General features: G+C 67.8%; 54 protein-coding genes (2 of these 54 running past the window's edge). 26 read left to right on the top strand and 28 right to left on the bottom strand.

What is annotated here, in order from left to right:
• Both ATJ97_RS07495 and ATJ97_RS07490 read left to right on the top strand, forming a co-directional pair.
• On the top strand, nt 1-798 hold the 3' portion of the coding sequence (locus ATJ97_RS07495; protein ID WP_098483208.1) for an aldehyde dehydrogenase family protein. It extends 699 nt beyond the left edge of the window; only the last 798 of its 1,497 coding nucleotides appear in the window; the start codon falls outside the window, past its left edge; it ends in the stop codon at nt 796-798.
• Nucleotides 799-818: 20 nt separating this feature from the next.
• Nucleotides 819-2,192, top strand: coding sequence for a dihydroorotase (locus ATJ97_RS07490; RefSeq protein WP_098483207.1), 1,374 nt, complete (start codon nt 819-821; stop codon nt 2,190-2,192).
• A 192-nt stretch (nt 2,193-2,384) separates the two neighbouring features.
• On the opposite strand, the gene rraA is transcribed toward ATJ97_RS07490, so the two are convergent.
• From rraA to ATJ97_RS07465, 5 genes are read right to left on the bottom strand one after another with little or no spacing between them, the layout of a single operon-like run.
• Nucleotides 2,385-2,852 (bottom strand): ribonuclease E activity regulator RraA, encoded by a 468-nt coding sequence (rraA, locus tag ATJ97_RS07485; RefSeq protein WP_098485306.1) that lies wholly within the window; start codon nt 2,850-2,852, stop codon nt 2,385-2,387.
• Nucleotides 2,853-2,857: 5 nt separating this feature from the next.
• Nucleotides 2,858-3,259 carry a universal stress protein gene (locus tag ATJ97_RS07480; RefSeq protein WP_098483206.1) on the bottom strand — a complete coding sequence of 134 codons (402 nt, stop codon included), beginning with the start codon at nt 3,257-3,259 and terminating at the stop codon, nt 2,858-2,860.
• The gene (locus ATJ97_RS07475; protein ID WP_098483205.1) at nt 3,256-4,971 is read right to left on the bottom strand and encodes a tripartite tricarboxylate transporter permease; all 1,716 of its coding nucleotides are present in this window, start codon (nt 4,969-4,971) and stop codon (nt 3,256-3,258) included. The genes ATJ97_RS07480 and ATJ97_RS07475 overlap by 4 nt, the downstream gene beginning before the upstream one ends.
• On the bottom strand, nt 4,972-5,541 hold the full coding sequence (locus tag ATJ97_RS07470; RefSeq protein ID WP_098483204.1) for a tripartite tricarboxylate transporter TctB family protein: 570 nt from the start codon (nt 5,539-5,541) through the stop codon (nt 4,972-4,974). It lies immediately after the preceding gene.
• Nucleotides 5,538-6,560, bottom strand: a complete 1,023-nt coding sequence (locus ATJ97_RS07465; RefSeq protein ID WP_098483203.1) for a Bug family tripartite tricarboxylate transporter substrate binding protein — start codon at nt 6,558-6,560, stop codon at nt 5,538-5,540. Before ATJ97_RS07465 ends, ATJ97_RS07470 begins: the two co-directional genes overlap by 4 nt.
• Before the next feature lie 240 nt (nt 6,561-6,800).
• Between ATJ97_RS07465 and ATJ97_RS07460 the strand changes: the two genes are divergently transcribed.
• A complete protein-coding gene (locus ATJ97_RS07460; protein ID WP_342746877.1) occupies nt 6,801-8,378 on the top strand; it encodes a sensor histidine kinase in 1,578 nt (525 codons plus the stop codon).
• Complete coding sequence (locus ATJ97_RS07455; RefSeq protein WP_098483201.1) at nt 8,375-9,040, top strand: response regulator; 666 nt, start codon at nt 8,375-8,377, stop codon at nt 9,038-9,040. Before ATJ97_RS07460 ends, ATJ97_RS07455 begins: the two co-directional genes overlap by 4 nt.
• Before the next feature lie 70 nt (nt 9,041-9,110).
• Here the strand turns inward: ATJ97_RS07455 and wecB (ATJ97_RS07450) are convergent, their stop codons facing one another.
• Entirely contained in the window at nt 9,111-10,169 is a 1,059-nt protein-coding gene (gene wecB / locus ATJ97_RS07450) for a non-hydrolyzing UDP-N-acetylglucosamine 2-epimerase (RefSeq protein ID WP_098485305.1), read from the bottom strand.
• A 366-nt stretch (nt 10,170-10,535) separates the two neighbouring features.
• Between wecB (ATJ97_RS07450) and ATJ97_RS07445 the strand changes: the two genes are divergently transcribed.
• Nucleotides 10,536-11,915 (top strand): hypothetical protein, encoded by a 1,380-nt coding sequence (locus tag ATJ97_RS07445; protein WP_143426922.1) that lies wholly within the window; start codon nt 10,536-10,538, stop codon nt 11,913-11,915.
• A 67-nt stretch (nt 11,916-11,982) separates the two neighbouring features.
• Here ATJ97_RS07445 and ATJ97_RS07440 read toward each other — a convergent pair whose 3' ends face one another.
• From ATJ97_RS07440 to ATJ97_RS07370, 15 genes are all read right to left on the bottom strand, one after another.
• Entirely contained in the window at nt 11,983-13,251 is a 1,269-nt protein-coding gene (locus tag ATJ97_RS07440) for an O-antigen ligase family protein (RefSeq protein WP_170037222.1), read from the bottom strand.
• A gap of 382 nt (nt 13,252-13,633) precedes the next feature.
• Nucleotides 13,634-14,188: a DapH/DapD/GlmU-related protein gene (locus ATJ97_RS20535; protein ID WP_143426919.1), complete on the bottom strand. Its 555-nt coding sequence runs from the start codon at nt 14,186-14,188 to the stop codon at nt 13,634-13,636.
• Nucleotides 14,189-14,287: 99 nt separating this feature from the next.
• Nucleotides 14,288-15,430 carry a glycosyltransferase gene (locus tag ATJ97_RS07430; protein WP_342746876.1) on the bottom strand — a complete coding sequence of 381 codons (1,143 nt, stop codon included), beginning with the start codon at nt 15,428-15,430 and terminating at the stop codon, nt 14,288-14,290.
• A 109-nt stretch (nt 15,431-15,539) separates the two neighbouring features.
• Nucleotides 15,540-16,814, bottom strand: a complete 1,275-nt coding sequence (locus ATJ97_RS20745; protein ID WP_098483196.1) for a lipopolysaccharide biosynthesis protein — start codon at nt 16,812-16,814, stop codon at nt 15,540-15,542.
• 33 nt (nt 16,815-16,847) lie between these two features.
• Nucleotides 16,848-17,870: a Gfo/Idh/MocA family protein gene (locus tag ATJ97_RS07420; RefSeq protein ID WP_098483195.1), complete on the bottom strand. Its 1,023-nt coding sequence runs from the start codon at nt 17,868-17,870 to the stop codon at nt 16,848-16,850.
• Between the two features lies 1 nt (nt 17,871).
• Entirely contained in the window at nt 17,872-18,987 is a 1,116-nt protein-coding gene (locus tag ATJ97_RS07415) for a DegT/DnrJ/EryC1/StrS family aminotransferase (protein ID WP_098483194.1), read from the bottom strand.
• A gap of 124 nt (nt 18,988-19,111) precedes the next feature.
• Entirely contained in the window at nt 19,112-20,407 is a 1,296-nt protein-coding gene (locus ATJ97_RS07410) for a nucleotide sugar dehydrogenase (protein WP_098483193.1), read from the bottom strand.
• Nucleotide 20,408: 1 nt separating this feature from the next.
• Nucleotides 20,409-21,581 (bottom strand): non-hydrolyzing UDP-N-acetylglucosamine 2-epimerase, encoded by a 1,173-nt coding sequence (wecB, locus tag ATJ97_RS07405; RefSeq protein ID WP_098483192.1) that lies wholly within the window; start codon nt 21,579-21,581, stop codon nt 20,409-20,411.
• Nucleotides 21,578-22,198, bottom strand: a complete 621-nt coding sequence (locus ATJ97_RS07400; RefSeq protein WP_098483191.1) for a GNAT family N-acetyltransferase — start codon at nt 22,196-22,198, stop codon at nt 21,578-21,580. Before ATJ97_RS07400 ends, wecB (ATJ97_RS07405) begins: the two co-directional genes overlap by 4 nt.
• Nucleotides 22,195-23,313 (bottom strand): polysaccharide biosynthesis C-terminal domain-containing protein, encoded by a 1,119-nt coding sequence (locus ATJ97_RS07395; protein WP_098483190.1) that lies wholly within the window; start codon nt 23,311-23,313, stop codon nt 22,195-22,197. Before ATJ97_RS07395 ends, ATJ97_RS07400 begins: the two co-directional genes overlap by 4 nt.
• On the bottom strand, nt 23,310-24,344 hold the full coding sequence (locus ATJ97_RS07390) for a polysaccharide biosynthesis protein (protein ID WP_098483189.1): 1,035 nt from the start codon (nt 24,342-24,344) through the stop codon (nt 23,310-23,312). The genes ATJ97_RS07395 and ATJ97_RS07390 overlap by 4 nt, the downstream gene beginning before the upstream one ends.
• Nucleotides 24,341-25,585 carry a glycosyltransferase family 4 protein gene (locus ATJ97_RS07385; protein ID WP_098483188.1) on the bottom strand — a complete coding sequence of 415 codons (1,245 nt, stop codon included), beginning with the start codon at nt 25,583-25,585 and terminating at the stop codon, nt 24,341-24,343. Before ATJ97_RS07385 ends, ATJ97_RS07390 begins: the two co-directional genes overlap by 4 nt.
• Before the next feature lie 5 nt (nt 25,586-25,590).
• Complete coding sequence (locus ATJ97_RS07380) at nt 25,591-26,118, bottom strand: sugar transferase (protein ID WP_245862824.1); 528 nt, start codon at nt 26,116-26,118, stop codon at nt 25,591-25,593.
• A 77-nt stretch (nt 26,119-26,195) separates the two neighbouring features.
• Complete coding sequence (locus ATJ97_RS07375) at nt 26,196-27,383, bottom strand: DegT/DnrJ/EryC1/StrS family aminotransferase (protein WP_098483186.1); 1,188 nt, start codon at nt 27,381-27,383, stop codon at nt 26,196-26,198.
• The gene (locus tag ATJ97_RS07370) at nt 27,370-29,124 is read right to left on the bottom strand and encodes a polysaccharide biosynthesis protein (protein WP_170037216.1); all 1,755 of its coding nucleotides are present in this window, start codon (nt 29,122-29,124) and stop codon (nt 27,370-27,372) included. Before ATJ97_RS07370 ends, ATJ97_RS07375 begins: the two co-directional genes overlap by 14 nt.
• Nucleotides 29,125-29,329: 205 nt before the next feature.
• On the opposite strand from ATJ97_RS07370, the gene ATJ97_RS07365 reads away from it, so the two are divergent.
• The 4 genes from ATJ97_RS07365 (at nt 29,330) to ATJ97_RS07350 (ending at nt 32,951) form a co-directional block, all read left to right on the top strand.
• Nucleotides 29,330-29,917 (top strand): dTDP-4-dehydrorhamnose 3,5-epimerase family protein, encoded by a 588-nt coding sequence (locus tag ATJ97_RS07365; protein ID WP_098483184.1) that lies wholly within the window; start codon nt 29,330-29,332, stop codon nt 29,915-29,917.
• Nucleotides 29,918-30,088: 171 nt separating this feature from the next.
• The gene (locus tag ATJ97_RS07360) at nt 30,089-31,780 is read left to right on the top strand and encodes a DUF4012 domain-containing protein (RefSeq protein ID WP_170037213.1); all 1,692 of its coding nucleotides are present in this window, start codon (nt 30,089-30,091) and stop codon (nt 31,778-31,780) included.
• Between the two features lie 57 nt (nt 31,781-31,837).
• A complete protein-coding gene (locus tag ATJ97_RS19450) occupies nt 31,838-32,365 on the top strand; it encodes an LPXTG cell wall anchor domain-containing protein (protein ID WP_143426915.1) in 528 nt (175 codons plus the stop codon).
• A 91-nt stretch (nt 32,366-32,456) separates the two neighbouring features.
• Nucleotides 32,457-32,951, top strand: a complete 495-nt coding sequence (locus ATJ97_RS07350) for a CAP domain-containing protein (RefSeq protein WP_098483182.1) — start codon at nt 32,457-32,459, stop codon at nt 32,949-32,951.
• 51 nt (nt 32,952-33,002) lie between these two features.
• Here the strand turns inward: ATJ97_RS07350 and ATJ97_RS07345 are convergent, their stop codons facing one another.
• Nucleotides 33,003-34,463 carry a tyrosine-protein kinase domain-containing protein gene (locus tag ATJ97_RS07345; protein WP_170037210.1) on the bottom strand — a complete coding sequence of 487 codons (1,461 nt, stop codon included), beginning with the start codon at nt 34,461-34,463 and terminating at the stop codon, nt 33,003-33,005.
• 423 nt (nt 34,464-34,886) lie between these two features.
• Between ATJ97_RS07345 and ATJ97_RS07340 the strand changes: the two genes are divergently transcribed.
• The 7 genes from ATJ97_RS07340 (at nt 34,887) to ATJ97_RS07315 (ending at nt 39,384) form a co-directional block, all read left to right on the top strand.
• Entirely contained in the window at nt 34,887-35,561 is a 675-nt protein-coding gene (locus ATJ97_RS07340) for a class E sortase (protein WP_245862249.1), read from the top strand.
• Complete coding sequence (locus tag ATJ97_RS19710) at nt 35,561-35,716, top strand: hypothetical protein (protein WP_170037207.1); 156 nt, start codon at nt 35,561-35,563, stop codon at nt 35,714-35,716. Before ATJ97_RS07340 ends, ATJ97_RS19710 begins: the two co-directional genes overlap by 1 nt.
• 96 nt (nt 35,717-35,812) lie before the next feature.
• Complete coding sequence (locus tag ATJ97_RS07335; RefSeq protein ID WP_211287092.1) at nt 35,813-37,282, top strand: NCS2 family permease; 1,470 nt, start codon at nt 35,813-35,815, stop codon at nt 37,280-37,282.
• 120 nt (nt 37,283-37,402) lie between these two features.
• A complete protein-coding gene (locus ATJ97_RS07330) occupies nt 37,403-37,624 on the top strand; it encodes a type II toxin-antitoxin system CcdA family antitoxin (protein ID WP_098483178.1) in 222 nt (73 codons plus the stop codon).
• Complete coding sequence (locus tag ATJ97_RS07325; protein ID WP_098483177.1) at nt 37,621-38,028, top strand: type II toxin-antitoxin system VapC family toxin; 408 nt, start codon at nt 37,621-37,623, stop codon at nt 38,026-38,028. The genes ATJ97_RS07330 and ATJ97_RS07325 overlap by 4 nt, the downstream gene beginning before the upstream one ends.
• 165 nt (nt 38,029-38,193) lie before the next feature.
• On the top strand, nt 38,194-38,880 hold the full coding sequence (locus ATJ97_RS07320) for a GOLPH3/VPS74 family protein (protein WP_098483176.1): 687 nt from the start codon (nt 38,194-38,196) through the stop codon (nt 38,878-38,880).
• A gap of 63 nt (nt 38,881-38,943) precedes the next feature.
• A complete protein-coding gene (locus ATJ97_RS07315; protein ID WP_098483175.1) occupies nt 38,944-39,384 on the top strand; it encodes an SRPBCC family protein in 441 nt (146 codons plus the stop codon).
• Nucleotides 39,385-39,555: 171 nt separating this feature from the next.
• Here the strand turns inward: ATJ97_RS07315 and ATJ97_RS07310 are convergent, their stop codons facing one another.
• The gene (locus ATJ97_RS07310; protein ID WP_098483174.1) at nt 39,556-40,644 is read right to left on the bottom strand and encodes a DUF4190 domain-containing protein; all 1,089 of its coding nucleotides are present in this window, start codon (nt 40,642-40,644) and stop codon (nt 39,556-39,558) included.
• Nucleotides 40,645-40,809: 165 nt separating this feature from the next.
• Here ATJ97_RS07310 and ATJ97_RS07305 point away from each other — a divergent pair, with 165 nt between their 5' ends.
• Nucleotides 40,810-41,850, top strand: coding sequence for an acetylxylan esterase (locus tag ATJ97_RS07305; RefSeq protein ID WP_098483173.1), 1,041 nt, complete (start codon nt 40,810-40,812; stop codon nt 41,848-41,850).
• A gap of 141 nt (nt 41,851-41,991) precedes the next feature.
• Nucleotides 41,992-42,894, top strand: coding sequence for a tyrosine-type recombinase/integrase (locus ATJ97_RS07300; RefSeq protein ID WP_098483172.1), 903 nt, complete (start codon nt 41,992-41,994; stop codon nt 42,892-42,894).
• A gap of 49 nt (nt 42,895-42,943) precedes the next feature.
• On the opposite strand, the gene ATJ97_RS07295 is transcribed toward ATJ97_RS07300, so the two are convergent.
• On the bottom strand, nt 42,944-43,534 hold the full coding sequence (locus ATJ97_RS07295) for an arsenate reductase/protein-tyrosine-phosphatase family protein (RefSeq protein ID WP_098483171.1): 591 nt from the start codon (nt 43,532-43,534) through the stop codon (nt 42,944-42,946).
• Nucleotides 43,535-43,607: 73 nt separating this feature from the next.
• The gene (locus tag ATJ97_RS07290; RefSeq protein WP_143426909.1) at nt 43,608-44,792 is read right to left on the bottom strand and encodes an FG-GAP repeat domain-containing protein; all 1,185 of its coding nucleotides are present in this window, start codon (nt 44,790-44,792) and stop codon (nt 43,608-43,610) included.
• A 776-nt stretch (nt 44,793-45,568) separates the two neighbouring features.
• On the opposite strand from ATJ97_RS07290, the gene ATJ97_RS07285 reads away from it, so the two are divergent.
• Nucleotides 45,569-47,392: a 5'-nucleotidase C-terminal domain-containing protein gene (locus tag ATJ97_RS07285; protein ID WP_098485303.1), complete on the top strand. Its 1,824-nt coding sequence runs from the start codon at nt 45,569-45,571 to the stop codon at nt 47,390-47,392.
• Between the two features lie 111 nt (nt 47,393-47,503).
• Here the strand turns inward: ATJ97_RS07285 and ATJ97_RS07280 are convergent, their stop codons facing one another.
• On the bottom strand, nt 47,504-48,073 hold the full coding sequence (locus ATJ97_RS07280; RefSeq protein ID WP_098483169.1) for a rhodanese-like domain-containing protein: 570 nt from the start codon (nt 48,071-48,073) through the stop codon (nt 47,504-47,506).
• Nucleotides 48,074-48,257: 184 nt separating this feature from the next.
• On the bottom strand, nt 48,258-49,124 hold the full coding sequence (locus ATJ97_RS07275; RefSeq protein ID WP_098483168.1) for a hypothetical protein: 867 nt from the start codon (nt 49,122-49,124) through the stop codon (nt 48,258-48,260).
• A 273-nt stretch (nt 49,125-49,397) separates the two neighbouring features.
• Between ATJ97_RS07275 and ATJ97_RS07270 the strand changes: the two genes are divergently transcribed.
• From ATJ97_RS07270 to ATJ97_RS07245, 6 genes are all read left to right on the top strand, one after another.
• Nucleotides 49,398-49,718, top strand: a complete 321-nt coding sequence (locus tag ATJ97_RS07270) for a rhodanese-like domain-containing protein (RefSeq protein WP_098483167.1) — start codon at nt 49,398-49,400, stop codon at nt 49,716-49,718.
• Nucleotides 49,719-49,764: 46 nt separating this feature from the next.
• Nucleotides 49,765-51,144 (top strand): MBL fold metallo-hydrolase, encoded by a 1,380-nt coding sequence (locus tag ATJ97_RS07265; protein ID WP_098483166.1) that lies wholly within the window; start codon nt 49,765-49,767, stop codon nt 51,142-51,144.
• On the top strand, nt 51,141-51,965 hold the full coding sequence (locus ATJ97_RS07260) for a sulfite exporter TauE/SafE family protein (RefSeq protein WP_098483165.1): 825 nt from the start codon (nt 51,141-51,143) through the stop codon (nt 51,963-51,965). Before ATJ97_RS07265 ends, ATJ97_RS07260 begins: the two co-directional genes overlap by 4 nt.
• A gap of 19 nt (nt 51,966-51,984) precedes the next feature.
• Nucleotides 51,985-53,091: a Nickel transporter NicT gene (gene nicT / locus ATJ97_RS07255; protein ID WP_245862244.1), complete on the top strand. Its 1,107-nt coding sequence runs from the start codon at nt 51,985-51,987 to the stop codon at nt 53,089-53,091.
• A gap of 422 nt (nt 53,092-53,513) precedes the next feature.
• Nucleotides 53,514-54,311 (top strand): SDR family NAD(P)-dependent oxidoreductase, encoded by a 798-nt coding sequence (locus ATJ97_RS07250; RefSeq protein WP_245862240.1) that lies wholly within the window; start codon nt 53,514-53,516, stop codon nt 54,309-54,311.
• A gap of 83 nt (nt 54,312-54,394) precedes the next feature.
• Nucleotides 54,395-55,729, top strand: coding sequence for an MFS transporter (locus ATJ97_RS07245; protein ID WP_098483163.1), 1,335 nt, complete (start codon nt 54,395-54,397; stop codon nt 55,727-55,729).
• A 193-nt stretch (nt 55,730-55,922) separates the two neighbouring features.
• Here the strand turns inward: ATJ97_RS07245 and ATJ97_RS07240 are convergent, their stop codons facing one another.
• Entirely contained in the window at nt 55,923-56,684 is a 762-nt protein-coding gene (locus ATJ97_RS07240) for an IclR family transcriptional regulator (protein ID WP_098483162.1), read from the bottom strand.
• Nucleotides 56,685-56,918: 234 nt separating this feature from the next.
• Here ATJ97_RS07240 and ATJ97_RS07235 point away from each other — a divergent pair, with 234 nt between their 5' ends.
• On the top strand, nt 56,919-56,955 hold the beginning of the coding sequence (locus ATJ97_RS07235) for an MFS transporter (protein WP_098483161.1). The gene runs 1,379 nt beyond the window's last position; the window shows 37 of its 1,416 coding nt (coding positions 1-37); the start codon lies at nt 56,919-56,921; the stop codon falls past the right edge of the window.

Below are 56,955 nucleotides of genomic sequence, written 5' to 3'. Positions count from 1 at the left end.
CGTGTCATCGCCGCCAACGCCGGACGCGCACTCATACCGGTCACGGCCGAGCTCGGCGGCAAGGCTCCTGTCCTCGTCTTCGACGACGCAGACGTCGACCAGGCCGTCGCCGGCGCCCTCTTCGCCGCATTCATCGCTTCAGGTCAGACGTGCGTCCAGGGGGCGCGAGTCCTTGTCCACCGGGACGTCTACGGCGACGTGGTGGACGGATTGGTGGAACGCACCCAGAAGCTCGCGCTGGGCGACCCCATGGACCTGCAGACCCAGGTCGGTCCGCTGGTGTCGGAGGCTCAGCGCACTAAGGTCGCGGACGCCGTCGACCGTGCCCGTCGGCAGGGCGCCACCATCCTGTGCGGTGGGCAGGTCCCGGAGGACAACGGCTTGGGCAGCGGCTGGTTCTTCGAGCCGACAGTTGTCGCCGACGTATCCCGCGGGCAGGACCTCTGGTACGAGGAGGTCTTCGGTCCGGTGACCCTCGTCGCCCCGTTCGAGGACGAGGACGACGCCGTCAGTCAGGCTAACGACTCTCCCTTCGGTCTCGCTGCCTCGGTCTGGACCCGGGATGTGGGCAGGGCTGTGCGGGTGAGCCAAGACCTCGACATAGGCATCGTATGGGTCAACGATCATCATCGCATCGACCCCGCGTCGCCGTGGGGCGGCGCCAAGGACAGCGGGATCGGGTCGGAGAACGGACTCGAGGCTTACCACGCCTACACGCGGCCGCAGAGCGTCATCGTCAACACCTCATCTCAACCGTTCGACTGGTTCGCCACAGTCGAGGACCTGCGCTACTCCTGACAACTCCGAAGGAGACTGCTGTGCCTGAAGTTGACCTGCTGATCACCGGCGCCGTTGTCGTGACACCTGACGGGAGAGCGCCGGCGCACGTTGCCGTGCAGGACGGCCGCATCCTCTCCGTCGGGCGGGACCGACCGACTGCAAAACAGTCGGTCGACGCGGCCGGGCTTCTACTTATGCCCGGCGGCGTGGATACCCATGTTCACCTCATGGATCCGGGAAGCACCGAGCGTGAAGACTTCCCCTCCGGGACCAGCGCTGCGGCGGTCTCCGGCGTAACGACGATCATCGAGCACAGTCACGGCCAGCCAGTCCGGACCGTCGAGGACCTCGAGGCCAAGATCGATTACTTGCGTGGGCGCTCGAACATTGATTTCGGACTAGCAGCTCACGCTTGGCCGGGTCACGCCCACGCTGTCGATGACCTCTGGGCAGCTGGCGTGGCATTCTTCAAGGTGTTCACCTGTACGACTCACGGCGTGCCTGGACATAGCGTCGCAGCTTTGAAGACCCACCTTCAGGCCACGGCGCGAGCGGGCGCAACCAGCCTGCTCCACTGCGAGGATGAGTCTCTCACCGAGGCCGCCGAGGAGCTGTTGCGCGAACAGGGACGAGACGACCCGGGCATCCTCCTCGACTGGCGGAACCGCGACGCCGAACTGGTCGCAGCAGCCGTTGCGGCTCTTCTCCTACGGCGCACGCGAGCCAGGGCGACCATCGCCCACGTCAGCAACCCTGAGGTCGCCGAGTACATCGCGGCGGAGAGGGCACGTGGGGCTCAGATCGGTGTCGAATCATGTCCGCAATACTTCCTCCTGCGCGAGGACGAGGTCCTCGAGCAGGGACCTCTGCGCAAGTTCACTCCTCCAGCCAGGGCGCGGCTTGACGAGGACGAGGCGGATATGTGGCGCCTGTTGCGGTCGGGTGCGCTGAGCCACATCTCCAGCGATCACGCGCCATCGACCCTGGAGCAGAAGCACGCGGGAGACATCTGGAACGTCCACTTCGGCCTCCCCGGCTTGGACAGCACGTTCTCACTTCTGCTCGACGCCGTCGCGCGCGGCCACCTTTCGTACGAGGACGTAGTTCGGGTGTACAGCGAGGCTCCCGCCCGCGCCTACGGTCTGTGGCCCCGCAAGGGCAGCCTTCTTCCGGGCGCAGATGCCGACATCGTGCTGGTCGATCCCACAGCCACTCGAACACTGCGCAACGCCGATGTTCTTTCGAAGGCTGGATGGACTCCCTACGCGGGCCGCACCGTTACCGGGCGAGCCGTGGGCACCTACCTACGCGGTGAGTTGGTGGCGGCCGAGGGGCGCCCTGCGGACGAGCGAGGCGGCCAATTCTTGCGTGGTGCCGGAAGCCGAGCGCATGAGGGAGCAACGGTGCACTAACCACCGATACAACGTCACGGGTTCAGCTGGGCGTGGCAATCGGGAGTGGTGCGAGCTGGGCTCGCACCACTCCCGCTGTGCTGGCAGGCGTCGAAAAGGTCATCTTGGGCGGACGATGAGTCCGACGCCGGAGGATTCCTCAAGCTGGACCAGCCCCGGCGAGGGGTCGGTGCCTGGGCTGAAGCTCCGTCCTCAGTCCGGCAGCACCACGATCCCGTCGTCGTCGCTCACCAGCCGTGCGCCCGGCGTGAACGACACCCCGCCGAACGAGACGACGACGTCCCGCTCACCGGCCCCGGTCTTCGCGCTCTTGCGCGGGTTCGACCCCAGCGCCTTGATACCCAGGTCGAGCTCGGCCAGCGCGGCGACGTCGCGCACGGCACCGTGGATCACCACGCCCGCCCAGCCGTTGGCGACGGCGGAGCCGGCGATGAGGTCACCCATCAGCGCGGTGTGCAGCGACCCGCCGCCGTCGACCACGAGCACCCGCCCGTCACCGGGCGTCCCGAGCACCGTCTTCACGAGCGCGTTGTCCTCGAAGCACCGCACCGTGACGATCGGGCCGGCGAACACCCGCCGCCCGCCGTACTGACGCAGCTGCAGGTCACACGACTGCAGGCGCTCCTCGTACTCGTCGTACAGGTCGGCCGTGCCGACCACCGCCGTCACGCGGCACCGTCCGGCTTGACCGCGAGCACGGGGCAGTGCGCCTCAAGGAGGATGCGCTGCGAGTTCGACCCCAGCAGCAGCTTGCCCACCGGCGTCCGGCGACGCAGCCCGATGACGATCATCTCCGCCCGGTGCTCGTCCGCGGCGGAGAGCACCTCGTCCGCCGCCGACCGCCCGCGCGAGGGCTGCACCAGCAGGTGCTCCACGCCCGCGGCGTTCAGCTGTTGCTCGGCCGTGCCGATCTCCTCCTCGGAGAGCAGCCGCGGGTCGGCCGCGGACTCGCCGCGGGAGGAGTTCACGACGACGAGCAGCGACTCCTCCTTCCGCGCCACCGTGATGGCGTGCTGGAGGGCGGCGTGCCCCTCCGGGGTCGGGATGTAGCCGACGACGATCGTCATCTCTTCTCCGTGGGTGTGGTCTGGGTCGAGGTGGCGGGCTCGGAGTTCGTGACCTCTCGGGGAGAACTTGACGTCTCGCCGGGGGAGGGGCTAGGAGAGGCGGGCTCGGAGTTCGTGACCTCTCGGGGAGAACTTGACGTCTCGCCGGGGGAGGCGGGCTCGCCGGGGGAGGGGTGGGACGGGGAGGTGGTCGCCATCGCCTCGGCCAGGAGGCCGGGGCCGGTGGTGCCCCGCGCCTTGCGCACGCCCGCCGCGATGAACGGCCAGACGAGGATGATCGCGATGAGCACGTAGATGACGATCGCGAGCGGCTCGTCGAACAGCCCCGACGGGCTGCCGGAGGAGAGCTGCAGCGCCCGGCGCAGCTGCCGCTCCGCGAGCGGGCCGATGATGACGCCGATGATCAGCGGCAGCACGGGCAGCCCGAAGCGCCGCATCATCAGGCCCAGCGCCCCGAGCAGGAGCAGCAGCACCAGGTCGAACGTCTGCAGGTTCACCGAGTACGCCCCGAGCGTGGCGAAGAACAGAATGCCCGCGTACAGGTACGGCCGCGGGATCTGCAGCAGCTTCGCCCACGCCGGCGCGAGCGGCAGGTTGATCACCAGCAGCAGCGCGTTGCCGATGAACAGCGAGGCGATCAGGCCCCACACCAGCTGCGGCTCGCGCTCGAGCAGCAGCGGCCCGGGCTGGATGCCGAACTGGATGAACGCGCCGAGCATGATCGCGGCGGTGGCGTTGGTCGGCAGACCGAGCGCCAGCATCGGCACGAGCGTCCCAGCGGCCGAGGCGTTGTTCGCGGCCTCGGGCCCGGCCACGCCCTCGATGGCGCCGCGGCCGAACTCCTCGGACTTCTTCGACAGCCGCTTCTCCGTGACGTAGGAGAGGAACGTGGGGATCTCCGCGCCGCCGGCGGGCAGGGCCCCGAACGGGAACCCGTACGCGGTGCCGCGCAGCCACGGCTTCCAGGACCGGCCCCAGTCCTCCTTGGACATCCACGGCCGTCCCACCGGGATCACGGACCCGGACGAGCGGCGCAGGTGCGCGGCCACCCACAGCGCCTCGCCGACGGCGAAGATCGCCACGGCGACCACCACGATGTCGATGCCGTCCACCAGCTGGGCCTCGCCGAAGGTCAGGCGCGACTGCCCGGTCACCGGGTCGAGGCCGATGAGCCCGATCGCCAGCCCGAGCGCGAGGGCGGAGAACCCGCGCACCCGCGACTTCCCGAGCACCGCGGTGACGGCGACCAGGGAGAGCAGCATGATCGCCAGGTAGCTCGGCGCCCCGAGCTCGACGGCGAAGCGCACCACCACGGGCGCGAAGAACGCCAGGAGCGCGGTGCCGATGGTGCCGGCCACGAAGGAGCCGATGGCCGCCGTCGCCAGTGCCTGGGCGGCGCGGCCGGCCTTGGCCATCTTGTGGCCCTCGATCGCGGTGACCACCGTGGAGGACTCGCCGGGGGTGTTGAGCAGGATCGACGTCGTCGACCCGCCGTACATGCCGCCGTAGTAGATGCCGGCGAACATGATGAAGGCGCTCGTCGGCTCGAGGGCGAAGGTGACGGGCAGCAGCAGCGCGATCGTCATGGCCGGGCCGAGGCCCGGCAGGACGCCGACGGCGGTGCCGAGCAGCACGCCGATCACGGCGTAGAGCAGGTTGATCGGGGTGGCCGCGGTGAGGAAGCCCTCGGCGAGGGCGTTGAGGACGTCCATCTAGAGCACCCCCTCCAGCAGGCCGGCGGGCAGCAGGATGCCCAGGCCCAGGTAGAACCCGTAGAAGCTGCCGAGCGCGAGCAGCACGGAGATGACCAGGTCGCGCACGTAGTGCCGGCTGCCCAGGGCCACCACGGACCCGAAGAAGAGCAGCGTGCCGGAGAGCACCCACCCGAGGGTGTCGACGAGCACGATGTTCGCGGCGAACACGGCCACCAGCGGCACCACGGTGCGCCAGTCGGTGGGGTGGGTGAGGTCGACGTCCTCCCCGCCCTCGGCCTCGCCGCGCCCGCCGCGCAGCACGTCGATCGCGAGGACGACGGCGCACGCCAGCAGCAGCCCGGCCACGATGTTGGGCAGCGCCTTGGGCCCGACCGGGTCCGCCTGGGAGTAGGGGGCGTGCAGGCCGGCGGTGTCCCACAGGATCAGCGCGCCGAGCGCGGCGAGCAGGACGGCGACGCCCAGCTCGGCGCGCCCGGACGCCCGCCCTGCGCCGGGCCCCGTGCCGGCCGGGGCGGCGGCCGGCTGACCGCCCGCCGCCCCGGCACCGCTCATGGACGCGGTGCTCATGCCAGCCCGAGCTCCTTCAGCACGTCGGCCACGCGCTGGTCCTGCTCGGCGAGGAAGTCGGCGTACTCGTCGCCGGTGATGAAGGCGTCGGTCCAGCCGTTGGTCTCCAGCGCCTGCTTCCACTCCTCGGAGGCGTGCATCTGCTCGAGCGCGGCGATCCAGGCGTCGCGGTCGGCGTCCTCGATCTCCGGCGGGGCGACAATGCCGCGCCAGTTCGTGAACACCAGGTCGATGCCGGACTCGGTGAGCGTGGGGGCGTCGATGCCCTCGACCGGCTCCTCGGAGGAGACGGCGAGCACGCGGATCTCGCCGGTCTCGATCTGGTCCTTGAACTCGCCCGCGCCGGAGGTCGCGAAGTCGAGCTTGGAGCCGAGGATGGCGGGCAGGAGGTCGCCTCCGCCGTCGAAGGTGACGAAGTTGACGGAGGAGGGCTCGATGCCGACGGCCTGGGCCAGCTGCATGGGCAGGAGGTGGTCGGGGCCGCCGGGGTTGGAGCCGCCGCCGACGGAGAGGCCGCCCGGGTCGGCCTTCCACGCCTCGACGAGGTCGTCGATGGTCTGGTACTCGGAGTCGGCGGGCACCATGATCGCGCCCGGCTCCTCGATGAGCTTGGCCAGGGGGGTGGTCTCGGTGAGGGTGGCCTCGGACTCGTTGGTGTAGCTGGCGCCGACCACGCCGAGGCCCATGAGCATGGCGAGGTCGCCGTTGCCGGACTCGGAGACGGTGCGGGCCAGGCCCACGGTGCCGCCGGCGCCCTCGAGGTTGAAGACCTCCAGGCCGGAGGAGATGCCGGTCTCCTCCATGATCTGCGCGGCGGTGCGGGCGGTCTGGTCGTACCCGCCGCCGGCGGAGTTGGGGACCATGATCCGCTTGTCGGTCAGCGGCTCGGCCTCGGCGGCGCCGGTGGTGCCGCCGCCGGCGGCGGGCTCGGCGTCGGAGCTGCCGGTGACGCCGCACGCGGTCAGCGCGAGCGCCGCGGCGGCGAGCAGGGCGGGGATTCGGAACGTCGAACGGGTCATTGTCGGCCTCTTCGTCGAGGGGGCAGGAACGGGGACGATCATGGACGACGGCGGAGCCGGACCCACCCTTGCGGTCGCAGCGGTCATTGAGTTCTTTGTGGTCACGGACCGGACGGCGGCCGCGCGCCCCGGCGGGCCGCGCCGGGTGCGACGATGTGGCCGCGCGACGGGGCGGAGCCACGCCGGCCGCGCGACGTCGCAGATCGAACGGGCCGCGGGCGGCCGGAGGAGGAGGTGGGCATGCGCAGGAGCCGGATGACGCTCGCCGGGCAGTTCCTCGTGCTCCAGCTCGTCATCGTCGCCCTCGTGGTGCTCACCGTCGGCGTGCTCTCCTTCGCCCAGCACGGCGAGCAGCTGCAACGCACGGAGAACCGGCGGGCGCTGTCCGCGGCGGAGAACCTCGCCGGCAACGCCACCGTCCGCATGCTCGTCCCGACGGCGCTGCCCGGCGGGAGCGCCCCGCTCGCCGCGGTGGGGGAGACGGTGCGGACCGTCTCCGGCTCCGACGTCGCCGTCCTCATGCGCCCCGACCGCACGGTGCTGGCGTCCTCCCGCCCGGCCGAGGTGGGCGACCCCCTGCACGACGACCGCCCCGAGGTCCCGGCCGCCCGCTCCTGGGTCGGCCCCGTGGCCGGCTCCGCCGTCGCCGCGGAGGTGCCGGTGCTCGACGACGAGGGGGCGCTGGTCGGCGTCGCCCGGGTAGAGCGGGAGCTGCCCCACGTGACCGAGCGGCTCACGCTGGCCAGCCCCAGCCTGCTGGTCTACGTGGGGCTGGCGACGACGATCGGGGTCATCGGCTCGACCATGCTCGCCCGCCGGGTCAAGCGGCAGACCCTCGGGCTGGAGCCGACGGAGATCGCGGGGCTGGTGGAGCACCGCGAGGCGCTGCTGCACGGCATCCGCGAGGGCGTCGTCGCCCTGGACACCGCCGGGCGGGTGACGCTCCTGAACGACGCCGGACGGCGCCTGCTCGCCCTGCCGCCGGACGCCGTCGGCCGCCCGCTGGCGGAGCTGACGGCGGACCCGGAGCTGCGCGAGGCGCTGACCGAGGACGCCACCCGGGACCGGCTGGTGGTGGTGGGCCCGCGGCTGCTGACGCTGAACCGGATGCCGGTGCGCTCCCACGGGGCGGTGATCGGGTCGGTGACCACGATGCGCGACCGCACGGAGATGAAGGCGCTGGAGCGGGCGCTGGACACCTCGCGGCGCACCACCGGGACGCTGCGGGCGCAGACGCACGAGTTCGCCAACCACCTGCACACCATCTCCGGGCTGCTGCAGCTGGAGGAGTACGACGAGGCGGTGCGCTTCGTCGAGGGCGTCAGCCGGCACCGCGACACCCTGTACACGCAGGTGACGGCGCGGATCTCGGACCCGCCGATCGCGGCGCTGCTCATCGCCAAGGACTCCCTGGCCGCCGAGCGAGGGGCGCGGCTGGTGCTGGCGGAGGAGTCGGCGGTGGCGCGGGTGGACGAGGACCTCTCCCGGGATCTGGTGACCGTGGTGGGGAACCTGGTGGACAACGCGCTCGACGCCGTGGCCGGGGCGCCGGAGAAGCTGGTCGCGGTCGAGCTGACCGAGGACGAGGAGGCGGTGACGGTGCGGGTGCACGACTCCGGGCCCGGGATCGAGGCCACGGCGGAGCGGCTGTTCCGCTCCGGGTACTCCACGAAGGGCTCGGACCAGGCGGGCGGGCGCGGCTACGGGCTGGCGCTGGTGCGGCTGGTGTGCCGCCGGCGCGGCGGGGACGTGGCCGTGCACAACGACGACGGCGCGGTGTTCACCGCGCGGCTGGGCAAGAGGGAGGTGGCGGCGTGATCGGCGTGCTGATCGTCGACGACGACTACATGGTGGCCCGCATCCACGAGGGGTTCGTGAAGCGGTGCGAGGGGGTCGAGGTGGTCGGGGTGGCGCACGACCCGGCCGCGGCGCTCGAGGCCGCCGCGCGGCTGCAGCCGGACCTGGTGCTGCTCGACGTCTTCCTGCCCGGCGCCTCGGGCCTGGACATCCTGGCCGGCATGCGAGAGGCGGCGCCGGACATGGACGTCATCGTGGTCACCGCCGCCCGGGAGGCCGAGACGGTCAAGCGGGCGGTGCGCGGCGGGGCGGTGCAGTACCTGATGAAGCCGTTCACCTTTGCCGACCTTCGCGAGCGGCTGCAGCACTATCGGCAGACCCATCGCGCCCTGCCGGAGGGGAAGGTGCCGGAACAGACGGAGGTGGACCGGCTCTTCGCCGCGCCGCGGACGACCGCGGCGACCCTGCCCAAGGGGCTGAGTGTGGAGACGCTCCAGCTGGTCGCGCAGGTTCTGTCCGACGCCGGAGGCGACCTCTCCGCCGCCGAGGCCGCCGAGCTGGCCGGGATCTCGCGGGTCAGCGCGCGGCGCTACCTCGAGCACCTCACCGACACCGGCCGCGCGGAGGTACGGCTGCGGTACGGCGAGGTCGGCCGGCCCGAGCGAAGGTACGTGGGGAGGTGATTCTAGGTGCCCCGCTGGCGGCTTTGGTGTGGCTGGTGCCGGGCCACTTATGCCGCGGCTGCTACTGACCTCAGGCTTCGAAGGCGTCCAACACCCGTCCAGCGGCATTTCCGTCACCGTATGGCGAAGCGTCGGTATCGGCGGGGCGTGGGCGTTGAGCAGAAATGAGCAGAGCCTCACCGGGCTCGACGAGTTCGTTCCAGCCCAGAGAAACCGTCTCTACCCACTCCGTTTCTGTCCGGACCGTCGTGCACGGCACGCGCAGGAGAAAGGCTTCCTTCTGTAGCCCACCGGAGTCGCTGATGACACCACGAGCCGACAGAACCGCAGAGACCAGATCGGGGTACGCAACCGGCGGATGCACGAGCAAATTGCCTTGATTCAAGTCCGCTTGGTGGTCCCGCGCTCTAGCGACGAGGCGCGGGTGGGCGTAGAGGACCACTGGAAGGTTCACCTGTCCGAGGGACTTGAGGATGGCGCGCAACCGCTCGGCGTTGTCGGTGTTCTCTGCCCGGTGGATTGTAGCGACGTAATACCCGAACCTCGCCAGGCCTTGCGAGGATAAGAACTCTGGGAAAGAGTCACCCACACGGGCCCGAACGTCGAGCAGCACGTCCGTCATGACGTCGCCGACGACTCGAGTCCGATCTGCAAGCCCCTCAGCAGCTAGGTGGTCGGCAGCTACCTGCGTGGGCGCAAGCAGTAGATCGGCGGCGTGATCAGTGAGGATCCGGTTGTGCTCCTCAGGCATCCGTCGGTTGAACGACCGGAGCCCAGCCTCAAGGTGGGCCACGGGGAGATGCAGTTTGACTGCCGATAATGCGGCGGCCAGCGTCGAGTTTGTGTCTCCGTACACCACTGTCCAGTCTGGCTGGTGCTCCTCGAGCACATCGTCGAGCGAGGCAAGCATGGCACCCGTCTGCTTGCCGTGGCTCCCCGAGCCCACACCAAGGTGCACGTCAGGAGCCGGGATGCCGAGCTCGGTGAAAAACACATCGGACAAACGGGGATCGTAGTGCTGTCCTGTGTGAACGATGACATGCTCGTGATTGCGCTGCGCTGCCTCGCTCGCGATTGGGGCGAGTTTGACAAATTGAGGCCGAGCGCCGACAACACTGAGAATTTTCACCTTCACAGGGTACCGAACTGAGCGGCACACGAAGGCCAGTGCGCATGACGACCAGTGCCGCCATACTCGTCGACAAGGTGTCGCCCTCGGGATGTTCCCGTCCTTAACGTTTGAGTTACCGTCATTGTAGACGCGCGGTCGGTAACAGAACTGTTGGAGACGTCACCACGTTCGGAAGTTGCCGGGATGAGGGCAGTCAAAGAATTCACCCCGGACCGTTGGTCTTGGCTTGGCTCAGCGACTGCTGTTCCGGAACGGACGTCTCTGGAGTCGTGGCCGGATGAGTCGGCGCTGTGCGGATGATCTTCCGTTCGGCTAGAGCCGCCTTAGTGGCCCATCCGAACGTGTGCACCTACACTTCGGCGGGTGACCGGACGGGCAGCAAGCGGACTGTCAGGGCTTGGCCGCTATGTCGGTGTGAACGTGCTTGTGCTCGCGTACGCATGGCTCTTGCACCGGGTATACCGGTTCCAAATTGCGCCGGCGTTTGACTATCTTGGGCAGCGGTACAGGGAACCAGACATCATTGCCTATGCCGTCGCGATCCTACTAACTGTGGCGCTTGGTTTATGCCTACCTTGGCGGGTGCGCCGGCCATCAGAGTTCGTGGTGTGGCTTCTATACCTTATGGTTGCGGCACCAACGATGCTTGTGCCGCACTATGCGGACGTCATTGAGGTTGAACAGGCCTTTGAGTTGACGTTTGTCGCGGGGGCCGCCTTCATCGTCCTGGTGTTCGGCATCAGGCCTCGTCCTTGGAAAGTCCGAATTATCGTTCCGCCCCATGTGGTTTGGTTCGTTATCACCGCAACTACGGTGTGCGTCTACGGTTATATGTTCATGACGACTGGGCTAACCCTCCGGTTCGTGGCGCTCGGCGACGTTCAAGACCTCCGCTTCGCCTACCGGGACGAATTACAAGTGAGTGGTGGTATGCTTGCCTATCTTATATTGCTGCAGAGCAACGTTATCAACCCGATCATCGTGGCCCGCGGGATCTACGCGAAACGTTTCGGGATGGTCCTTGTTGGCGCGTTAGGGCAATTCTTAATCTTTTCCGTTACGGGTTACAAGTTGGTGCTCTTGTCAATTCCGGCATTTGTCGGCCTCGCTCTGGCTCACCGGTGGCAGGGTCGCCTACGGGGGGCGGCGCTCCTCGGTGGGGTCATGGGCGCCGCTGGGCTGGCGCTAGCAATCGACTGGCTTCAGGGCTCCCTGTACTACGCACAGATTTTCATTAACCGGCTACTACTTACTCCTGGGACGTTGAGTGCGGCCCATATCCTGGTTTTCGATGACCGGCCGAAGGCGATGTGGGGGCACAGCTTTCTAGCCGGAATTGTGGACTACCCCTACAGCGTCAGTCCCGCGTTCCTGGTGGGAACCATATTCTCTGGAAGCGCAGAGACGTCGGCAAATGCGAACTTCATTGCGGACGGTTATGCGAACCTGGGCTATCCCGGAATCTTCATTGAGACCGTTATCCTTATTGTTATCCTTAGGTTGCTCGACGCTACTGGTCGTGACCTTCCGATCGCAGTCACATCGATTATCCTGCTGGTTCCCACGCTAGCCACCGTCAACTCCGGGGCGTTCACTAGTCTCCTAACGGGCGGTTATCTCGCTGCCATGATCCTCATGGCGACAGTTCCTCGGACGGGCTGGGGACTAAGTCGGTCTCGCTTTCGCCGTAGCGAAGCGTGCGAGGCGGATGAAATAACTCGCCGTGAGGCGAACACCACTTAGCCCCGAACCGGACTCCCGTCCTTGACCATCCGAAATGTTCGCCCGACGCCTGGATTCGTCAAGCGACCTACAGCAGGGCGGTGCCGGGACAGGGACGTGAAGGGCACGGTGATGTGCCGGCCACTGTGAGCCTCATCCCTGCAACGTTACGTGAGAACAGAGCGGGAGACGCTGCTACCAATTCGTTAGGCGACGGGGGCCTCGATCGACGATCGATGTGTACACGGCCAAGCCGAGGTACCAGTCGCCTCAGGCGGAGCGCTAAGCCAGCGCCGATCATCACCCACATGAGGCGGTTCCCGACCAGATCGGACGACACCGATGCGTTCGCCACGGAAAAGACGAACACCGCTAGCATGGCGATGCCGTTAGGGCACGTGACTTGACTGACGAGTGCCTTGAGCGAAATGACGAGCACGAGCACCAACCCAGCAAGGGCTACCCAGCCGCCCTCGACGGCTGCTTCGAGCAGCATGTTATGGCTGTACTCCGTATAACCGGTCGAAAGTGACCACGGCGGTGGAGTGATGTGGCCGTACAGGTTGCCGAATCCAATCCCGCCGGGATGTTCGCGTGCCACGGTAAGGGATTCGCTCCAGAGCTGGGTGCGCCCTGAACTGTCGTCTGAGAAAATTCGTGCCGTCGCGTCGGTCGCGGTGCTCGTTAGTAGCGCGTATCCGAGCGTGAGCACGGCGCCAGCGCCGAAGGCCCGGGTGAGTCTAGAAGCGGACCGGCGTCCTACAAGGGTAGCGAGCAGGAGGGCGATAGCCGCCGCGAGAATCGGGCCACGGCTACCCGTTGTGGCAGCCGAGTAAGTCGTGAATCCACAAACAGCGAGGAGAGAGAGCCGCCTGGCGCCTTGGGTGGATACTGCCGCCACTCCGGTTAGTAGCGCACCGAGTGCGGCCATGCGACCGAGACCGATGGGATTCAGCCCGGACACCGACGACCGCCCCGCAAAACTGTCGACCTCGCCGAACAGCAGCAGAACCGCTGAGACGGCGATGCCGCAGAGAGCTAGCGTCCAGAGGAATGTCAATCGAGCTTTCGGCTGTTGCAGAAGCTGTAAGGCGGCCCATGCAATGACGAAAGTCATCACGAGACCTTGTGCCTTACTCTGCCCGTAGTCGTTGCTGGCGGCAGCTAGAAGGCCCGGAACGAATGAGGCGGCGACGCCAACGAGCGGAAGATGTGGTGCGCCGATGAGCCCTCGGTCGCTGAACCAGACGTGTGCCGCCATCAATGTGGCAATGCCAAGCGTGATCAACGTCGGATCGGTCAGTACGCTCCCACCTACGTTTGGCACGAAGAGGTTGGCTGTTGCGAGTACCGCCACGACGGCACCCGTTATCCGATGGACCATGGTCTCCAATCACGTCGCACAGTGCGAGGACGGTAACAATCGCCAGGGTTGGGCGGCGTTCTAAGCCCCGCGCATCTGGCGGGCGAGAAGAATCCGGAAAATGCGTGGACGGGTTGCGTGCGGAAATCCATTCGACCCCTGCTCCTAATCGAAGCGGATCGGTGCGATCCCCAATCTTCTTTGCACCGGCACCCCTGCGCTCCATGCCACGGCACGCAAGGGACGCTCGATGCCGGAACCAGCGGCCAGAGGATTTGCGTGCGTCAAGACGTGTCGGTCGACTGCCTCGCCTGGGCCCCAATATGGAAGGACCTAAGGGGTGCAGAACGACTGCAACGAGAGCCCGTTACCATTGTCACGTCTGAGGTTGAGCGAATCGTGGTTCCAGGATCGGCCCAGCAACCATAGCTCGGTGCGCAGCCTCGTCAGCAGGATCCATAAAACGATCTCTGAGTTTCCTAGCCGGGACGCCCGCCCACACCTCCCTAGCCGGTACGTTTCGCGTAACAACAGAACCAGCGCCTACGATGGCGCCGTCTCCGATAATCAAGCCACGCATGATGATGGCATTACGTCCGATCCAGACGTCGCGACCGATGACGGTCTCTGATTGTGCAGGGCGCCCGGAAAACTGAATTGGAACATTGGGATCGGAGTGAACATGGTCTTGGCCGATAATCGACACTGCGCTCGCCAGCATCGTATATCTACCAAGACGAACCTGCGGCCCGATCTCACAGTTCTTTCCAACGAACACATATTCTTCGGCGACGAGATCTTTAGCGATATGCGATGAAACGTGCACGAAGGCCGATGGTTGCACCTTCGAGCGTCTCTTCAGTGTCCGCATGACGAAATTTCGGACAATGCGCAATCTCCGGTATAGGATGCCGGTTCTGTCCAGAGCCACGTTTTGAGTCCAATGCTTGTGTTGGGTAAATTGCAGCGGCGTCTATATGCGGCCGGAACGCTCGCAGGGAAGTGCACAATTCGTGCCGAATCGGTGCGGCTAACGACCTGCCCGAGTTTCAGACATGAATCGGCGTAGGCGCGCAAACGTCGGTTCCCAGGAATACCGGTCGACGAACAGCTCCCGCGCTCGTTCTCCCATCTTCATCGCTTCTTCGCGGTTCTCGAGCATCCAGACGATACCCCCAGCGATGCTCTCCGGGTCCTCGGCGTCCACAGTTAGGCCGATGCGATGGTCTTTAACTATGGAAGCCATCTCGGTGGCGTATGAGGGCACTATTACGGGCAAGCCGGCAGCTATGTACTCGAAAAAGCGGTTCGGAAGACTGCTTTCGCCTAGAGTGCGACCGTAAGCAATTATACCTACATCGCATGATTGGAGGAGGCCAGGGATGCGGGAATGCTGAACGGGTTCCGCAAGTGCGACATTTGCCTCGGCGTCTCGAGAGGAAAGTGCGTCCTCAAAGTCTGGCCAGAAAGCCGGGCCGCCAGGCATGCCGTACGGAATCATCACGAACTGTGCGTCCCGGCCGCGAAGTTTAGCCGCGGCGTCCAAAATTTGAGGCGTGCCATTAGTGGCGAGTGCCTTCCCATGAAAAATCCTCATCGGCGCACCGTCAGCGATACGCTTCCCGCGCTCTCCGCGAGCGAAGGCCGCGGGGGGCGCGTTGTGCACGACCTGGCGTGCAGCGTGAGTGCCAGAGTACATATCGAGGATTGTTCGGCTCACAGCCGTTACTATGTCCGCTCGGCCAGCTAAGGCGGAAATTGCCCACTTGACGAGAGGTGCTGTGAGAGAGCCGAGGCGTTTTCCGAATAGGCGCTGCAGGAGTCCGCCATGGAACTCTTCATGAATATCAAAGACTACAGAAGAGCCCGTTACTCTTGCGGCAAGAAGTGCGATAGGCAGGGCGTCTGGGTCTGGCACGTAAAAGTAGTCTGCACCTTCTATGCGAATCGCTGCGCGAACTAATCGTGGTATCTGAACGATTCGACCGACTTTACCATCCCTCGCGCGACAAAGGCGCCAGTGGATGTTGCCGTGCCGCGACGTGGCGAAGAATGCCTTATCGGGTCCTATCCATGTGACTCGGTCGCCAGCCGCGACGAACGAGTCTGCAAACTTGGTTCGAACACGGACGTCGTCCCATGGGTGAGCCGTGGTAAGAATAGCGATGTGCAAAGTAATCCCTTCACGTTGTAGGACTCTAAGCTTCGGGCAAGTTGATTTTTCTGTCGATCTCCGGTGAAGGCTTCTTTTAGGCTGCCACCTAGAAACTGGTCCAATCGAATCAAGGATGCGTCGCGCGCAAGCGGCGCACTGCCGAGTACGACATCAACCAAGATAATACGTAAGCGGCTGCAGTGGAAAGTGAAAATGCTAGTACGGCTTTCTCCGCGCTTAGGTCACTCATGATGCAAAGCGCAACGGCACCAGTTGTGAGGAGTAGTCGGGACAGGTCCCATCCAAACTGTAGGGCTGTCCGTTCGGCGACAATGAGTGTCTGCGAGAGTGGTGAAGCGATTAGTTGCAGAGCAATTGCCGCTGCCAGTAGTTGAGCGAATCGGCCAGACATCTCCCAATCGTGCCCTAATATCGTTGAGAAAAGTTGTGGGCCAGCTACGAGCAGCACCAACGCGACTACGAAACCAGCGACGGCAAGTACCGCACTCGTGCGTACAAATTGGCTGACGATGTTAGAGCCGCCTTCGCGGACGGAACGTGACAGTTCAGATAGGTATACCTGTGATAGTGCTACGCCGACTAGTACGACGGGCGCATACAGCACCCGTTGAGCGAGGCCAAGCGAGCCTACTTCGGCCGGTGCGTACGACAGCGCAATCAAGACTATGGGGAGTTGTGTTCCGAGACTATTTATCAGAGCCGAGGGTGCCAGTACGAGGGGAAACCGTCGGTATCGGCGCGCAACTTTCTTGAGCGATTGAGGCGATCGGATGCTTGCTGAGCGCATAGACTGCAGGTCGGCTCGTTTTGCCATGGAAAGAGCGCCTGCAAGTTGGCCAACTAGGTAGCCTAAAGGCAGCCCGCCCGGTTGAAGGCCGCCAGTACCGAAGGCGAGCTGGCTCGCAGACGTTAGCGATGGCGTCATGACGTTACGGGTTCCGATTGGCCTGAAGTCCTGCCGCCGGATCGCGAGTTGACTCAAGGTGACATAGGTTCCCATCGCTCCCGCGCTTACGGGCGCTACCCAAAGCCATGAACTGAGTGCCTCAATGCCAAAGGCGATGGAAATTGGTTGCCGGAACGTAAGTGCTATGATTACGCCTGTAGTTGTTATGATGAGGGTCGCGAGCAGTCCAAGATGCACAAGAGAGTATGCATCCTGATCGCGCTTAGGCAGTGGAATCGCGGCGTCGAATCGCAAGGCCGATACTATGCCCAACGTTAACGCAATGGTCGAAATCACCGTCAGGACTGCGAAGTCGTCGGGTGTGTACAGCCTAGATATTAGGGGCGTGAGGCCGAAGGTAATTAGTTGACCTGCGGTTGACCCGCCTGCCAACAATGCAACACTACGGCGCCGAGTTTTGCCCTGCTGCGTCATCGCGCTTCCGCTCGGTCCGGATTTCTTTCCAACTCAGATCGCCGTAGAAATGGAGGCTTCGGCGGAGTCGAGGAGGGCTTCGACGACGGTGAGGGTGTGGACGCCCTCGGCCATGGACACGGCGGTGGTGGTGGGGGTGTTGGTGCCGTGGATGGTGTCGCGGAAGTTCTCCTGCTCCACGCGCAGGGGTTCGCGCTTGTTGATGGCGTAGCGGATCGAGTCGCCCTCGGAGACGCCGCGGAAGGTGGCGACGGCGTCCCACTGGGTGGCGACGGTGCCGTTGGCGTAGAAGGTCAGGTCCCCGGCCACGGTGTCCGCGACGAGGGCGCCCTTCTCGCCGGTGACGACGGTTTGGCGCTCCTTGCGGGGGGAGAGCCAGTTGACCATGTGGTTGACGATGATCCCGTTCGCCAGGCGGCCCACGGCGACGACCATGTCCTCGTGCTCGCGCCCGGAGCGGTGGGTGACCTGCGCCGAGACGGACTCGTAGGGGGACTGGGCGAGCCAGGCGGTCAGGTCCACGTCGTGGGTGGCGAGGTCCTTGACAACCCCGACGTCGCTGATGCGGCCCGGGAAGGGGCCCTGGCGGGAGGTGGCGATCTGGTAGACCTCGCCGAGCTCGCCGTCGGCGATCCGGCGGCGCATCTCCAGCAGGGCCGGGTTGCACCGCTCGACGTAGCCGACGGCGCCGACCAGGCCGGCGGCCGCGAAGGCGTCGGCGACCCGCTGCCCGGCCTCGGCGGTGTGGGCGATGGGCTTCTCCACCATGGTGTGCAGCCCCGCCTCTGCGAGGGCCAGGGCGACGTCCTCGTGGTAGATCGTCGGCACCGCGACCATCGCCGCGTCCAGGCCGGCGTCGATGAGGGCGTGGACGTCGGGCAGGACGGGCAGGTCACGGGCGACGCCGAACTTGTCCCCGCCCGGGTCGGCGACCGCGACGAGGTCCATGCCGGGGGTCTCGCGGATCACCCGGGCGTGGTGGCGGCCCATCGACCCCAGGCCGATCAGCCCCATCCGCAGCGCCGGGCGCTCCTGCGTGCTCTCGCTCTGGGTCATGTCAGGCTCCTGCCTTCACCACGACGGTGTTGACCGCGGTGACGATGCGCTCGAGGTGCTCGGGGGTGAGGGAGGGGTGGACGGGCAGGGAGATGACCTCCGCGGCCGCCCGCTCCGTCTCGGGCAGCTCCAGCCCCGGGGCGTAGGGGGCCAGGGACTCCAGGCGGTGGTTCGGGATCGGGTAGTAGACCCCGGACCCCACGCCGTGCTCCTCGCGCAGCGCGGTGACGACCCGGTCCCGCTCCGCCCCGGCCGCGCCGGGGATGCGGATCGTGTACTGGTGGTAGACGTGCACCGCGCCCTCGGCGACCGGCGGGGTCGTGACCCCCTCGAGGTGGGCGTTCAGGAAGGCGGCGTTGTCCTGCCGCTGCCTCGTCCAGGCGTCAACCTTGGTCAGCTGGACCCGGCCGATCGCGGCGTGGATGTCCGTCATCCGGTTGTTCAGCCCCACCAGCTCATTCGCGTACTGGCGCTCCATGCCCTGGTTGCGCAGCAGCCGCACCCGCCGGGCGATCTCCCCGTCGGCGCAGGAGACCATCCCGCCCTCACCCGAGGTCATGTTCTTCGTCGGGTACAGCGAGAACATCCCGAACGTCCCGAACGAGCCCACCTTCTGCCCGTGCAGGGAGGCGCCGTGGGCCTGGGCCGCGTCCTCGAAGACCAGCAGCCCGTGCTCGTCGGCGATCTCCTGCAGGGCCGGCATGTTCGCCGGGTGGCCGTACAGGTGCACCGGCATGACCGCCCTGGTCCGCTCCGTCACCGACGCCCGCACCGAGGCCGGGTCCAGACAGAAGAAGTCCGGCTCGATGTCCGCGAACACCGGCGTCGCCCCCGTCAGCGCCACCGAGTTCCCGGTCGCGGCGAACGTGAACGAGGGGACGATGACCTCGTCGCCCGGGCCGATCCCGGCCGCGAGCAGCCCCAGGTGCAGCCCCGAGGTCCCCGAGTTCACCGCCACGCACTCCCGGCCCTGGACCAGGTGCTGCCCGAACTCGGCCTCGAAGGCCTTCACCTCCGGCCCCTGGGCCACCATCCCCGAGGCGAGCACCCGGTCCACCGCGACCCGCTCGTCCTCCCCGATGATCGGCCTCGCCGCGGGAATCATCTCCAGGCTCATCAGGCGCCCCGTACCTCTCTGATCGTGTCCTCGAACTCCTCATACACGGCCCCCGTGGCCGGGCACCGCCACACCTCATCCTCGCGCACCAACGGCAGCTCGGCCGGTCTGCGTCCGTATGCGGTCATGCGCCGCCGCCGATGACCAGACGGGGGGTGCCGTTCCAGGCGGCGGGGTCGGTGACGCGGCGGCCGTCGAAGAGCAGCTTCAGGCCGGGCAGGTCGGTCGGGCTCAGGGCGGCGTACTCGGGGTGGTCGGCCTGGACGATCGCCAGGTCGACGTCCTCGCCGAGGTGGTACGGCTCCCACCCGAACCCGGCCAGCTCCTCGTCGGTGTACATCGGGTCGTGCACCGCCACCCGCGCCCCCCGCTCGCGCAGCGCCTCGACGGTGGCGAAGACCCCGGAGAACGCGGTCTCCTTGACCTTCCCCCGGTAGGAGGCGCCCAGCACCACGGCGCGCAGCCCGGACAGGTCACCGAGAACCTCCGCGGCCCGGGCGACCACGTGCTCGGGCATCGCGGCGTTGGACTGCCGCGCGGTGCGCACGATGGACGCGTCCGGATCGGTGGACAGGTACAGGCGCGGGTAGACCGGGATGCAGTGCCCGCCCACCGCGATCCCCGGGCGGTGGATGTGGGAGTACGGCTGGGAGTTGCACGCCTCGATGACCTTGTACACGTCGATCCCGGCCTTGTCCGCGAACAGCGCGAACTGGTTGGCCAGGCCGATGTTGACGTCGCGGTAGGTGGTCTCGGCGAGCTTGGCCATCTCCGCGGCCTCGGCGGTGCCCATGTCCCAGACCCCGTTCGGGCGGGCCAGGTCCGGGCGCTCGTCGAAGGAGAGCACCGCCTCGTAGAACTCCACCGCCCGCGCCGTGCCCTCGGCAGTGAGGCCGCCGACGAGCTTGGGGTAGCGGCGCAGGTCCTCGAACACCCGGCCGGTCAGCACCCGCTCCGGGGAGAACACCAGGTGGAAGTCCTCCCCCTCCCTCAGCCCGGAGAGCTCCTCGATCAGCGGCTTCCACCGGCCCCGCGTGGTCCCCACCGGCAGGGTGGTCTCGTAGGAGACCAGCGTGCCGGCGGTGAGGTGCTCGGCCAGCGACCGGGTCGCGGCGTCCATCCACGCAAAGTCCGGGGCCCAGGTCTCGTCGTCGACGAACAGCGGCACCACCACGACCACCGCGTCGGCGCCGGGGATCGCGTCGGCGTACTCGGTGGTCGCCCGCAGCCGCCCCGCCGGCACCAGCTCAGACAGCTTGTCCTGCAGGTGCGCCTCCCCCGGGAACGGCTCCGTGGCCGCATTCACCAGATCGACAACCTTCTCCTGCACGTCCACACCGACCACCTCGTGGCCGGCGTCGGCGAACTGCACGGCGAGCGGAAGACCGATCTTCCCCAGGGCAACCACAGCGATACGCATGTCACTCCTCGTTCTGCGGGTTGGGTGTACGCGGAGACGTATCCCGATCCCTCAGCCCAGCCCAGAACCTGTGTCTCGGAGCCGTCGACAACATGAACCGCACAACCCGTTCGGACGTGTTACTTACGGCGTAGTCCTCGGGCAGGGTTGGTCGTGCGCCGATACTCGGGGCGGGCGGTGCAGACATCGCCTCTCGGACAGCCGACACGACGTCCCCTGCGGCAAGCCCGGTCATGATGATGCCACCAGTATCTAGGGCTTCGGGCCGTTCAATAGAGTCGCGGAGAGTAACCGCCGGGAAACCCAATAGTGTCGATTCTTCGGCTATTGTGCCCGAATCCGAAAGTACGCAAGCCGCCCCGAGTTGAAGCCTATTGTAATCGTGGAAGCCGAGAGGTTCGTGGAAAGTGACACCTTCCGACGTGGTCCAGCCTTCGATTGCTCCAAGACGCTTTCGCGTCCTAGGGTGGGTCGACACGAAAACGGGCATATTAAATTCGTTGCGAATCGCAACTAGGGTCTCAAGCAGTTGGGCCAGTCGGGACCTTAAGTCCACGTTTTCCTCGCGATGCGCACTCACGAGGAAGTAGCCCCGCTCTTCAAGTCCGAACCTGTCGAGCGCATCAGAGGTGTCAATCTTGCCTCTGTAGTGATCGAGCACTTCCCGCATCGGGGAACCTGTAAGCGCGATCCGTCGACTGTGGAGACCCTCGGCCAACAAGTTTCGCCGTGCGTGTTCTGTGTATACCAGATTGAAGTCCGCAATGTGGTCGATTAGACGGCGGTTCGTCTCTTCTGGCACGTTTTCGTCGAAGCTGCGGTTTCCGGCTTCCATGTGGTATACGGGTATATGCATCCGCTTGGCGATAACAGCAGCGATGGAACTATTAGTGTCACCGAGCACTAGGACAGCATCTGGCTGCTCCGTCTTGAGCACTTCTTCGGTGCGAATGAGGATCTCTCCCAGCGTTCTGCCGAGGGAGGAAGTATCGACACCGAGCACGTGGTCAGGTTGCCGGATAGCTAGATCCTCGAAGAAAACGTCCCTCAAAGTTGGGTCGTAATTTTGGCCGGTGTGCACAAGCACATGATCCACAGTGGAATCGAGTCGCGCGATAACACGGGAAAGCCTGATCAGTTCAGGCCTCGTGCCGACTATCGTCAGAACCTTCATTGAGAACCTCCGCCCATCGCTTTAACGTACCTATTCATTGCCCGGCCCTCTTTAGTTTGGTATGTCCCGTCGAGAACCCAACCGTGGCGGACGTAGAAAGAATTGACAGCATCATTCTCCAGGGCGTCCGTTATAAGGAAAGCCTTGTCGGCGGACTTTCGAGCCGCCGCGGTCGTCCACTCCTCGAGCAGTTGGCCGCCTGCCCCCGTGCCTCGATGGGTGCTATTCACGAAAATGGAACTGAGTAGCGCGCCATCCGTTCGGTCACCTACATCACCGCGATACGCAACTGCCCGCAATAGCCGTGGGATAGCAGCCGGGTGGGCAACGGCAGCACCAATTGAGGCTATGACGAAGCCAGCCCACTGGCGTATGAGAAGGCGCTTGAAGAAGCCTCGCGGTTCCGTCGTTCCTACCGCTATTCCCACAATGTTGCCTTCTGGGTCGTGAGCGACAACAGTGATCGCCGTGGGATCGTTGGCGAAGCCGGCGTAGAACTCACGTAGAAATCTGCTGCCCAACCGCGAGAGGAAGAAGTCGGGGAATGCAGAAATATGTAGTTCGGCCGCCGGTCCGGCGTCTTCGTGCGCCAAGGGCGCAAGCGTCAAGTGCGTCATGACGCTGTTGGTGCGTTTGATCCGACCTCGACCTGTTCCGGGAAGGTGTCTGTATCGCTCGGATCGAAGAGCTCGTTAGTCCAAAACATCGTGACAAGATCGCTTGAGTCGGTGTTGGTGATGTTGTGCGCCCACATCGTAGGCATGTCGATCGCCACCGGTTGATTGCCTGAGACGTCGAAAGAGACGACCTCGTCGGAGAAAAGTCGACGCAACGAGATACGAGCAGATCCCGACAGAACAACGAAACGCTCGATCTTCCGCAGATGGAAGTGTTCACCTCGGACATAGCCAGATTTCGTTGTCGAAACGAAAGTTTGGCCTTGCGACCGTTGAGCACGAACAAGTTCTGTCAATGTTCCGCGCACATCTGTTCGAGGGGGAAGCGCAATGGGGTAGTGGCTCGGAAACCGCGCAGCGCGTAAGGTGTTGAAAAGTTCTAGGTCGAGCTTGGTATCTAGGGCAGGAATCTCGCCCGATTGGTACGTATCGTTGAAATCGGACAGTTTGGCGTACACCGCTTGCACACTGGTGGGGGTCGCAGTCGGTGTGAGAAGTGACTGAGGCGTCTCAAGACTGTTAATCAATGTGGCCGCCGCCTCCTGTGCGTGCAGGAGCGAAACCGGGCGGTCCTCTATGCGGGGGCGTTCCCCGTTAATCACGGCATGTGCGAAAGTAGCAACGAACGAGTTGTACTGAGGACGTCCGTGCTCACCGAAGAGATTCGGCAGTCTGACATCAGTGAATTGCGCCTCTGCCTCCTGGGAGGCAGATTGAAGCAACGAGCCTGCCGAAGCCTTCCCGTTGCCATAGGGCGACGCATTGCCGGCCTGTATCGAATTCGCATAGACGATGTGTCGGGGAGGGGTGTCGGCGCGACGTATTGCTTGCGCGACCCGTCGTCCGAGTTCTATGTTGCCGTTCTCGACATGCGATGGCTCACCGCGGTTCACACCGGCGATATGGATGACGGCGTCTGCGCCATCCACCAGGCTGGGAAGTTGGGACCAGCTCGAGCGATCAATCGGAATCACGACGTGCTGGGTGAGCGCACGTAGGCGGGCCCGTGTGTGGAAGCCAAGGAACCCGGCGGCTCCCGTGACGACGACCTTCATCGAGTCACCGCCAGAAGAGCATCAAATTCAGGTAGTGTTTGCAGAAGTCCGATGGTGCCGTCAACGTCAAGACGTGTTGTGTTTTCCGACGTGTAGTCGTCGACAGCGGTCATCGCGACCTCGCCTTCCTCGAAAAATAGGCCGTACTGCATGGATCTTGCATCCAACGGCACTCGAAAGTAATCCCCATGGTCATCCGCTTTGAGCATTTCCTCGCGGGAGAGCAGGGTTTCGTGGAGTTTCTCGCCGTGCCGCGTGCCAATCCGCTCGATTTGCGGTTCGGTGATCCCCATAACCCTTGCCACTGCCTTTGCTAGCACCTCGATCGTCGCGGCGGGGGCTTTTCGGACGAAGAGGTCTCCGGGTTCGGCGTGCAGGAAGGCGTACTCGACCAAGTCGACCGACTGCTCGAGGGACATTAAAAACCGCGTCATCGTCGGTTCGGTGATCGTGAGCGGCGATGAACTCTGTAGTTGATCGACGAAGCGTGGTATGACAGATCCGCGAGAATACATAACGTTTCCGTAACGGGTGAGCGAAACGCGAGTTCTTGACTTTGGATTGTTGCGTGCGAAGGCCTGGGCAGTCTTCTCCATCAGAGCCTTTGACATTCCCATGGCGTTGACGGGGTAGACGGCTTTATCCGTACTGAGAAGAACTACGGATTCTACGCCGGCTGACGAGGCCGCCTGGAGGACGTTATGGCTCCCTGTCACGTTGGTTTTCACGGCTTGCATAGGGAAGAACTCGCAAGACGGTACTTGCTTCAACGCGGCTGCGTGAAACGCGAAGTCGGCACCCACCATTGCCGCCGCGACACTGTCGTAGTCTCTGACGTCTCCCAGGTAGAAGCGGAGCCGGGCGTCGCTAAACCGCGAGCGCATCTCATCTTGTTTCGCTTCGTCCCGCGAGAAGACTCGTACCTCGCCCGCGTCGCGTCGTAGCAGGTGCCGGACCATCGTCGATCCGAACGACCCTGTGCCCCCGGTCACAGTCACGGTCGCTCCGCGGATGCTGCTCAGGTCCGTCATGAGGATACCTTTCGTTTAGCTGCCATGGTTAGCAATGACTCGATACGTTTCGTGCCAGCAGCCACCGAGAATTCTGTCTCGTAGTAATCGCGGGCACGTTGCCCCATGCGCCGGAGTTCATCGCGGCCGAGGCTGTGAGCGTGTCGGATTGACGCGGCAATAGCAGTGGGATTCTCTGGCTCAGTGACAATGCCGCCTTGGCTTTGTTGTGCGACATGGGCGACGTCTCCGGTTGCTGCTACCAGCATGGCTTTCGCGGACGCAAGCGCGGCCTGCGTCTTACTCGGCATGGTTGCACGCGAAAGAGGGTGCTCACGCAGACTCACATAACTCATGTCGCTAGTGGCCATAAGTTTGGGCATCGCCTCGCTCGGGAGGCGACCAAGAAAACGAACGTTTGAAGCGCCCATCTCTGCGGCTCGGGTACGCAGAGATGATTCGCTCACACCTGAACCAGCGATAATGCAAGTGAAGGACAGGTCGGTAACGAGAGAGCAGGCGTCTATCAGACTGGCGAGGCCCTGCGCTTCGCCGAGCGTCCCTGCGTATAGGAGCACTACGGACGAGTCAGGGATGCCCAACTCACGACGCAAGTCCTGATAGGTCGGCCGAAAGATGTTTTCGTCCGCCCACATTGGCACGTAGTGCAATTTGTCTCGCGATACGCCGCGGTCGTGCAGGATCCCGCCGACCGACGGCGAAATGTATGCGACTGAACTGGCAGTGCGGTACATCGCGTTTGTCCAGTATTGGAGTGCGCGCATTGGCGGCGCGTACAGTGGGCCGTGTCTCGCGAAGCCTGATGCGAGTAGCGTGTCAGGCCATAGGTCGAGAACATGGACGACGTGGGGCACCCGGAGCAGGAACCTTGCCGCCCACATAGGCAAAGCGACCGTAATTGGCGAGTAGTTCACCCAAATTGCGTCCAATCCGGCTAGAGGCCGCAGACCGTTGATCGTTGCCGATAAGCCGAAGGATGCGTAGTTGCTGAATCGCCGGAGAGAGGAGGAGTCGTGGCTTGCGTAGAGCGCGACGCGTCGGATAGAGACGCCTTCCTGAACCTCGTCGCTCCTCCTGCGTCCCCGATAAGTGTCCGGGATTATCCCGGTGGGGTAGTTTGGGAAGCCGGTCAGTACCTGAACGTCGTGACCTCGTTCCACTAGGGAGCGGGCAAGGACGCCAGGTAAAGCGGCTGGACCCGGTTCTGGGTCAAACCACTGAGATAAAATGCCAAACCGCATTGTTGCTACCGCCTTAGTACTGCCGCGGCAGTTTTGAACATGATCGCCAGGTCTCCGCGAAGAGACCGAGTCTCGACATACTGCACGTACAGGGAAGTCTTCAGGGGAAGCAAAACCTCGCGATAATAGCGGTCTGGCTCGGGAGCGTTGGCTAGCAGGTCGGATTCATGCCGCAGCTGGATGCTGGCGGGATCGGTGATGCCGGGGCGAATGGAAAGAATAATCTCGCGGTGTTGAGGCGGCCAGCAGTCTACATACGCCGGTACCTCAGGTCGGGGTCCGACGATACTCATATGGCCAGCAACAACGTCGATAAACTGCGGCAGTTCGTCGAGCTTTGTAGCGCGAAGGATGCGTCCAATCCGTGTGATGCGCTGGTCATCTGACGTGCTGACGAGTGAGCCAGGCGCCCCTGCAATCATGGTCCTGAACTTATGGATTCTGAAGGGTTGGCCCGTGCGCCCAATGCGTATTTGTCGGAATAGCGCTGGGCCTCGTGTGTCGAGTTTAATTGCGATGGCGATCGCTATCAAGAGTGGCCATAGTGCGACCAGCGCTGCGCAAGAAATGAGAATGTCACAACCGCGCTTGAGGTCGGGTGCAGTTAGAGTCAACGCAGGACTCCATGCACGGCCGCGATGACTTTGTCGACCTGGGCTTGCGTCATGCTCGAAAAGATTGGGAGGCTAACTACGCGTTCAAACTCTGCGGTAGCCGCTGGGAAGTCTTCGCGTGCGAAGTTGTACCGCTCTCGCCAGTACGGTTGCATATGCAGCGGGATGAAATGGACGCTACAGCCAACGCCTTCACGTCCCATTCGGTCGATGAAGTCGTCGCGGCTCACGCCCGCTTCGTCGGTGATACTGATGACGTACAAGTGCCAAGCATGCGTATCGCCCGTAGGTGGACCGGCCGGCAGCCGAAGCGGCAAGCCACGGAACGCATCATTATATTGGCCGGCGATCGCCTCACGGCGCCTTTGCATCTTTTCGGATCTACGCAGTTGCACGCGCCCCATCGCCGCGGCCGGGTCGGTCAGGTTGTACTTGAAGCCGGGTGCGACCACGTCGTAGCGCCAAGAAGGGACGTCCGAGCGGTAGCGATTGAACACGTCCCGGTCTATTCCATGGAGCCGCATCGTGCGCATTCGTGTCGCAGCGGACTCGTCTGGCGTCACAACCATGCCGCCTTCGCCGGTCGTCATGGTTTTAGTGGCGTAAAAGCTGAAAACAGTAAACTCGCTTCCGTGGGTCCCGACTAATTTGGAGGCCGAAGTCGCGGGTAATGCATGGGCAGCGTCCTCTACGACCTTGATTTCATGCTGTTGGGCGAGCGTGGCGATTTGTTTGCTGTCGACAGCTAGGCCAGCGAAATGGACTGGCATGATCGCCTTCGTTCGTGGCGTCACCGCCGCGGCTGCGCTATCCAAGTCTATATTGTGAGTTTCCGGCTCGATGTCAATGAAGACGGGTTCTGCGCCTAAGTACCGCACCACTTCTGCGGTTGACGTGAATGTCCATGTCGGGACTAGGACCTCGTCGCCGGGTCCGATGCCCGCAGCCTCGAGCGCGAGGTGCAGGCCGGCGGTAGCGGAATTGACAGCGATGGCGTGTACGCCGCCGCCGAGAAACTCAGAGAACTCTCTCTCGAACGCGGCTGCGCGTGGTCCGGTTGTGAGCCAGCCGCTCCTCATCGCATCGACAACTGCGTCGATCTCTTCCTCGCCTATGTCGGGTAGTGCGAATGGCAGATAGGTTGACTCAGTGCCTTGTGTGATGGTGTTTCTACCGGAAGCCATCAAATGCCCTCTCAGGTGGAGTTGAACTATCTGCAGCCGCGTGCGGTGCCAGGTGGTAAATCTGGTCGGGAGCTACTGGCGATACCGTCACGTGCGAGATGAGCGGGTGGAATGGCCGAGTGCCGTCCTCATCCACACTGAACAGTTCCTCATGCATCTTCTCGTTCGGCCGGAGGCCCGTGAAAACGATCTCGATGTCCTTGCCGGAGTGCGTAATGAGTCGCTTGGCAACATCCAAGATCTTGACTGGCTCGCCCATGTCGAGAACAAGGACCTCGGCGTCCCGGCCGATTGCGGCAGCCTGGATCACCAGCTCGGAGGCCTCTGGGATGGTCATGAAGTAGCGAGTGATTTCTGGATGGGTAACCGTAATAGGCCCGCCCATGTTGATCTGCTGGCGGAAGGTGTGCAGCATCGACCCGCGGGAGCCGAGGACGTTCCCAAACCGCACGGACAGATACGTGCCCTCGCAGCGCCTGCCGTGCCAGGCGGTCAATTGCTCGGCAATGCGCTTCGTTTTGCCCAGCACGCTGGTCGGGTTGGCCGCCTTGTCCGTCGAGATGTTGACGAACTGCCGGACGCCGTATTCGGCTGCGAGCTCGAGGACGTTGAGCGTGCCGAGGACATTCGTCTTCCAGCCTTCCTCCGGGTACTGCTCGAGCATGGGGAGGTGCTTCAGCGCCGCGGCATGGAAGACAACCTCCGGCCGATGGCGTTCGAAGATGGGCCGCAGCGCCTCCCTGTCCCGTATGTCCGCGAGAACCATGTCAGGTGTGTCGAGCAGACCCTTGCCGTAGATCGACAGCTGGACCCCGTGCAAGGCGGACTCGTCGCGGTCGAGGAGGATGAGTTCCGACGGTCCGAACTTGTGCACCTGGCGTGCCAGCTCGGAGCCGATCGAACCACCGGCACCAGTTACCAGCACACGTTTGCCCGTCAGGTAATCGGCGATCGACTCTATGTCGGTCTCGACCTGCCGACGACCCAGAATGTCAGCGATGTCGATCTCTCGAACGTCGCTGAGTTTGACCCGGCCACCGAGGATCTGGGCCACCGGCGGCAGCAGTAGGAAGCGCATGCCGCCCTGCTCGACGAGGTCGGCGATGTCGCGCACCATTTCGGTGCTTGCGGAGGAGATGGCGAGGATGACGGTCGTGACGTCGTTGTCGTGCGCGATCTTGACCAGCTTCTTGCGGCCGCCGAGCACGGGCACACCGAGGAGGGTGAGGTTCCGCTTTCGCTTGTCGTCGTCGATGAGGCCGACGACACGGTAGGGCGACGATGAGTCGACCTTGATGAGTCGCAGAAGTTGGTAGCCGGCGTCGCCGGCGCCGTAGATCAGAGCGTTCTCGGCGTCGGGTGAGCTGTGCCGGGCACGGACGTTCCACGCTCGGTACAGCCATCGTCCGGCGGCCATGAAGAGCAGTGCCATGGGTGGCACCAGCAGGGCCAGGCCGCGCGGGAAGGCGTCGAATCCGCGCACGACGAGCATCCCCAGACCGAGGAGGATCGCCACCCACAACGTGGATGCGGCGAGACCGATGGCTTCGTCGAACGCGCCTACTCGGTAGCGACCCCTGTACAGTTTGAGCGCCGTTCCGCTGACTACCTGAAGGGCGCAGGCAGCCGCGCCGTACAGGTAGATCGACGTCCACTGAGGGTCGGTCAGGTAGAACTCGTAACGGGTGCCCACGATCATGGCGGTCGCTGCTAGCCAGCTTCCGCAGTCCCACAGGATCATGACCAGTCGCCGTGTCACGGTATGCATAGGCACGGCTTGCATGGGCACTAGGTCTTCCCCCGGTCTGACTGTGGCGGCACCGCGCGCTGCGAGCGGCCTCCGTTCAGGACAACATGGTATCGAAAACAACAGGTAACACATCTGGGCGGCCCGGTGTCACGGAGATCACCAGTCGTCGAAATGGACTACCCAGAACGGGGGACCCGTGGAGTTCAGAGAGTTGCGGATCACAGGCTGCTGGGAGGGTGTGCCAGCCATTCGCGAGGATGCGCGAGGTGGTTTTTTCGAGCTCGCCCAATTCACTGAGGGGTTCCCCACACGCGATTTCAGACCCGTTCAACTCCACGGGCTGGTAACGCACACTGGCGTTCTTCGCGGTTTCCACTACTCCGTCGGCTCGCGGAGCCAGAGCAAGTACGTCACCTGCACCGCTGGGCGAGTGCTTGACCTCGTACTTGACGTGAGGGTGGGGTCGCCCACGTACGGCCAGTGGGACTCGGTGCTGCTGGACGACCGAGTCCGGCGAAGTGTTTATGTGCCCCACGGTGTGGCGCACGCTGTCCTCTCGCTCGCGGACAACTCCACCATCCTATTCGCCTCCTCGCTGCCGTCCGCTTCCGTGACTGAGGTTGCCGTCGACGCGCTCGATCCGGCGCTCGGAATAGACTTGAATACGCTGGGCATCGCAGAGCCTTTAGCTGAGCCGATCCGCTCTGAACGGGACGCGGAAGCTCCGACGCTGGCCGAGCTGGCTCAAGCAGGACGGCTGCCGCTGTACGACACCTCTTCTTGACGCTCGATTAGGGATACAGCGCCGTCCGCTTACGATCGGTGCATGGTCCGAGGTCCTGCCCACTCCAGGTCCCGCCGTTCGAGGCGGTCCCTGCTCAATCGGAACGGCGGACCCTGGGGGGCCGCTTTAGCCGGAGCACTGGGAGGAATGGGACTCGCTGCGGTACTTCTCGTGCTTGTCGCCACCTGGGACGCCCGTACCGCCTACGTTGAGCTGAGTGCCGCGGCCAACGACGTCCAGACCCTCCAGGACCAAGTGGCGGGTGGCGAACGCGAGGCCGCGGTCTCTACTGCTGCAGGGATGCGTGAGAGCGCGGACGCTGCGCGTGAGGCCCTCCATGGTCCACATTGGGATCTCGCTGGGCTCCTCCCGGTTGTCGGTGACGACGTCCGCACACTTCAGGTGGTCAGCGTGGTCGTGGACGATCTGGCCACGGACGCTGTCGGGCAGCTCGTTGACGCTGTCGACGTGCTCGATCCCGGCCGACTATCGCCGGTGGACGGACGGATCGATCTCGAGCCGTTCCAGCAAGCTGCCCCCAAGGTGATTTCAGCGGACGAAGCCGTGCGTTCGGCTCAGATCACGCTGAAAGACGTCGAGACGGCCGACCTGCTCGAGCAGATCCGCGGGCCAGTCGATCGGCTCACCGAACAGGTGGACCAGGTCGCCGAGATGACAGCGACCGCCGCCAGGGCCGTGAAACTCATCCCGGCCATGATGGGGGCCGACGGCCGCCGGGAGTACGTCCTCCTCGTCCAGAACAACTCCGAACCGCGTGCGACCGGAGGTCTGCCGGGCAGTTACGTGCTTCTCACCGTGGAAGACGGGACGATAGATCTCGCCGAACAAAGGTCGGCCTCCTCCATGGGCGGGTTCACTGAGCCGGTCTCGGACCTGTCCCGGGCCGAGCGAGGGTTGTACGGCACACAACTGGGCCGATACCCCGGAAACGTTACCTCCACGCCGGACTTCCCTCGCACCGCCGAGCTCGCCCGTGAGGTCTGGCGACTCGAGACCGGCACTGAGGTCGACGGCGTGCTCTCAGTTGACCCAGTGGCGCTGGGAATCCTCCTGGGCGCCACCGGGCCGGTGACGCTGCCGACCGGGCACGAACTCACCTCGGACAATGCGGCTCAGTTGCTGCTGAACCAGGTGTACATCGACGTTGCCGACCCGCAGGACCAGGACGCATTCTTCGCCGCGGCCGCCGAGCAGATCTTCAAGGCGTTCCTGTCCGGCCCCGTCGACCCGCCGGCTCTTATGGGAGCTCTCGACACGGCTGCGGGCCAGGGCCGTCTGATGCTTTGGTCAGCTGTCCCAGAGGAACAGGCGCTGATCGCGGGCACCACCCTGAGCGGCGAACTCCGCGGCTCAGTGGGTGACTCTCCGCTGGTGGGCATCTACGTTCACGACCGGAGCGGCGCCAAGATCGCGTACTACGAGCATGTCGACGCTCAGGTGACTTCCACTGACTTGCGTCCGGACGGATCCCAAAGTCTTGCCGTTACCGTCACCGTGACTTCGCGGGTGCCTGATGGCATCGCGTCGCTACCCTCGTTGCTAACGGGCGGCGGGAAGGTCGTGCCGGTCGGGAACATCCGTACCGACCTTCACGTCTACGCACCGACCGGAGGGCGGATCGTCAGCGCCACCTCGGACGATTCAGATGCCAGCTACCTCACCCGCGTCCATGACGGACTGATGGTCGGTACGCACCGGCTGATGCTCGAGCCGGGACAGATGACGACGCTCGAGTTCGAGATCGAGACGGGCCCGAACCAGACAGGACCGCCGATCGCTCGCATCACGCCCGGGCCGTCGGTCGGACAGTTTTCGGCGTCGGCTTCCGCATATCCGGGTTGATTGATAACGTTTCGGACGACAGCAGTACTTGCACTGACTTACCTGGGGGATCTCACCATGAACCGACGCGTGCTCAGCACCGCCGCCGCGGCCGCGGCTCTCGTCCTGGCGCCGACGGCTGCCATGGCCTACACCGGCGACGACGACTATGAGGCGAGCGTTCCCGGCTCCGTCGCCCAGGGCGTGCCCTTCCAGGTCACGCTCGAGGGACCGAACGAGAACGCCTACTTCGGCCTCCGCATCGCGTCGGCGCGCGTTCCGAACTCCGCCATCGAGATCGCCGGTGAGGCGTACGACGAGAACGACACGGACGGCAACGGCGTCGCGGTCTTCGACGTGACCCTGCACGAGGAGGCCGTCTACGAGGTCACCGGCACGAACGCGGCCGGCGAGGTTGTTCTCGAGCACGAGATCGTCGTGGGCGACCCTGCCGACGACGACGCTGCCGGTGACGACGACGCCGCTGCCGGGGGCGGCCAGCTGCCCGACACCGGTAGCTCCAGCACCCCGCTGGTCATCGGAGCCGCCGCGCTCCTGGCCGCCGGCGCCGGCGTGCTCGTGTTCGCCCGCCGTCAGCAGGCCTGAGACACCCTGCGGCGCGACCCCGCCGCCTCGACGAGGCCCCTGCGAGAGACTCTCGCAGGGGCCTCGTCATCGCGAGAACGGGAGGACCCCGGTGAGGATCGGCTATCGGACATCGGCCGCACTCGGTGCGCTGCTCGTTGCGGTCAGCGCGTGCGGGACTGGCCCCGAGAACGCGGTGTCGCCGGAGACAAGCCCCGACTCTCAGACGGCGGCCGGAGCGCTGCCCGAGGCATCTCGCTACGCCGACGAGCTCTTTCACTCCACCAACGAAGCTAGAGTCGCCGAAGGGCTAGAGCCTCTCACACCGTCAGCATGTGGCGAGCAGGCGGCGTTGGACCGGGCAGGAGCCCTCGTGGGGCAGGAGTTGGAGCACGCCCCGTTGAAGCCGGTACTCGAGGCCTGCGGGACGAACCGAGCCGCGGAGAACCTCGTCGACAGTGCCGCGCCGCCGCACGAGGTGGTCGACGCCTGGATGGGGTCGCCCGGGCACCGCAACAACATCGTCGACGGCCGGTGGACTCGCCTCGGCATCGCGTGCGTGGAGCACGACGCGGAACTGCTGTGCTCGCAGATTTTTCTGCCGTAGCAGCAGATCGAAGAAGCCGCTGCCACCCCCGAGGACGGTCGCGTTGCGAAGCTAGGAACGACGGCTGTGGGCCGCGAGCGGCTTCCCCGGCCACGTCGCGGTACGGGAGCCCGGCGCGAGGCGACGGTCGGGGCGCGGGACCGGCTGACCGGAACTGTCGACGGCGGAGTACGACTCGTAGGTGTACTCGTACCCGTCGCGGCCCTTCTGCTCGACCTTGTTGAGCACGATGCCCAGCACGCGGGCGTCGACGTTCTCCAGGTTGTCCAGGGACTCGGCCAGCTGGGCCTTGTGGATGCGATCCGCACCGGCCACCACCAGGGCGCCGCCCGCGAGCTTGGTCAGCACCGCGGCGTCGGTCACCGGCAGCAACGGCGGGCTGTCGATGAGGACCATGTCGTAGGACTGCGTGAGTGTTCCGAGCAGCGTCGCCATCGCTCGGGAGCCCAGCAGTTCGCTCGGGTTCGGCGGGATCTGCCCCGACGGGAGGATGTCGAGCGAGGTGTCGCGCCAGGGATGGACGACGTCCCCGATCTCGGCGCGGCCGATGAGCACGGTGGTCAGTCCGACGCGACCCTCGAGACCCATGTAGTCAGCGATGGAGGGCCGGCGCAGGTCCGCGTCGACGAGGACCACGCGAGCACCCGAGTCAGCGAGCGCGACGGCGAGGTTGATCGCCGTCGTCGACTTTCCCTCGCCCGGCACGGAGGAGGTGACCACGATCGAGCCGGGACGGTCGGCAAGGTCGACGAACTGCAGGTTGGTGCGCAGTCGGCGGACAGCCTCGGCGCGCTGCCCGGTGGGGTCGTCGTACATGAAGACGGGCTGCTCGACGCCCGCGGGATCGAATCCGACGGTGCCGATCACTGATGTCTCCGTGACCGTGTTGATGTCCCGCTCGTTGCGCACCTTGGTGTCGAGCATCTCCCGCAGGAGAGCGACGCCGACGCCGAGCATGAGGCCGAGCACCAGCCCGAGCGCGAGGTTGCGGGTGACGTTGGGTGAGGAGGGCTCGGTAGGGGCAACTGCGGGGCTCGTGACCGTCGCGCGGACGGCCTCGGTGCCGTCCTGACGTGCCGGGGAGAGGTCTCCGACGGCTACCGTCAGCTCCTCGGCGACGGCGTTCGCGATCTCGGCGGCCAGTTCTGGGTTCTGGTCGGTCGCCGTGATCTCGAGGATGACAGTCTCCGGGGGGACCGTGACGGTCAGGGCATCGGCGAGGCCGGCGGTTGTGACGCTCAGGCCGAGGTCCTCGATGACCGGTTCGAGGACGAGCGGCGAGGTGGCGACTTCCGCGTAGGAGGTCATCTGGCGCTCGGTGAAGGTAGACCCCTGTGCCAGGTCGGAGACGGAGTCTCCCGCCTCCACAGCGAAGAACATGCGGTTGGACGCGCTGTACTTGGGCGTCATCAGCAGGGTGACCGCCGCGGTTGCGGCGAGCGTGGCCAGAGCGATGATCGCCACGCTGATCCATCGCTTGCGCAGGATGCTGATGTACTCGTTCAGTTCCACGGACGTCCCCCGTTTGGTCAATAGCCTGCGCCAGTCTCCCATAATCGGAGTCCGAAGCCAGAGGCGGGAGCATGGGCACCTTGCGCAATTCGTGACAGGGATCCCCGAAAACCTGAGGTCTACCTCGTCAGCAGGTAGGTTCTCGTGGCAGTGACGCTCTGCCGTCTGGGAGGATGCCGACATGGCCCGCAAGAAGATGTCGTACAGCGAACGCCAGCGCTACTGGCGACGGGTGGAGTACGTCGCCCTTGGTGTGATGATCGTCGCCACCGTGGTGCTGGTTGCCGCGCTCTTCATGTGAGCCCGTCCGACCCCGTGGGTACTGACATCCTCGATGCCACATCCGGGGCCCCCGGCCGGCGTGCCGAACGGCGCAACGCTGACCGGCCACGCCGCCCCAGCGTCGGGACGCGAATTGCGGGCGTGATCGGCGAGCTCCTGCTGACCGCAGGGCTCCTGGTCGGTCTCTTCGTCGTCTGGCAGGTTTTCTGGACCGACGTGGCGGTGCGGGATGATCAGGCCTCCGCGGTGTCGGAGATCCAGGAGCGCTTCCAGCAGCCGGTGGTGGAGCAGGAGGCAGAGCTCCGCACCGACGACCCGCCGGTGATGGAGCCGGTGGCCGAAGGCGAAGGTTTCGCCACCCTTCGCGTTCCGCGTTGGGGCGCCGATTACCAGGTGCCGATCGTTCACGGGGTTGGGATGTGGGACGTCCTCAACACCGGCGCCGTGGGGCACTACCCGGAGACGGCGATGCCGGGCGCCGTCGGCAACTTCGCCACCGCCGCGCACCGCATGTCCTACGGGGCGGCGTTCCGGCACGTCGACAAGCTCCAGCACGGCGACCGCATCGTCGTCGAGACCGCCGAGGCCTGGCTCGTCTACGAGGTCTTCGACGACTACATCGTCCACCGGACCGAGATCGACGTCATCGCACCGGTGCCGCGCCAACCCGAGGCCCAGCCGACCCAACGGCTGCTCACCCTCACCACCTGCCACCCGCTGTGGGGCATCGAGGACCGCTGGATCACCCACGCAGAACTGGTCGGCTGGGTCCCGCGCAGCGAGGGCATGCCCGCCGAGCTCCTGGAGGTGAGCTGATGTACGCAGCGATCTGGCGGCTCCTGCCCGGGCCGCGCTGGCTCAAGGTGATCGAGGCGCTCGTCCTGGCCCTCGCCATCGTCGGCGTGCTGTTCACCTGGGTCTTCCCGTGGATCGACCTGAACTACGGGCTGTCCGAGAACACCGTCGGCTGACCCCTGCGGGGGCGCCCGAGGCGGACGTGATTTTCGTCAACGTCTACGGCGAGATATTGGTTCCCGTGCTGCTGACGGTCTGTCACAATCCGCCCCGTGAGCACTTCTGCGCAGAGCGCGCCACCCAGGGTTTCTGACAGCTGGCTCGAGCGGACCTTCAAGATCACCGAGCGCGGCTCGACCGTGGGACGCGAGATCCGTGGCGGGCTCGTCACGTTCTTCGCAATGTCCTACATCCTCGTGGTCAACCCGCTGATCCTGTCCACGCCGGACTCCACCGGCGCGTTCCTGGGCGGCGGCTCGGCCCCGAACCTGCCGGCCGTCGCCGCGGGCACCGCGCTGGTCGCCGGCATCATGACGATCCTCATGGGCGCCGTCGCGAACTACCCGCTCGCGCTGGCCGCCGGCATGGGCATCAACGCACTGCTCGCCTTCACCCTCGTCAACCTGCCCGGCATGACGTGGGGCGACGCCATGGGCCTGGTGGTCCTCGAGGGTCTCGTCATCCTGATCCTCGTCCTCACCGGCCTGCGCGAGGCCGTCTTCAAGGCCGTCCCCCACGCGCTCAAGGTCGCCATCTCCGTCGGCATCGGCCTGTTCATCGCCCTCGTCGGCCTGGTCAACGCCGGCATCGTCCGACCCGGCGGCACCCCGCTGCAGCTCGGCGTCAACGGCTCCCTCATCGGCTGGCCGGCGCTGGTGTTCGTCGTCGGCCTCTTCACCATCGCCTTCCTCATGGTCAAGGGCGTGCGCGGCGCCATCCTCATCGGCATCGTCGTGGCCGCGGTGCTGGCCGCGATCGTCGAGGCCGTCGCCAAGGTCGGCGCCGCCGACCCGGACAAGAACGTCGGCGGCTGGGCGCTGACCGTCCCGGCACTCTCCGGCTCGCCCGTGCAGGCGCCGGACTTCAGCACCCTCGGCGACTTCTCGCTCTTCGGCGCCTTCGAGAAGCTCGGCCCGATCGCCGCGATCCTGCTCGTCTTCTCCATCATGCTGGCCGACTTCTTCGACACCATGGGCACGATGGTCGCCATCGGCGCCGAGGGGAACCTGCTCGACGAGGAGGGCAACCCGCCGCGGACCCGCGCCATCCTGGTCGTCGACTCCATCGCCGCGGCCGCCGGCGGCGCCGCCGGCGTCTCCTCCAACACCAGCTACATCGAGTCGGCCACGGGCGTCGGCGACGGCGCCCGCACCGGTCTCGCCTCGATCGTCACCGGCATCGCGTTCCTGCTGGCGACGTTCCTCTCCCCGCTCACCGCGTTCGTGCCCTACGAGGCGGCCACCCCGGCGCTGGTGATCGTCGGCTTCCTGATGATGATGCAGGTGACGGACATCCCGTGGCGCGACGCCGCCATCGCGATCCCCGCGTTCCTGACGATCATCCTCATGCCCTTCGCGTACTCCATCACCGTGGGCATCGGCGCGGGCTTCATCGCCTACGTCGTGCTCTCCGCCGCCCGGAAGGGCGGGGCGCGCAAGGTCCACTGGCTCATGTGGATCGTCGCGGTGCTCTTTGTCATCTACTTCGCCCTCGGGCCGATCCAGAGCGCGCTCGGGATCTGACGACCCCACCCCCTGCAGCAGCCCCCGGCCGTTCGGCCGGGGGCTGCCGCGTCTCCGACGACGAGGCCGTGGAGAGCGATGGGGGTATTTCATGACACCTGATGGGGATACATTGGGGGCATGCCCAAGGTGAGCGTCTATCTGCCCGACGAGCTCTACCGTCGCGCGAGAGAACGCGGTATCTCGCTGTCGGCGCTGACGCAGGAGGCGGTCGAGCGCGCTCTGCGAACCTCCGACATCTCCGACTGGGTGGCGCGCGAACGCGCCAGGCCGCCACGTGCCGAGCGACAGGTCGACATCGAGAACCTGATGGACGATGTGCGTGAGGAGTTCGGCGCGTGATTGTCCTGGACGCCTCCGCGCTCGTCGAGATCGTTGCCGACCAACGTCACGGTGTGTGGGCGGCGGGCCAGATGGAGGGCCACGAGGTGATCGCGCCGGCCCACCAGCCCGCCGAGGTGTTGTCTGCTGTGGCGCGGCTCGAACGTGCTGGCGTACTCACAACGCCGGCTGCGGCTGATGCCCTGGCGGCCATCGCGTCGTTGCCGCAGGTGCTCGTCCCGCCGACCGGCGCTCACCTCAGGGCCGCGTTCGAGCTCCGTGAGCGACTGCGCGTGCTCGACGGCCTCTACGTCGCGCTCGCGGCAGAACGCGGTGTGCCCCTCGTGACGACGGACCTTCGGCTGGCTCGTGCAGCGGCACCGTGCGAGGTCATCGCCCCGCCGGCCCGCGGCCTGGGGCAATGAGGCGGAATCGCTGCCCGCAGCCGGAGGGGATGCGGGCTCGCCGATCTGAGCCCCGACCACGTCCGACTCGGCGCCGGGCGCCGCTGAACTGAGCTCGGCGGCCGACTCCTGCAGGCTCGGCCGCGATCTCAGCCCCGGCAGCGCAGGGGCTGGATACCCTGAAGAATGCTCGTCGCAGAGGACGTCCTGCTCGCAGTCACGGACGACAGCACGGGGAAGCTCCTGGTCTCCGGCGCCGAGGCGGACATCGCCCTCGGCGGCGCGCTGCTCGTCGAGCTCGCGCTGCGCGAACGTGTCGACGTCGCCGGCCCGGACGAGCGCGTCCACGAGGGACGCCTCACCGTCCGGGACCCCGGCCCCACGGGCGACGACGTCCTCGACGACGCCCTGGCCGTCGTCGTCGCCAGGGAGGGGAAGAAACCCGAGAGCGTGGTCACGAAGCTCGGCAAGCACGTACGGGACCGGCTGTACGAGCGCCTCGTCGCGGCCGGTCTCCTCCGCGCCGAGGAGGGGCGGATCCTCGGCCTCATCCCGACAGAGCGCTGGCCCACCGAGGACGTGCGTCACGAGTCGGAGGTCCGCGCCGGCCTCGCGCAGGCCCTGCAGAACGGCACGACCGCCGACGAGCGCACCGCCGCGCTGATCTCCCTGCTGCTAGCCCTGAACGCGGTGCACAAGGTGATCGACCCGGCGACCCTGGGGCTGCAGAAGCGCGAGCTGAAGGCACGAGCCAGGCAGATCGCCGAGGGCGACTGGGCAGGAAGGTCGGTGCGGCGGGCCATCGACAGCATGAACGCCGCCATCATCGCGGCCACCAGCTCGGCGTCTCACGGTGGAGGCGGCGGCGTCTGACAGCGGCCCGCGCCCGCCGGCGGCCGGCCGTGGGCTCCGCCGGCAGAGGGAGGGAGCAGCGCGATGGTGCGCATCACGGGAGACGTCACGATCGCCGCGCCGGTCGAGGAGGTGTTCGACCTGGTCGCGGACGGGCGGAACGAGCCGCTCTACAACCCGCGCCTCGTCCGCGCGGAGAAGCTCACGGACGGACCCGTGGCGGCGGGCGCCCGCTTCGCGGCCACGCCGAGGGGCACAGGGGCCCGGGGAACGATGACGGTCGAGATCCTGGAGTACGACCGGCCGCACCGGCTCCGCAACGACATTCGCTCCTCCTCGATGAGGGTGGACGGCACGCTGACCTTCCGTGAGACGGGCGCGGGCACGCTGCTGCGGTGGGACTGGGACATGCGCCTCCTCGGGCCCACGCGGGTGCTGACCCCTGTTCTCGCTCTGGTCGGCCTGGGCTGGGAGCGGCGGAACTGGCTCGACCTGAAGAGGTACCTGGAGGCGGGCGCCCGCTGAGGCGCGGGCACGCACGGTCTCGCGCTGGCGCAGCACGCACCCGTCCGCCGTCGGCGCGGATCCGCCCAAGATCCCGACCGCCCCGGGGCCACGACGGCGGAGAGGACGAGCGAGGCGCCGGAGGAAGTCCTCCGGCGCCTCGGTCGACGGCCCTGCGGGGCCCTGGTCGGGTCAGTTGATCGCCCAGGTGGCCCGCTCGGAGGCGTCGAAGGAGAGGAACGGCCCGACCGAGAAGGTCCCGCCCTCGATGGCGTCGGCCGGCACGTCCATGCAGACCTCGTAGTCGGCCCCGTCGCCGGTGGCCAGCGTCGGCACGTTGACGACGGAGTTCTCCTCGATCGCCATGCAGGTGCCGTCGTCGTACTCCTCGGCGTCGGTGCCCGTGAAGATGTAGGACAGGTCCATCCACGGGTTGCCCTCCTCCGTGCCGTTGTAGACGACGGAGAGGTCGGCGATGACGTACTGGCCCTCGGCCGGCGGGTTGAACTCGTCGGCCTGCGCGATCGCTTCGTCGGCGTCGAGGTTCAGGCCGGTGACGGTGATGGTGTAGTCACCGACCTCGGCGGGCTGGCCCAGCGGGAGGAGGCCTCCGGCGGCGGCCGGGGCCTCGGCGTCGGCCGGCTCGGCGGGCTGCTCGGTGTCGACGGTCTGCTCGTCGGCCGCATCCGCGGGGGAGGGCGAGGGGGCGACGGCGGGAGCGGCGCTCTCCGCGGCGTCGACGGCCTCGCTGATGGCGTTGCCGAGCACGACGTTGATGATGATGGCGACCACCAGCGAGACCCCGCCGAGCACGGCGCCGGCGATGGCCATGCCCTTGCCGCCGGCGACCCCCCGGCTCGCCTTGCGCACCGCGACGACGCCCAGGACGACGGCGACGATGCCGCCGATGATCGAGACGATGTTGATGACCGGGACCCACGCGACGATGAGGGAGATCGCGCCGACGACGAGCGCGGCGATGGCCAGCCCGCTCGAGGGGCGCGGGCCACCGGGGTAGGACGGTCCGCCGTAGGACTGCCCGTACGGCTGGCCCGGCGCCTGGCCGTAGGGGGCCTGGCCGTACGGAGCCTGCCCGTAGTCGGCCGGCTGGCCGTAGGGGGCCTGGCCCGGGTCGGCCGGCTGGGCGAACGGCGCCTGGCCGTAGGGGCCCTGACCGGCGGGGGCACCGGCCTCGGCGGCGTACGGATTCTGCTGGTCGCCGTTCGGCGGGCCGTAGGACGGCTGGCTTCCGGCGGGGGGCGGGGGGATGGGCGAAGACATGGGGGCCCTTCGTGGTCAGGGGGATGGTCGACGCCGAGAACGGGGACGTCGCTGACGTCAACTTTAGCGACGGCGTGTCACAAAAATGTAACGGCACTGGCAGGATGGGCGCCGGGCCGATCGGCCCGCGCAACGACGTCGTCCAGCACGCCTCCCGGAGAGCCCATGCCCCTCTACGACCTGCCCCTCGCCGAGCTCGAGACCTACCGGCCGGACGTGCCGGAGCCGGTCGACTTCGACGAGTTCTGGGCCCGGACCCTGGCGGAGGCGCGCACGGCAGAGGTGGACGTGCGGCTCGCCCGGGTCGACACCGGGCTGACGCTCGTCGAGACGTACGACGTCACCTTCGCCGGGTTCGGCGGGCACCCGGTGCGCGGGTGGCTGACCCGTCCGGCCGGGCAGGCCGGCCCGCTGCCGGCCGTGGTGGAGTACCTGGGCTACGGCGGCGGCCGCGGGCTCCCGCACGAGCGGCTCGCGTGGGCGAGCGCGGGCTACGTCCACCTCGTCATGGACACCCGCGGCCAGGGCAGCGCGTGGGGCGCCGGCGGGGACACCCCGGACCCCGTCGGGTCCGGGCCCGCCTTCCCGGGGTTCCTCACCCGCGGGCTGGCCGACCCGGCCGAGCACTACTACCGCCGCGTCTTCACCGACGGCGTCCGGGCGGTCGACGCCGTCCGGACCCTCGAGGGCGTCGACCCGGCACGCGTCGCGGTCGCGGGCGTCAGCCAGGGCGGCGGGATCGCGCTCGCGGTCGGCGGGCTGGTCCCCGACGTCGCGGCCGTCATGCCGGACGTGCCGTTCCTGTGCCACATCCGGCGCGCGGTGGAGATCACCGACGCGCGCCCCTACTCGGAGGTGTCGGCCTACCTCGCCGTGCACCGCTGGCACGTCGAGCAGGCCTTCCGGACGCTCTCCTACATCGACGGGGTCGCCTTCGCCCGGCGGGCGGGCGCGCCCGCGCTGTTCTCCGTCGCCCTCATGGACGTCACCTGCCCGCCGTCGACCGTCTTCGCCGCCTACAACCACTACGGGCAGCCGGCGGGCGCGGCCGACAAGGACATCGTCGTCTACCCGTTCAACGGCCACGAGGGCGGGGCCGCGGAGCAGCTCGGCCGGCAGATCCGGTGGCTCGGCGCCCGGCTCGGCCGCGCCGGCGAGGCGGCGGACGGCCCGGGCCGGGCGGGCGCCGTCGTCCCCGGGCGGTAGGCCCCCGGGGCGGCGCGCCGCCCCCTGTGGACGGCCCGCTGCCCCGACGGCGGGCTGGGGACGGCCGCCACGCCCGGCCGCCGGGCCGCTCTACCGTCGTCGGCACGACGGCGGAGCCGGGCGAGCGGGGGAGGGCACGGCATGGCGGGTGCGTTGACGGTGCCCCGGCGGATGCCGGGCGGGGCCGAACTCGCCGCGGCCGGGTACCTGGCCCAGTACCGGGGCCGGACGCTGGTCATCTACACCCAGCACCTGCGGATCCTCTACGGCTGGTGCGAGGGCGTGCAGCTGGACCCGCTCGAGGTGCGCCGGGTCCACCTCGACCTGTTCCGGCACTACCTCGAGAAAGGGCGCGGCAACGGTCCGGGGACGGTCGCGGCACGGCTGCGGTGCGTGCGGGCCTTCTACCGCTACGCCGCCGAGGAGGGGTTCATCGATGACTCCCCGGCCCGCCGGCTGGTCGTGCCGCACGTGCGCCGGGACGAGACCCGGCTCCTCGGGCTCTCCCGCGAGGAGGTCGCCGCGCTGCTGGTCGCCGCGCGCGAGGCGGGCCCGGCCCGGTGGGCGCTCGTGTCGCTCCTGGCGCTGCTGGGCCTGCGGGTCGGGGAGGCGTGCGACCTGAACATCGAGGACACCCGGGGCGAGGCGCAGGGCTACCGGACCGTCTCGTTCGTGGGCAAGGGCGCCAAGCCGGCGACCATGCCGCTCACCCCGCCGGTGGCCGAGGCGGTCGACGCGGCGGCGGGGGAGCGGGGCCGGGGGCCGCTGCTCCTGCGCCGCAGCCTCACCCGGCTCGACCGTGCGACCGCCTACCGCTGGATCCGCGTCCTCGGCGACCGCACCCTCGACAAGCACGTCCACCCGCACGTGCTGCGGCACGCCTTCGTCACCCTCTCCCTCGACGCGGGCGCCACGCTGCGGGACGTGCAGAACGCCGCCCGCCACGCCGACCCCCGGATGACGGCGATGTACGACCGGGCGCGCGGGAACCTCCAGCGCCACGCCGCCCACCTGCTCGCGGACTACGTGACGAAGAAGAGCTGACGCCGAGCCCTGCTGCGGGACCCGGCCGCGGCCGGGGCCTGGCGTCAGGTCAGAGACGCAGGGCGATCTGGGCGATCGTCCGCACCGCGGGCAGCAGCTGGTCGAAGGACTCCTGGTAGACCGACAGCTCGCGCCGGTACGGGTCGACGACGTCGTCCAGCGCCGGGTCGACGGCGGCGCGGTGCGCGGCGGCCATCGGGATGAGGGCGTCGAGCCGGGACGCGGGGGTCGCCGTCGGCCCGCCCGCCCTCGCCTCGAGCTGGTCGCGGTCCACCTGCGACGCCAGGCGCGCGAACTCCCGCAGCGTGAAGGTCCGGCGCACCACCGCCGGGGCGATGTCGACCACCTGCGCACGGTGGTCCCGGGTGAGCGGGAGCACGAGGTCCGCGCCGCGGAGCATCTGCTCGGTGACCCGGCGGGCGGCGAAGCCGTCCGGCTCCACGTCCACGCCGCGCAGCAGGTCCGCCATCGGCCCGTGCACCGGCTCCCCGACCAGCGCACCGGTGCCTGCGCTCTCGACCGTCACCCCGCTCGTGGCGCCGAACGCCGCCCGGAGCAGGTGCTCGACGGCGGGGGAGCGGCAGATGTTGCCGGTGCACACCGTGAGGATCGTGAAGTTCTCGCCCGAGCGGTATGCCATGTCCCGTCCTTGTCCGTCTGCCATGGTGCGGGCCCACGGTAGCCGGACCGGCCGGGGCCGGGCGCGGCGGCTCTCAGTACGGGCACTGCCCGGCGACGATGGTTGCAGCCTTCCGCTGGTCATCTGCCGTGACCCCCACCGAGCGGGTCCTCGCACCCCGGATCCGGTCGGCGATCGCGTCGGCGACCTGCTCCACCCGGGGCAGCTTCATCGTGCCGCACGCCTTGTACTGCAGCGAGTGGCCGGACTCGTGCCACGCCGTCGACTCGATGCGCGCGGCGGTCCGCGGCTCACCCTTGTTCGTCATCGAGACCCAGATGTAGGGCAGCGCCGGCCCGAAGCACCCCACCTTCCCGGAGCCGCACAGGTTGTCCGCGGCGGCGTAGCGCACCGACATGCCGTACCTCGCGGCGATCTGCTCGGGCCGGTTCCGCGGCGTCGGGACGGGATCGCGGCGGCGCACGCCGAGGGTGTCCTTATGGTCGCCGTCCCAGTCGCCGACGACGACGGCGTCGGTGCTGCGGCCGTAGGTGGCGGTGTGGTGGGCGGGGCCGGTGCTCAGGGTGTTGCGGAGATAGTAGGTGGTGCCCCGGCGGATGGCGAAGGTGTCCTTGCCGTCGCCGTTCCAGTCCCCGACGAGGAGGGTGTCGCCTGTCCGGCCGTAGGTGAGGGTGATCTCCGGGGCGCCGGTGAGACGGTTCTTGATGTAGAGGGTGTTGCCGCGGCGGACGGCGAAGGTGTCCTTGCCGTCGCCGTCCCAGTCGCCGACGAGGACGACGTCGCCGGGGCGGCCGTAGGTGAGGGTGCGCTCGGCCCGGGACGAGCAGGCGGTGTTGGTCAGGAGGATCGTGTTGCCGCGGTGGAGCGCGAGGGTGTCGGTGCCGTCGCCGTCCCAGTCACCGACGAGGGTCTCGTCGTTGACGCGGCCGTAGGTCTGCGTGCACCGGCCGAGGGCGTAGGTGGTGCCGCGGCGGTAGACGACGGTGTCGCGGCCGTCGCCGTCGAAGTCGCCGGTGTAGGTGCGGTCGTAGTGGTTGCCGACGACGGCGGTGGTGTCGTGCGCGGTGTCCCAGCCGTTGTTGAGCAGGTAGGTCTTGCCGGTCTCGCCGTTGGTGACGGGGTTGCGGCGGGCGGGGTCGTCGACGTCGCCGCCGCGGAAGGCGCCGGCGGGGGCGGCGAGCGTGAGGACGACGGCGAGCGTGGCGAGGGCGGCGCCGAGGCTCGTGCGCACCGGTCGTGGTGCGGCGTGGTGCTTCATCGCGTGCCTCCCGGTCCCGGGATGGTGCGGGCCCGGAGGGAGGGGCCCGCCCGGACAGGAAAGCGCGACCGGACGGGTTCGGAGACAGGTGTCGCGGGGACATGGCGGATGAAGCCCCCCAGCTGGGAAGGGTGAATCCGTTCACCCTCCGCGGGCGAGGAGAGTGGGAGTTGTCCGGGCTGGGCGTGGACTCGCCCGGCCTGCTACGGCGCGAGCGTGTCTGCGCGTGGGTGCGACGGCGCCCGAGCGAGGTCGTCCTTTCGGCACCTTCCAGCGTGGAGCGAATTCAGCCAGCGCGGCGCGCACCGCTCCACCGTCGCGCGCGGGCGTGAGCAGGGCTGGATTCGTGCGAGCGTGGGGCGACCGCTCCACCGTCGCGCGCGGGCGTGAGCAGGGCTGGATCGGTGCCAGCACAGCTCGTCGTCGTCGCGCGCTGCTCACCCTTCGGAAAAGACAGACCTTGCACGCGTAGCTCAGAGAGGCCAGCCTGCGTCGTCGTCCGCGGTCATGCCGAGGCCGGCCTGCGTCGTCGTCCGCGGTCATGCCGAGGCCGGCCTGCGTCGTCGTCCGCGGTCATGCCGAGGCCGGCCTGCGCCGTCGTCCGCGGTTATCCGACGCGAATGGTCGGAACGACACCTCTCCGTTAAGCCCGTCCTGCCGATCTGGCGCCGCTACTTTCGGTCCACTGCCACGAGCAGAGCACCCAGCACGACGCTGGACGCGTATCTCGATGAGGAGAGGCAATGGACCACAAGGCTCTGTCCGCCCACCAGGCGATGCTCGGCACGGAGGTGAGCCGCCGGCGGCTGCTGCAGCTGGCCGCCCTGAGCGTCGCGGGCACCGCGCTGACCGGAGCGCCCGCGCACGCCGCGCCGCCCGCGGACAAGCACACCTACCGGCTGACCGTGCTGGGGACGACCGACACCCACGGCAACGTCTTCAACTGGGACTACTTCAAGGACGCGGAGTACACCGACTCGGCGAACAACGACATCGGGCTGGCGAAGATCTCCACGCTCGTCGCCGCGATGCGGGAGGAGCGCGGCGCGGAGAACTGCCTGCTGCTTGACGCGGGCGACACCATCCAGGGCACCCCGCTGTCCTACTACTACGCCAAGATCGACCCGATCACCGGCGGGCACGTCCACCCCATGGCCGCCGCGATGAACGCCATCGGCTACGACGCCGCCGCGATGGGCAACCACGAGTTCAACTACGGGCTCGACGTGCTCGACACCTTCGACCGGCAGCTGAACTTCCCGCTGCTGTGCGCCAACGCGGTCGACTGGCACACCGACGAGCCCGTCTACCAGCCCTACAGCCTCCACACCGTCAACCCGGAGGGCGGACGCAAGATCACGGTCGGCGTGCTCGGCCTGGTCACGCCGGGCGTGGCCATCTGGGACAAGGCGGTCGTCGACGGCAAGGTGCGCTTCCCGGGCATCGTGGAGCAGGCGAAGGTCTTCGTCCCGCAGATGAGGGCGGCCGGCGCCGACATCGTCATCGTCTCCTGCCACTCCGGGCCGAACACCTCCAGCTCCTACGGCGACGCCCTTCCCTACCCGGAGAACGCGAGCACCCTGCTGGCTGAGGAGGTGCCGGGCATCGACGCGATCCTCGTCGGCCACGCGCACCTGGAGATCCCGCAGCGCTTCGTCACGAACAAGCAGACGGGCAAGCAGGTGCTGCTCTCGGAGCCGCTGCGCTGGGGCATGCGGCTGACCGTCATGGACCTGGACCTGGTGAAGGTCCGCGGCCGGTGGCAGGTCGCCGCCATGGGGGCGCACCTGCTCAACGCGAACACCGTGCCGGAGGACCCAGCGATCGCGGCCATCCTCACCGGCGACCACGCCACCGTGCGCAGGTACGTGAACTCGGTGATCGGCACGTCCGCGGCGGCGATGTCGGCGGCGACGGCACGGTACGAGGACACCGCCGCGATGGACTTCGTCAACCACGTGCAGTCGGCCGAGGTGGCGCGGGCGCTCGCGGGCACACCGGAGGCGGCGCTGCCGATCCTGTCGATCTCGGCTCCCTTCAACAAGGACGCGACGGTCCCGGCCGGCGCGGTCACCGTGCGCGACGTGGCGGGCATGTACATCTTCGACAACACGCTGCTCGGCATCGTCCTGACCGGCGAGCAGGTGCGCGCCTACCTGGAGTTCTCGGCCCGCTACTTCAAGCAGGTGACCGGCGCGGGACCGTTCGCCCCGGCGGACGTCACGAACGCGGTCACCGACACCGCGCCGAACGGCACCCCGGACTACAACTACGACACCATGGCGGGCTACACCGAGCGCCTGACGTACGACATCGACATCGCCCACCCGGTCGGCGCGCGGATCAAGAACCTCAGGTACGGCGACGACCTGATCGACCCGGCGCAGCGGTTCGTCATCGCGATCAACAACTACCGGCAGTCCGGCGGCGGGAACTTCCCGGGCGTGACGACGGCGCCGGTGGTCTACAACGCCCAGCGGGAGATCCGGCAGCTCATCATCGACTGGGTGAGTGAGCAGGGGCAGATCGATCCGAGCTCGTTCTCCACGACGGACTGGAAGCTGACGGCGAACGACGTCCCGGTGGTCATCCAGGCCTGACCGACCGAAGGCCCCCGAGCTCATCGAGCTCGGGGGCCTGGTCACCTCACCGTAGGGGAGCAGCGGCGCGTGTGGCGACTCCCAGGGGAGCGGCCGCGCGCGGCGACGGGGTCAGCGGCGCGGGACGCCGACGGGGCCGAGCTGCGCGATCGCCTCGACGGGGTCGACCGAGGCGCCGCGGTTGTACGGCAGCTTCGACAGCGCCGCCCCCATGGCGCAGGTGTTCGTCAGCGACGCGGCCGTCAGGCCGGTGCCGAGCGCGGCGGCGACCCACTTCGCGCCGGGGACGCGGGTGCTCGCCAGGATGCTGCCGAGCACCACGGAGCCGGCGACGAGCCGGACCTGACGCTCGATGTCCCACTTCTGCCTGCCCCGGTTGACCGCGCCGCCGGCCGCCTGCCAGGCCTGCATGCCGCCCTCGAGCAGGTGAAGGTTTGGCAGCCCGGCGGTCGCCAGCGCCTCCTGGGCCCGGGCGGCGCGCTGACCGGACCGGCAGACGAGGACGACCTCCTCGTCGAGCCGGCGGGCGATCTCGTCGCGGTGCTCCCGCAGCGTGTCGAGCGGGACGTTGTAGGCCCCCGGGATGTGCGCGGCCTCGAACTCCGCGGGCGTGCGGACGTCGATCAGACGGGGCGGTGTCGCGGAGGCGAGCCGCTCGGCAACGGCCTCCGGGGCGAGCACGGGCTGATCGGTTGCTGATGTGGTGGTACCGGTGTTGAGCGGTGTCACGAATCCGTTTCCTGAGGTCGGGTGTCTTCGCCGAGTGGCGTCCCGATACGGTACGGGGTATCAGGTCGGACCCGCAATCGGCCGGTGCGACTCTGGGGAAGACTGGCGGTCGCGGGTGCACGTCAGGTGGCGCAGGTCAGGTGGCGCAGGCGGTCCCCGCACCGGTGACGCGCTGGACCAGGCCGAAGGTCACTGCGGCCAGCGCCACGGCCGCCATGGTCGGCTGCAGCGGCGCCGAGCCGAGCAGCCAGGCGGCGCCGAGGACCGTCACGGCGGACATGGCCGCGCACGGGGTGCACCCCGCGTTCGGTCGACGGCCCTGACCTCGCAGGGGCAGGTAGGTCGAGAGCGTGGCCGCCCCGACGACCGAGGTCAGTGCCACGAGTGCCGTCCACAACGGGGCGGAGAGCGGTGTCCAGCCACCTCCAGTGGCTACCAGGGCCGCGAAGAGCGGTGGTGCAAGCACCGTGGTGGCGGCGGCTCGCCGGCCGGGCCGCCACGTCCTGGTGCCATGCTCGCGAGGTGGCGCGGACCGGGTCAGGGGCGTGACGATGCCCGGAGCCGGGCTGTCAGCGCCCCCTGCGGCGTCCGGGTACCGCTCCGCCGTCGCGACCAGCTCGTCCAGGGCGTCGACCGCGCCGTCGAGGTAGGCCTGCCAGTCCGACGACGACGCGGCGGACCGCCCGCGCCGGGCCAGCCAGCGCTCGCGGGCCTCGTCGATCGACGCCCGGGCGGCAGCGTCCGTCGTGGCCGGTTCCGCGTCGCCCGGCCGGTCGCGCAGCGCGCGGCGGACGTCCGAGAGGGCCGCGACGGTGCCCTCGAGGTACTTCACCGCGGGCCGCGGCGTGCCGGAGCGCGACAGCGTGCACAGGGACGAGCTGCCGGCTGCCGCGGTCAGGCGCTGGACGGCGTCCCGGCGACGTGCCAGCACGAGGGAGGCGAGGTCGGCACGGGCGTCACCCTCCGGCGGCCGACCGGTCGGCGGGGTCAGCGGCAGGTGCATCGCTGCGCGGGCTCGACGTCGGACATGACGGCGTCGACGTGCATGCCGCAGCCGGTCCAGGTGACCTTGCCGCAGGTGCCGCAACGGGCGGGACTGCACATGATGGAACTCCTTCGTGGTGGGTGGGTGGCGATGGTGAACTATACGCCCCGGGGTATCAGGGTCGAAGGCGAGCGACCGGCCCGGCGTCCGGGAATGCGCAGCGCGGCGGCCTCGTTGTAGGCTTCGAACCGATACCCCTGGGGGTATCAACCCCAACGGAAGGAACAGTCCATGGCCGAGGTCTCCATCGATCAGTTCGCTGCCGCGAAGGCGAGTGGCGCGTTCGTCGTCGACGTCCGTGAGCCGGCGGAGTACGCGCAGGGCCACGTCGCCGGTGCGGAGCTCATCCCCCTGAGCGAGGTCCCGCAGCGGACCGCCCTCCTGCCGACCAACCAGCCCGTCTACCTCATCTGCGCCAGCGGCAACCGCAGCCTGCGCGCCGCCGAGTACCTGCGCGCGTCGGGCCTCGACGCCTACTCCGTCGACGGCGGGACCGCCGGCTGGATCCGCGCCGGCAACCCCGTCGTCACCGGCCCGCACGCCGGGGCCTGAGCGCCTGCCCGCCGCGCCGACCCGCACCCAGGAAGGACCAACCTTCATGACCCCCACGATCATCTCCATCGAGACCCCGTCCCTCGGCGACCGCAGCTACCTCGTCCACGACGGCGAGGTCGCCTTCGTCGTCGACCCCCAGCGCGACATCGACCGCGTGCTCGACCTGGCCGCCCGGGCCGGCGTCCGGATCACGCACGTGTTCGAGACCCACATCCACAACGACTACGTCACCGGTGGCTACGCCCTTGCCCGGCAGACCGGGGCGGAGTACCACGTCAACGCCGACGACGACGTCTCCTTCGAGCGCGCCGCCATCCGCGACGGCGAGACCGTCGAGGTCAGCCCGACCATGCGCGTCCGCGCGATGCACACGCCCGGGCACACCTTCACCCACCTGTCCTACGTGCTCGAGGGGGACGAGCCGGCCGTGTTCTCCGGCGGCTCGCTGCTCTTCGGCTCCACCGGCCGCCCGGACCTGCTCGGTGAGGCCCACACCCACGAGCTCGCCCGCCACCAGTACAGCTCGGCGCGCCGCCTCGCCGCGGAGCTGAGCGACGACACCAGGGTGATGCCGACCCACGGGTTCGGCAGCTTCTGCGCCGCCACCTCCGCCGGCGGCGACACCACCGCCTCGACCATCGGTCAGGAGCGGCTCGTCAACCCGGTGATGTCCCAGGACGAGGAGGACTACGTCGCCGACACCCTCGCCGGCCTGGACGCCTACCCCGCGTACTACGTGCACATGGGCCCGGCGAACTCCGCGGGCCCGGCCGCCGCCGACCTGAGCGAGCCCGAGCGCGCGGACAAGGAGCAGCTCCGCCGTCGGCTCGAGGCGGGGGAGTGGCTGGTGGACCTGCGCAACCGCACCGCCTTCGCGAAGGGCCACGTGCCCGGCACGTTCAACTTCGGCCTGGACGGCCAGTTCGCCACCTATCTCGGCTGGCTCATCCCGTGGGGCACCCCGGTGACCCTTCTGGGGGAGAGCCCGGAGCAGGTGGCCGAGGCCCAGCGCGAGCTCACCCGCATCGGCATCGACCGCCCGGCCGCCGCGGCCACCGGGCGGCCGGAGGAGTGGACCGACGGCCCGCTCGGCGAGCTCACCACCGCGAGCTTCGGCGACCTCGCGCAGGTCCGTCACCACCGCACCGTCACGGTGCTGGACGTGCGCCGGGCGAGCGAGTGGCGCGAGAGCCACATCGACGGCGCCGTGCACATCCCGATCCACGACATCGTCCGGCGCATGGACGAGGTCCCGCAGGGCGAGGTGTGGGTGCACTGCGCGTCCGGCTACCGCGCCTCCATCGCCGCCTCGCTCGTGGCCGCGACCGGCCGGCGGGTGGTCGCCGTCGACGACAGCTTCGACCGCTCGGCCCAGGCCGCCGGCCTGCCCGTCGTCGCCGACCAGGCGCCCGCCTCGGCGTGAGCGCGCTCGCCCTCGCCGTCCCGCTCGGGGTCGTCGTCGGCCTGACCGTCGGCGCCCTGGGCGGGGGCGGGTCCATCCTCACCGTCCCCGCCCTCGTCTACGCCCTCGGCCAGGACCTCCGGACCGCGACGACGGCGTCCCTCGTCATCGTCGGGGTCACCACGCTGATCGGGATGGTGCCGCACGCCCGGGCCGGCCGTGTCCGGCTCGGCCAGGGCCTCGTCTTCGGCCTCCTCGGGGTGGGCGGCGCCTACCTCGGGTCGCGGCTGTCCGCGAGCGTCGACCCGGACGTGCTGCTCGCCGCCTTCGCGGGCCTGATGTTCGTCGTCGCCGGGGTCATGACGCACCGGCGGCGCGCCGCCGCCCGGGAGCAGGCCGCCGGGCGCGAGCCGCCGGAGGCGCGGACCAGCCCGATGCTCGCGCTGCGACCCTTCCGGTGCGACTGCCGGGCCGTGGCCACCCTGCTGGCGACGGCGACCGGCGTGGGCCTGCTGACCGGCTTCTTCGGGGTGGGCGGCGGGTTCGCCGTCGTCCCGGCGCTCGTGCTGGTCCTGCGCCTGCCGATGCGCGTGGCGGTGGGCACCTCCCTGGTGGTCATCACGGTCAACAGCGCCAGCGCGCTGGCCTCCCGGCTCGGGCAGGACGTCACCCTCGACTGGGGACTGGTAGGGGTCTTCACCGCGGCCGCCGTCGCCGGCAGCCTGCTCGGCGCACGAATCACCTCCCGGGTGAGTCCCGCCCGCCTCAACCTCGCGTTTACCGTGTTGCTGGTGGCCGTCGCCGCGTACACCGCGGCCAGCAGCATCCCGAGCCTCCTGTGAACGTCGAAAGGACACGTCCGTGACCACCCCAGCCATCTCCGCGCCGGCCACCGCCGGACGGGCGCGCCTCCGACGGGCCGAGAAGCGGTCCCTCGCCGGCATGGCCGCGACCGTGCTGCTCCTCAACCTCGTCGGCTGGGGCGTGCTGGTCCTCGCCGTCGCGCCCCAGCGGCTCACCGTCGGCAGCGCCGGGGTCTTCGGCGTGGGCCTGGGCGTGACCGCGTTCCTCCTCGGTGTGCGCCACGCCTTCGACGCCGACCACATCGCCGCCATCGACAACACCACCCGCAAGCTCGTCGGCGAGGACCGCCCGGCGCTGAGCGTGGGGTTCTGGTTCTCGCTCGGCCACTCCAGCGTCGTCTTCGGCCTCGCCCTGCTGCTCGCGCTGGGCGTGCGGGCGGTGGCCGGACCGGTCGCCGACGGCGGGTCGGCCCTCCAGCAGACGCTCGGCACCGTCGGCTCGATCGTGGCCGGGACGTTCCTCATCCTCATCGGCCTGCTCAACCTCGGCTCCGTCCGCGGCATCGTGCGGGTGTTCCGGGAGATGCGCGGCGCCACCCTCGACGAGCGCGAGCTCGAGCGTCTGCTCAACAGCCGCGGCGTCATGGCCAGGCTGCTCGGCCGCTTCACCCGCCGCGTCACCAGGCCGTGGCACATGTACCCCGTCGGGCTGCTGATGGGGCTCGGGTTCGACACCGCCACCCAGGTTGCGCTGCTCGTGCTCGCCGGCGGCACCGCGGCGCTCACCCTGCCCTGGTACGCGATCCTCGTGCTGCCGGTGCTCTTCGCCGCCGGCATGAGCCTGTTCGACGCCGCCGACGGCGTGCTCATGGCCCGCGCCTACGGCTGGGCGTTCCTCGCCCCGGTGCGCAAGGTGTACTACAACCTCACCGTCACCGTGCTCTCGGTGATCGCGGCTCTGGGCATCGGGTCGGTGGTGCTGATCCAGCTCCTCGCCGAGCACGTCGACCCGGCCGGCGGGTTCCTCGCCTGGGTCGCGGGGCTGGACCTGGGCGCCGTCGGCTACGGGCTGGTCGGACTCTTCGTCGGCGCGTGGCTGCTGAGCCTGGCCGTGTGGCGGTTCGGCCGGCTCGAGGAGCGCTGGGCGCCGGGCGCGGCGGGCTGACGGCAGTCCCGGTTCCGCGGCATCGCGGTCTGGTCACGCCAGTCGTCCGACCACGGTGTCAGTTCCTCGGGACGCCAGCGGTGCAAGAGCGGTGCGAGCGGGGCTCGGTCCTGTGGCTGCCTCACGGATCCATCGCTCTCATGTCGGCCGGAGAAGCACATGCTGCCTGCGCTGCCTGACGCCGGTTGTTGCGGTAGGCGCAAACAAATGGCAGAGGGGTTGCGCCGCGCGCAACCGGTCTCCTACCTTCATGCCCACCAGAACTGGGGGCCAAGGTCCCGATGGGGACATCGACCGTCCCTGCCACAGGGCGCTCGCACAGCGCCCCGTGCTCCGCAGCAGCCGCCACCCCTGGCTCGCTCTTGGGCCGGCACGAGCCCGGCCGCCCCCGTGTGCTGATCCGATCGACGAAGGAGTCCCCGGTGAGTCAGACGCTCACGAACGACACCCGCACGCCATCCACCAGGACCGCGCGTGCCGACGAGGACCGCGTACCGGTGCCGACGGCGCAACGTGCCGTCGTCGTCGGGGCGTCCAGCGGCATGGGCGCCGCGGTCGTCGCCCGTCTTGCCGGCGCTGGCCACGCCGTCGCCGCCCTCGACCTCGCGGACGCGAGGTGGCCGCAGGGCTCGGGAAAGGTGCACCGCGGCGCGATCGACGTCACCGATGCCGGGTCGGTGGAGGAAGCGATCGACAGCGCTGCCCGTGAGCTCGGCGGCCTGGAGATCGTCGTGAACTGCGCCGGGATCCTGGGCCCCGTCGAGCCGACCGTCGAGACGACGCAGGCAACCTTCGACCGGGTCGTCGGTCTGAACCTGGGGGGTGCCTTCGCCGTCACCCGTGCCGCGCTCGCGCGGATGGTACCCGCCGGCTACGGCCGCATCGTGCACGTCGCGTCCATCGCCGGCAAGGAGGGCAACCCGCAGATGGCTGCCTACTCGGCGTCCAAGGCCGGCGTGATCGGGCTCGTGAAGTCCGTGGGCAAGGAGTACGCGGCCTCCGGTGTCACGATCAACGCCGTCGCCCCTGCCTCTGTCGAGACGCCGCTCATCGCGGGCATGACCGAGGAGCGGCAGGCGGTCCAGAGATCGCTGATCCCGATGGGACGGTTCGGCACGGTCGCCGAGGTGGCCGCCCTCGTCTCCTACATCACCTCGCCCGAGGCGTCGTTCACCACGGGCTTCGTCTACGACCTGTCCGGCGGTCGGGCCGACTACTGAGCTCGGCTCACGCCCACCAAGCACCCCCGAGAGCCAGCACCGCTGGCGAGAGTCACCTACCACTCCAGGAGAAGGACCAGTCAATGGCGACGACCACCGTCAAGCCTCCGGCCACGGCCGCCCCCACCAGGCCCGGAACCAACCAGGGCAAGCGCTCCTCCCTCGCCGGCTTCTTCGGCGGGGCCCTCGAGTACTACGACATGTACATCTACGCGTCGGCCTCGGCCCTCGTGTTCAGCAGGGTGTTCTTCCCCGACGCCGGAGCGACCGGCCTCCTGCTGTCGCTCGCCACGTACGGCGTCGCCTACCTGGCCCGACCCCTCGGGGGCTTCCTCGCCGGGCACTACGGGGACCGGCTCGGGCGGCGCAACGTCATGATCGCGACCCTGCTCGTCATGGGCATCGCGACGTTCCTGATCGGCTGCCTGCCGGCCTACGACAGCGTCGGGATCCTCGCCCCGGCCCTTCTCGTCGTGCTCCGGCTCTTCCAGGGGCTCTCGGTCGGTGGCGAGGCCGCCGGATCGACCTCGCTCACCCTCGAGCACGCCCCGGAGGGCAGGCGCGGCCTCTACACGTCCTGGATGATCAACGGCATCTGGGTCGGCTACATCCTCGCGACGTTCGCCTTCCTCGCCGTCGCGGCGCTGCCCGAGGAGCAGATGCTGTCCTGGGGCTGGCGTGTGCCGTTCTGGTTCAGCGCCGTGATCGTGGTCTTCGGCCTGATCCTTCGCCGGACGATCGAGGAGCCCGAGGTCTTCGCCGAGCGCAAGGAGCAGGACGCGGTCGCCAAGGTGCCCGTGGGCGAGCTGCTCCGGCACCAGCCTCGCGACGTCGTGCGGGTGATCTTCGCGGCGTTCCTCATCGTCATCAGCTCGGTCGTGCCCGTGTACGGGCTCACGTACGCCACCAACGTGGTCGGCATCGAGGCGAGCGTCATGCTGTGGACCGCGATCTTCGGGTACGCGACCGCGCTCGTGACCCAGCCGCTGTTCGCCACGCTCAGCGACAGGATCGGCCGCAAGCCGGTCCTGATCGGCGGCAACCTCGTCGGTGCCGTCTCGGTGTGGCAGTTCTTCTGGGCCGTCGGCGAGGCGAACGTCCCGATGATCTACCTCGGCATGTTCCTGTGCATCACCGTCGCCTTCGGGGCCACCAATGCCGTCTACCCCGTGTTCTTCAGCGAGATGTTCAACGTGAAGTTCCGGGTCAGCGGGATGGCGATCGGCCTGCAGCTGGGGATCGTGCTGACCGGGTTCTCGCCGTCGATCATCCAGGCGGTCTCCTCCGCCAACGGCAACGCCTGGTGGCCGGCGGCCGCCCTGGTGACCTGCGCCTGCATCGTCTCTGCCATCGCCGTCGCCACTGCGCGCGAGACCTACAAGGTGCCGCTCGACCAGCTGGGCTCGCGCCAGGCCTGAGCAGCACAAGCTGCGGTCGAGCTTGATCCGTGACCGGGCGCCGGGCGGCCTCCGGGCCGGCCGGCGCCCAGCCGTCCGGCAACGGTGAGGTTTCGATGCTTCTCCGGCCTCGAAACCTCACCGTCGTGCCTTGTGCACGACGGCGGACGGCGTCGGCCCGGCGCTCGGGGAGCGAGCCTGGTTGACCCGGCGCTCAGAGCAGGAGCGCGGCGGCGGCCTCGTCGGCGGTGCGCACCAGGGCGCTGACGAACTTCGGAAGGTCCGCCTTCGTGAAGCGCGCGACGGGCATGGCGATGCTGAAGGCCGCCCGCTCGCCGTCGATCACCCCGATCGAGGTGGCGAACGCCGCGACTCCGGGCTCGCTCTCCTCGAAGTTCGTCGCCACGCGCTGCCGGCGGACCTTCGCCAGCTGCTGGTGGAGGTCCGCGAGCTCGACCCGCATCGCGGTGCCGCGCGGACTGTTCATCGCCACCTCGTACCGGGCGTCCACGTCGTCCTCGGCGAGGGTGGCGAGCATCGCCTTGCCCGCCGAGGTCTGGTGGGCGGGCAGCCGGACGCCGATGCGCAGGCCGAAGCGCAACGGGTGCCCGACGGCCTCGACGCCGTCGAGGTGGTGGATCTCCGTACCGACGAGCGTCGCCACGTGGACGGTCTCGCCGACGCGCTCGAACAGCCGCTCCAGGTGCGGCCGTAGCCTGGCCCGCAGCGGCGGTATCGCGTGGGAGGCGCCGGGGCGGAGGAGCTCCGCGCCCGGCTCGTAGCGCTTGCGCTCGCCCTGGCGGGCGAACCCGTCGCCGACGAGCGTGACGAGGAGCCGCTGGGCGGTGGAGGGGTTGACCTCCAACGCCTTCGCGGCCTCCGTCACGCTGAGCGAGCCGCGCTCGCCGATGAGCTTGAGAAGGACCAGGGCGCGATGGACCGACTCGACGCGATCCACGCTGGTATTGCGCTGCACGCAATAACTGTAGCGACTCTTGCGTGAAGCGCAAGCGACGACCTACCTTCGTGCTCACAGCACAACCGGGACCAAAGTCCGTTCCCGCTCCTGAGCACCCCCGACGGTCCGTCCGGCCCGTCCGGTGAAGCGGGGCCTCACGTGCCACCACCCCCGGCACGTCGCCGGCCCCGCCGCTCGGCCCGCACGACCTCACCCCGACACTCCGCTGATCGTCCGACGAAGGAGTCCCCGATGAGTCAGACCGCCTCGCCGCGCATCAGGCGCCCGC

It is taken from the genome of Georgenia soli, from assembly GCF_002563695.1.
GTDB lineage: Bacteria > Actinomycetota > Actinomycetes > Actinomycetales > Actinomycetaceae > Georgenia > Georgenia soli.
Note: the sequence above shows the minus strand (reverse complement) of the source record. Positions and strands in the feature narration are given on the sequence as shown.

Excerpts from the sequence above, each read along its gene's own strand:
- ATJ97_RS07480 (WP_098483206.1), bottom strand. The coding sequence starts at position 3,259 with ATGACGATCGTCGTCGGCTACATCCCGACCCCGGAGGGGCACGCCGCC.
- ATJ97_RS07475 (WP_098483205.1), bottom strand. The coding sequence starts at position 4,971 with ATGGACGTCCTCAACGCCCTCGCCGAGGGCTTCCTCACCGCGGCCACC.
- ATJ97_RS07470 (WP_098483204.1), bottom strand. The coding sequence starts at position 5,541 with ATGAGCACCGCGTCCATGAGCGGTGCCGGGGCGGCGGGCGGTCAGCCG.
- ATJ97_RS07465 (WP_098483203.1), bottom strand. The coding sequence starts at position 6,560 with ATGACCCGTTCGACGTTCCGAATCCCCGCCCTGCTCGCCGCCGCGGCG.
- ATJ97_RS07460 (WP_342746877.1), top strand. The coding sequence starts at position 6,801 with ATGCGCAGGAGCCGGATGACGCTCGCCGGGCAGTTCCTCGTGCTCCAG.
- ATJ97_RS20745 (WP_098483196.1), bottom strand. The coding sequence starts at position 16,814 with ATGACGCAGCAGGGCAAAACTCGGCGCCGTAGTGTTGCATTGTTGGCA.
- ATJ97_RS07420 (WP_098483195.1), bottom strand. The coding sequence starts at position 17,870 with ATGACCCAGAGCGAGAGCACGCAGGAGCGCCCGGCGCTGCGGATGGGG.
- ATJ97_RS07415 (WP_098483194.1), bottom strand. The coding sequence starts at position 18,987 with ATGAGCCTGGAGATGATTCCCGCGGCGAGGCCGATCATCGGGGAGGAC.
- ATJ97_RS07410 (WP_098483193.1), bottom strand. The coding sequence starts at position 20,407 with ATGCGTATCGCTGTGGTTGCCCTGGGGAAGATCGGTCTTCCGCTCGCC.
- wecB (WP_098483192.1), bottom strand. The coding sequence starts at position 21,581 with ATGAAGGTTCTGACGATAGTCGGCACGAGGCCTGAACTGATCAGGCTT.
- ATJ97_RS07400 (WP_098483191.1), bottom strand. The coding sequence starts at position 22,198 with ATGACGCACTTGACGCTTGCGCCCTTGGCGCACGAAGACGCCGGACCG.
- ATJ97_RS07395 (WP_098483190.1), bottom strand. The coding sequence starts at position 23,313 with ATGAAGGTCGTCGTCACGGGAGCCGCCGGGTTCCTTGGCTTCCACACA.
- ATJ97_RS07390 (WP_098483189.1), bottom strand. The coding sequence starts at position 24,344 with ATGACGGACCTGAGCAGCATCCGCGGAGCGACCGTGACTGTGACCGGG.
- ATJ97_RS07385 (WP_098483188.1), bottom strand. The coding sequence starts at position 25,585 with ATGCGGTTTGGCATTTTATCTCAGTGGTTTGACCCAGAACCGGGTCCA.
- ATJ97_RS07375 (WP_098483186.1), bottom strand. The coding sequence starts at position 27,383 with ATGGCTTCCGGTAGAAACACCATCACACAAGGCACTGAGTCAACCTAT.
- ATJ97_RS07370 (WP_170037216.1), bottom strand. The coding sequence starts at position 29,124 with ATGATCCTGTGGGACTGCGGAAGCTGGCTAGCAGCGACCGCCATGATC.
- ATJ97_RS19450 (WP_143426915.1), top strand. The coding sequence starts at position 31,838 with ATGAACCGACGCGTGCTCAGCACCGCCGCCGCGGCCGCGGCTCTCGTC.
- ATJ97_RS19710 (WP_170037207.1), top strand. The coding sequence starts at position 35,561 with ATGTACGCAGCGATCTGGCGGCTCCTGCCCGGGCCGCGCTGGCTCAAG.
- ATJ97_RS07330 (WP_098483178.1), top strand. The coding sequence starts at position 37,403 with ATGCCCAAGGTGAGCGTCTATCTGCCCGACGAGCTCTACCGTCGCGCG.
- ATJ97_RS07320 (WP_098483176.1), top strand. The coding sequence starts at position 38,194 with ATGCTCGTCGCAGAGGACGTCCTGCTCGCAGTCACGGACGACAGCACG.
- ATJ97_RS07315 (WP_098483175.1), top strand. The coding sequence starts at position 38,944 with ATGGTGCGCATCACGGGAGACGTCACGATCGCCGCGCCGGTCGAGGAG.
- ATJ97_RS07310 (WP_098483174.1), bottom strand. The coding sequence starts at position 40,644 with ATGTCTTCGCCCATCCCCCCGCCCCCCGCCGGAAGCCAGCCGTCCTAC.
- ATJ97_RS07305 (WP_098483173.1), top strand. The coding sequence starts at position 40,810 with ATGCCCCTCTACGACCTGCCCCTCGCCGAGCTCGAGACCTACCGGCCG.
- ATJ97_RS07300 (WP_098483172.1), top strand. The coding sequence starts at position 41,992 with ATGGCGGGTGCGTTGACGGTGCCCCGGCGGATGCCGGGCGGGGCCGAA.
- ATJ97_RS07295 (WP_098483171.1), bottom strand. The coding sequence starts at position 43,534 with ATGGCATACCGCTCGGGCGAGAACTTCACGATCCTCACGGTGTGCACC.
- ATJ97_RS07290 (WP_143426909.1), bottom strand. The coding sequence starts at position 44,792 with ATGAAGCACCACGCCGCACCACGACCGGTGCGCACGAGCCTCGGCGCC.
- ATJ97_RS07285 (WP_098485303.1), top strand. The coding sequence starts at position 45,569 with ATGCTCGGCACGGAGGTGAGCCGCCGGCGGCTGCTGCAGCTGGCCGCC.
- ATJ97_RS07275 (WP_098483168.1), bottom strand. The coding sequence starts at position 49,124 with ATGCACCTGCCGCTGACCCCGCCGACCGGTCGGCCGCCGGAGGGTGAC.
- ATJ97_RS07270 (WP_098483167.1), top strand. The coding sequence starts at position 49,398 with ATGGCCGAGGTCTCCATCGATCAGTTCGCTGCCGCGAAGGCGAGTGGC.
- ATJ97_RS07265 (WP_098483166.1), top strand. The coding sequence starts at position 49,765 with ATGACCCCCACGATCATCTCCATCGAGACCCCGTCCCTCGGCGACCGC.
- ATJ97_RS07245 (WP_098483163.1), top strand. The coding sequence starts at position 54,395 with ATGGCGACGACCACCGTCAAGCCTCCGGCCACGGCCGCCCCCACCAGG.